We start from the raw sequence: 57671 nt of genomic DNA, 5'->3' as shown, positions 1-57671 counted from the left end.
CTCGAAAATGTTATAGACATCATCGGAGGCATTAATCACGCTGAGTTTCACGCCGAAAAGTTTGCGGAACTTCAGAAGAGTACGGAGGCCCGCGCTTGATATGTAGCTGAGATTCTGAGCGTCAAAAATGGGAGTCTCACCCGGAAATTTCGCGAGCTGTGAAGAAATTTCTTTCTCAGCGATTCCGGCGTTTTCCGCGTCAATCCTTCCCGATAAATTTATCGTAAGCATTTATATCACCTTCCCGAATAAATCATTATCCGCGCAGTCGTGAATTTCCGCACGGATAATATCTCCTGCCTTAACGCCCCTCACGCCCTCAGCGCAAACGAGTCCGTCAACTTCCGGCGCATCGCGGTATGACCTTCCCCAGATTTCGCCCGACTCAGTGTCGATTTCCTCAATCATCACATCAAGTTTTTGCCCTATGAATAATTCCCCGCGCTCCTGTGAGATTTCCGCCTGAAGATTCATTAGCCTGTTATAACGGGACTCAGCGGTCTTCTTTGGGACTCTTCCGGGAAAACTCGCGGCCTTTGTGCCTTCTTCAGGGGAATATATGAACGCTCCGAGTCGGTCAAACTCAATCTCGCTCACAAAGTCCATCAGTCCGCCAAAACTTTCAGCCGTCTCACCGGGGAAGCCCGTCATTATTGTTGTGCGGAGGGAAAATAACGGATCAAGCTCGCGTATATACGTGAAAATCCTGTGCATGTGTCCTTCAGGGCATGGCCGATTCATGAGGGATAATATTCGCGGGTCTGAGTGCTGAATGGGTATGTCGAGATAGTGTAATACTTTGTCCTGTGTCATGAGGAAATCAATTAATGCCTCGCTGACTCTGTTAGGGTGAAGGTACAGTAACCGTATCCATGTCCCCGCCGGAACAGCGTCATTCAGGGCGCGTATTAGTGTCTGCAAGTTAGTCCCGTAAGCAAAATCCTGCCCGTAAACCGTCAAATCCTGCCCGACAAGGCAAAGTTCCCTAGCACCTGCCGCGCACATAATTACAGCCTCATCAACAACGCGCTCCAACGGTACACTGCGTAACCTTCCGCGTATCATCGGTATAGCGCAGTATGAACACAAAGTATTGCAGCCCTCGGAGATTTTCAGGTAACGGGAGTAATAATTCTTGCTGACAGGCACGGGGGGACAGTTCGATTCTGCCCGGCCTCCGAGAAATTCAGCAATCTTGCTCCACTCTTCAGAGCGGGCGAAAAAGTCAACAGTTCCGGAAAATTCCTGCCGTAATTCTTTCTCGTAGCGGTTGACGAGACACCCAGCCACAATGAGAGTCTTAATCTTTCCGTCATTCTTGAGGGCTTCAAGGTCTAATATCGCGTCAATGTTTTCCTTCACAGCGTCTTGAATGAATCCGCATGTGTTGATGACCGCGCACTCTGAGGAATCAATGTCATCTGTTACGGAATGGCCGCAAGATTCTAGGACGGCCTTCAGGTGTTCGGAGTCGGCGGTGTTTTTCGCACAGCCCATAGTGAGCAGATATATTCTCATTCGTATTCGCTGAATGACTCCGCGTCAATGGCTTTAATCTCGTAGACTTTCTCGATATTCACGCAGAAATTGTTAGCTATCATGAGATTCGCGAGGCGGTTACCGTCAATGAGCATGAGTCTTTCGTCATTGGCCAGGATTTTGGCGTTCTCGGAGAAATTAGCGGTTGTGGCAAAAATTCCCTTCCCGCCCTTGTCTGAAAGCTCGTCAATAAATTCCTGAATGTCGGCTTTCCCTACAGTCCTTCCAGGTGAGAGCTTGCGGGCCTGTATGTAGATGTTCGCGCCGGTCTTGTTGTCGAGGATTACGCCGTGAATGAGGTCGCTTCCGGCTGACTCTGTGGTGTAGCGTGCTGTCTGGAAGGCGAAATATCCCATTTTCGACAGCAGGTCAATCACAAGCATCTCGAAACGGTCTGACGGGAGTCCGGCTACTTTCATGAGGAGGCTTTCTGCAAGCTCGGAATTGTGGCGGGCTATAACGTCGTCAATGCTGTCTGATGACATGGCCGCGGCAATTAGTCCGGGGTCATACGGGGATTCTTCCGGCTCAGGCTCCGGGGCTGGTGCTGTCTCTGTTTCAGTGAGGGCAATATCATCGTGTGCTTCTTCTGGTACTGGTGATAATAAATCTTCTGGCATTGTGTCAGTCTGCACTTCTTCCGTGTCTAAAATTTCTTCCGGCTCATCAGGCATAATGTCCGGGGTATGTTCTTCTGTTTCTTGGGACTGTTCCGGCCATGTCTCAATATTCGCTTCAGGTTCGGGCGTATCGATAACGGGCGAATCTTCCGGGACTGTATCAGGTTCAACGGGGGGCAATTCCTCCGGGACTGTATCAGGTTCAACAGCAGGTAAATCTTCCGGGACTGTATCAGGTTCAACAGCAGGCGAATCTTCCGGGAGTGTGTCAGGGTCAACGGCAGGCAATTCCTCCGGGAGTGTATCAGCGTCAACAGCGGGCAATTCCTCCCTGAGTGTATCAGCGTCAACAGCGGGCAATTCTTCCGGGAGTGTGTCAGGGTCAACGGCAGGCAATTCTTCCGGGAGTGTCTCAGGCTCAACAGCAGGCGAATCCTCCGGGAGTGTGTCAGGGTCAACAGGGGGCAATTCCTCCGGGACTGTCTCAGCGTCAACAGCAGGTAAATCCTCCGGGAGTGTGTCAGGGTCAACAGGGGGCAATTCCTCCGGGAGTGTGTCAGGGTCAACAGCAGGCAATTCTTCCGGGAGTGTATCAGGGTCAACGGCGGGCGAATCCTCCGGGAGTGTATCAGGGTCAACGGCGGGTAATTCTTCCGGGAGTGTATCAGCGTCAACAGCAGGCAATTCTTCCGGGGCTGTGTCAGCGTCAACAGCGGGCATAATCTCCGTATCGGTGTCAAGAACAGGCAGCGGCAAATCTCCGGGCATATCAGGCGCATTAACAGAAGACGGCATAATTTCAGGGGCTTCAACAGCCTTTGTTATTGGCTTTTTCCTGTGCGCTTTCAGATATTCATCGGTGATAATTCCGGGGTTGTCTTCAAGAATTTCTCTTCCGGCATTCGTTATCATGTAGGTGCTTCCTGAAGGGTTATAGATATATTTATGTCTCTTTAGGTCTGATATTGCCTCGTTGATTCCGCTCCTGAGTATACTTTTGTCGCTCGATGAAAGGTCGTTAAGATTTATGCTGAAATACTCCGCAATAAGCTCAAGGATTTCACCGATTACGAAAGACCGGGGAGCCTCCCCCCTGAACGCCTCAAGCAATGGCTTCCTTATTTCCTGAGCACCGGGCATTGGCATAATGTCTTCACCTCGTGTAAATTATTATGGATTGTGATTGAGAATGATTATACTTCAAAGGAGGCATTCCCGAAATGAAGAGAGCGTTAATATTATTGTCCCTGTGCCTGATGACTGTAACAGCTTCAGCAAATGATGACTGGAGAATCACAAGTGCCGATTTCCGCCGGGCAGTTCCGAACAACAGCAACCCCCCCGAAAGATTATCGCCCATGCACGAATTATCACAGCTGAGTCATGACGAGGGAGTCATACGCCGCGTGAGACTCCCTGAAGGCGTGAAGGCTGTTGCGATTACGTTCGACATGTGCGAGCTTGACACGTCAACAGCAGGGTGCGACATGGCCGCATTGGGCTTCCTGCGCGAGAAAGGAATCCCCGCGACTCTCTTCATGGGCGGAAAATGGATGAGGACTCATTCCCGGCGTGTGAAAGAAATCATGAAGGAGGGAAAATTATTCGAGATAGGCAATCACAACTGGAGTCACGGAAACTGCGCGTTATTGTCGGAGGAAGGCTTGAAGGCTCAAATTCTTTGGACTCAGGCTCAGTACGAATTACTGCGCGAGGAGTCCGGCGTTGATGATATTCCCGTTGTGCCGACACTCTTCAGGCTTCCCTACGGCAGGAATAATCAACGGGCATTGAAGGTAATCGCGGGGCTTGGCCTCCGTGTGATTCAATGGGATGTAGCCGCCGAGTCAGGCGACAATTCCGACATGAGGCGGGCAAAACGTAACGCGAAAAAAGTCGCGGCCATGACAAAGCCGGGGAGCATTCTCCTTTTTCACGCGAACTTAGTCCCTAAAGGAACGGTGAATTTATTGCGCGAGACCGTGAATATTCTTGAGGCTGACGGCTATACGTTCGTGAAAGCGGGCGAACTGCTAACGATGGGAGAGCCTGAGACGGTGAGAGACGGATATTTTTCCCGGCCGGGGGACGATTACGCGCTTGACAAGAAATTTGGCACTGACGGCACCGGGAGAAAGAGCCGCTTTACCGGGAAGCCGTGAGATATTATTCTTGCGTTTCTGATAAAATCCATGGCGTAAATCACAAACAGGAGGACAATTTCATGAAGCGATTAACCTTTCTCATTCTGATATTCTCGCTCACTCTTTCACCGGCAAACGCGCTTGACCTCAAAGACAACTACGACATAATCATAGCCGGAGCAGGCACGGGAGGAATCTCCGCGGCAATTCAGGCGGCCTCAATGGGAACCGATGTTCTTGTAGTTGAGCCGTCCGGGATGTTAGGCGGGCAGGCGATAGCGGCGGGAGTCTCGAACATGGATGACCTTTCAGCACAGCAGAGCGGAATTTACGCCGACTTCATTTCACGCGTTGAGGAATATTATTCGGCTCGCGGAAAATCCATCGGAACAAGCTACTGGGATCCGAGAAATTTAGCCTTTGAGCCTCACATAGGGCGCAGAATACTTCAGGAAATGGCACGCGGCGAGGACGCTCCCGACATCATATATAACTCCGAAATTGTCGCAGTCGGAAAAGAGCAGGTTATCTCCGTCAGCGGAAACGACCTCAGCGGGCTTCCCCGTGTCAACAGCGCAATCATCAGAACGCCGCAGGGCATGAAGAATATCACCTGCAAGATTATCATTGACGCGACAGAATACGGCGACATTCTTCCCCTCGCAGGCGCAGACTACAGAGCGGGAAATTCCATCACACCCGCCATAAATCCCCGCGCTATGATTCAGGACATCACATGGACAGCCGTAATCCGAAAATACCCCGGCGGAGTCCCGGATCATCTCAGGCCGAAATCACCCCTTCCCGGCTACGACGCGGCCAGAGTCAACTACGAGAATTACGTAACAAAAGACGGCTTCACGTTCAAAGGGCAATATCCCGTAAAGCTCCCTGTGGATTTCATAACTCACAATGTTTACAGGGGGCTTCCTGACTCATTCGCGCCCGGAAATTTTGACGCTAACCCGGTGAACTGGCCGAACATCACAAAATGCTCGGTCAACTGGGGCAATGATTTCCCCGGTCAGCAGAAACTCGGCGAATTTTACGGCCTCCCGGTCTCATATCTTGAGGACAGAAATTTGCGCTCACGACTCGAACGCGACGCATTAATCAAGACATTACACTTCATTTACTACATTCAGAACGAACTGGGCGAGTCATGGTCAGTTGACGAGAACGAATACGGCGAACTTCAAGAGGCCGCAAAGTCTCTCCCGGAGGAGTGGCAGGTTATAGCGCGTCATCTTCCTCCTGTGCCTTACGTCAGGGAGTCCCGCAGGGGAGTCGCTGAGAATACGCTGACTTCACGCGAGCTTTTCGAGAACTCATTAAGCTACAAGGACGGCGGGAATAATCACGAGTTTCAAGACGCAATAGCAATCGGCTGCTATCATCTCGATCTTCATCACACAGACATTGACGCGGACATGGAGTCAGACTTGGGCGAAAAGCAGATACACATCGAACAGCACAGGCCGCACGGAAATTTTCAGGTGCCTATGAATATTTTGATTTCGCGGAATGTTGACGGGCTTATTTTCGCGGAGAAAAATTTATCGATGTCCCGGCTTGTTTCGGGTGCTTTGAGGCTTCAGCCTATTACCATGATGACGGGACAGGCGGCGGGAGCATTGGCGGCAGTTGCTGTGAAGAAGAACATACAGCCCCGCAGCGTGAAGGCCATTCATGTACAGTCCGCGCTTCTGAAGTCGGGCGTGAATCTCTCGCTGTGCATGTATTCTGACGTTCAGCCGGGAAGCAGGCACTACGCTGATATTCAGCTCGCTAACCTTTACAGGCTGCTTTCCCCGAAAGGTTATCCCGATATGGTGTCGTATGATGTCGGCTATGACATAACATTTTCACTCGATAATCCCGAAGTCGCAAAAAGAATCTCAGAGGGAAAAGACAAAGGGCGGTTCGGTGCCGATGACATTATGACGGCTGACGACAGAGCGAATATCACGGCGCGTGTGAAGGAATTGACCGGGGAAGATTTCGCGCTCCCTGAAGGCGATATTACGAGGGGGGACGCTGTTGGCCTTGCGGTGAAGGCTCTCGAAAAGATGTAGCAGTCAGAAAAAATTGCGGTCAGAGGGTAAAATTCTCCGGCCGCAAAAATTTTCCCGTCATGTTATTTCTTGCGTATGTGCAAATATTTCGTCCAGTCAAAATAGGAATCTGACACTATGATTCCTTCAGGCAAGTCTGGCTGACTCCCGTCCCATTTGTAGACCCTGAAGCAGAAAACGACATCAGCCCGCTTTGACGACAGATCTTGTCGTATTGAGCTGGGTTAGTATTCCTACATTGAGGACTCCGGCAAATGAAACGCCCGCTGAAAATATAACGGTCAGCAAAGCCGGCAAAAACTTTCTCATGAAATCACGCTACTGAAATGTTATTGATGATACAGACTCGCCCGCATGGAATATGCACTAGGGACAGGCAAATTATATATCAGCCCCGTGAAAAACCGTTTTCATTTTTTCGGTTGCCAATTATAATTAGCGCATAATCAAAAACTTTTCACAGGAGGAAGATTTTTTCATGGCATCAATTATCGGTATTCATGGCCGCGAGATTCTTGACTCAAGAGGAAATCCCACAGTAGAAGTTGACGTTTACCTTGAAGACGGCTCAATGGGACGCGCCGCGGTTCCTTCGGGAGCATCAACGGGAGTCCACGAGGCATTAGAGCTTCGCGACAAGGAAGCCCGCTACAACGGCAAAGGCGTACAGCACGCAGTAGAGAACGTGAACGAGAAAATCGCCCCCGAAATTCTCGGAATGGACGCAGACGATCAGGGAGCATTAGACCGCGCAATGATCGCTCTTGACGGCACAGAGGGGAAATCAAAGCTCGGCGCAAATGCAATTCTCGGCGTGTCAATGGCAAACGCCCGGGCCGCGGCTGAGTCTCACGGCCTGCCGCTGTATTCATGGCTCGGCGGAATCGGCGGAGGTCTTCTCCCGACTCCTATGATGAACGTCATCAACGGAGGCGCACACGCTGACTCAACTGTCGACTTCCAGGAGTTTATGATTGTCCCTCACAACGCGGAGTCATTCGCTGAGGCTCTCAGGATGGGCGCGGAAGTCTATCACGCTCTCAAAGGCTGCACAAAGGCGCGGGGATATTCGACAGGTGTCGGCGATGAGGGCGGATTCGCTCCCAACCTCAAAGACAACCGGGAAGCACTTGACCTTCTCATGGAGGCCGTGAACAAAGCCGGATACAGGCCGGGCGATGATGTGAGCTTTGCGCTTGACGTAGCATCGTCAGAATTTTTCGTGCCGGAGAAAAACAAGTACGTTTTCAGCAAGAGCGGCGGAGCTGAGTACACTTCCGGCGAGCTTGTGAAAATGTATGAGGATCTCACGAGCAATTACCCGGTAATCTCGATTGAGGACGGCTGCGCTGAAGATGACTGGGAGGGCTGGGCGGCTCTGACAGCTTCACTCGGCAAGAAAATTCAGCTTGTCGGCGATGATTTGTTCGTAACAAACCCGAAAATCCTCGCAAAGGGAATCGCTGAGGGCGTAGCAAATGCAGTACTCGTGAAGCTGAATCAGATAGGCACAGTGAGCGAGACTCTTCAGGTTATCCGCATGGCAGGCGAGGCAGGTTACGCGGCTGTTGTGTCTCATCGTTCGGGTGAGACGGCTGACACGTTCATTGCTGATTTGGCGGTTGCGACTCGCGCAGGACAGATTAAGACGGGAAGCGTTGCACGCACCGACAGAATCGCGAAATACAATCAGCTTCTCAGGATTGAGGAAGACCTCGGAGACACCGCGAAATATGCCCGCCTCGACAGATATTCGCCCATGTGGAAGTAGGGTATCATCATGGCATTTGTAGACCCCGACTCAATTCTCGAACAGGTAGTATTACGGCGCAAAATTTCAACCGACAAAGCCCCCGCGGCAATCGGCCCATACTCGCAGGCAATTCAGGCCGGAGAATTTCTCTACGTCTCAGGGCAGATCCCCGTTGACCCGTCAACAGGCGAAATCCCCGGGACAGTCTCACTTCAGGCGAGACGCTCGCTCGAAAACCTGAAGGCAATTGTTGAGGCGGCCGGGTACAGGCTCACGGACGTTGTGAAGACTACTGTATTTGCGGCGGACATCGCAGACTTTGCGGAAGTCAATGCTGTCTACGCTGAGTATTTCCCGAACAATGCCCCGGCGCGGTCATTCGTTGCGGTGAAGGATTTGCCCAAGGGCGTGAAAATTGAGATTGAAGCAGTAGCGTGGCACAGGAAATAATTTTTTGGAGGTAATTTTATCGACATGGCAGAATCAACAACAGCAGTAAACCCCTGCGGAGGCAGTGCGCCTTCAACAGGCGGGGGGGCTGGCGGTGCAGAAGGAGGAGCAGCGCAGCAGGGCGGATTGATGGGTATGTTATTCCCGCTCGCAATATTCGTGCTGATATTCTACTTCTTCATTATCCGGCCTCAGAAGAAACGCGACAAGCAGCAGAAAAACATGATAGACAGCATAGCCCGCGGAGATCAGATAATCACAATCGGCGGCTTCTACGGGACTGTTCGTGAAGTTCGTGATGACTCGTTCCAGATTGAGATAGCCGAGGGAGTCCGCGTAACAATCCTGAAATCAGCCGTACAGGGCAAACGCGCAGTCAGCACAGCGAAAACGGAGGCAGCCTCTTAATGAACCGCACCGACAGATTACGCCTCTGGCTTGTGCTGATTGTAGTTGCGGGGGCGGCATGTTTCGCGTACTTCAGCCGGGACGGGCTTAACTTGGGACTCGACCTGCGGGGGGGCGCGCACATTGTCCTACAGGCAAAAGGAACACCCGAAAATCCCCTCGGCGATGACAGCATAGACAGATTACTTGCCGTATTGAGGAATCGTATTGACCAGTACGGAGTCGCAGAGCCTATCATACAGAAATCAGGAAGCGACCGCATAATAGTTGACCTTCCCGGAATACAGGATCCCGCCGCGGCACTTGAGCTTATCGGACGCACGGCACAAATGGATTTCCGCGAGGTCATAGACTCAACGGGGACTCCTCCTCCCGCACCGATTAGGAGCAATTACGACAGTGATATTCAGTTCGTTCAGGCTCAGGAGAGATGGCAGAAGGCAATAGACCAGTTAAGCACAGCAAGTGCAGATTTTCAGGCAAGAGTGAATGACGTACCCGGCTCAATCGTAGCACCTGCTGAGGAAGCCGGAAGATATTACCTTCTCGGCCCTGTGCTTTTGTCGGGAAAAGATTTAGTGAATGCCCAAGTCAACCCGGACAGCCTCGGCCGTCTCGGAGTGTCGATTGAGTTCAACAGCGAGGGCGCAAAACTCTTTGAGGACGCAACCGCCAAACTTGTCGGCAAACAGCTCGCCATTGTGCTTGATGACGTTGTAATCTCCGCTCCCGTTGTGCAGGACAGAATCGCCGGGGGAAATGCTCAGATTACCGGGCGTTTCAGCTCTGAGGAGGCCGGAAGACTCGCGATAATGCTGAAGGCAGGTGCGCTCCCTGTGGCTGTCGAGATTGCCGAGAACAGGTCAGTAGGGCCGAGCCTGGGAGCTGACAGCGTGAGGCAGGGACTTGAAGCGGGCTTGTTCGGTGCGGGAATGGTGCTTGTGTTCATGCTGATATACTACCAGTTCCGGGGACTCGCCGCAGATTTCGCGCTTGCTGTTACGGTGCTGTTAATTTTCGCGGGATTGATTGCGTTCAATGCGACTCTGACATTGCCGGGCATCGCGGGAATCATTCTGACATTGGGAATGGCTGTTGACGGAAATGTGCTGATATATGAGCGCGTGAAGGAAGAGCAGAAGACGGGCAAAACTCCTATGGCGGCTCTTGACGCAGGATTCCGCAAAGCACTTGTTACGATTCTTGACTCCAACATCACGACACTGATTGCGGCGCTGGTGCTGTTTTATTTCGGGTCAGGCTCTGTGCGCGGATTTGGCGTAACGCTGTCGGTTGGACTTGTGGCGAGCGTTTTCGCTAACATTGTCGTAACGCGGGCTATATTGCAGTTGTTCGTAAAGCGCGGAAAGGAGATCGTGAGGAAATGAGAAATATTGACTTCATGAAGCACCGCAAATTTGCCCTCACTGTCAGCCTTGTGCTTGTTATCGCCAGTCTCGTATTACTCTTCACAAAGGGACTCAATCTCGGAATCGATTTCACGGGGGGCAACGTAATTCAGACAGAGTTCGACACGCGCCCGGATATTGCCGAGGTTCGCAATGTCATTTCGTCAATCGTGGCAAAAGGTGCGATGATTCAGAATTTCGGCGAGAAGGGAATCATCATCCGCACGAACGAGGACACAGAAGAGAGCCGCGAGTCTGTCGTTAAGGCTTTGACCGCAAAATATCCCGACATGAAGGTTACAGGCTTTGAGAAAGTCGGCCCCGTTGTCGGAGGAGAATTGCGCCGTCAGGCTGTCATAGGCGTAACAATTGCGCTTGCCGCCATACTGATATACATTACGCTGCGTTTCCAGTTCCGTTTTGCTGTGGTCAGCGTTGTGCCTCTCGTGCATGATGTGATTATCGCGCTGGGATTCTTCAGCGTTACCCAAATGGAAATAGGCTCGTCATTCATTGCGGCGATACTTACGATTGTGGGATACTCGCTGAACAACACGATCATAATTCTTGACCGAGTGCGCGAAAACTGGGGGACATTATCCCGCGAGGGCATCGTGAACCTCGTCAACAAGTCGCTGAATCAGACATTGGCGCGTACAATCAACACGACACTTACGACACTATTCCCGGTCATCGCTCTTTGCGTCTGGGGCGGGCCGGTGTTAATGGCGTTCAGCTACGCTATGTTAGTCGGAATGATTGCAGGCACGTGGAGTTCTATGATGGTTGCAACGGGGCTTCTCTGTGAATGGCAGGGAAGGAAGAAATAACTTAACGGACAAAATTTTTCCCCCTTGTCAGAAACGGCAGGGGGGATTTTTTGTTGTTTGTTACTCTTTGGGATGTAATTCACCGTTCAGCATGTCGATATTGACCTTCATCATCTTCATCATGGCCGACATATTCCGCATGATGTTGACGGAGTTAGCCGCGTTCATCTGTATGAAGCCCTCGAAATCATCGCGGCTTATCTTCAGCAGGAGCATATCACTGTAGGCCGTAACGGTGTAAATTCCGGGGCTGTCAGTCAGCAGGGAATATTCGCCGAAAGTTTTTCCCTCATTGAGACTCCCAAGCAGATATTCTTCATCCGTATCGTGATTGATGTCGCACACCGCCCGCCCTGAAATTATCTTGTACATCTCGCTGTTAGTCTCACCCTCGCGGAGTATAACGCTGTCGGCTGAAACTTGGACGAATTTCGCCCCGCCTATGACAGTCCGCTTCATTTCCTCGCGCTTTAGGCTCTCTATATTTTTCTCTGTCAGGAATTTTCCGAGATGTATTATTGTCGCACGGTCATACATTCCGGCAGCTCTAAGCCCGGTGAGATTCACTAATGAAAATATCAGCAGTATGTTCCTGTCCCTGAATACTGAGTCAACAGCCCTCGCAAAAACTTTCATGACTACGGGGAATTTCGCCGCGAAAAGGTCAGCACTGTCAACAACAATCACAATACGCTGATTTTTCCCGGCAATGTATTTAAGCACGTCTTCCCAGTACTGGAACGCAGGATGACTCATGTCCCCGAAATGACGCAGGACAATCCCCGAAAAGTGCGTGAGGTTGGCTTTTCCGTCCCCGAAAACAGGAGAGTATATTATGGCGTTCTTGTCCCGGCAAAATTCCTCAATGAGAGTCGTTTTACCGACTCCCCTCGCCCCGTAAACAGCGAAAATTTTGCAGCCGTCCGCCGAATATGCTTCCTCTAGCTGTGATAATTCAATGTCGCGCCCGATAAACATCAAGCCTCAATCCTTTTCCGCATGGTGAAAATATTGCACCCGTCCCGGCAGTCGTAGCTAACGCTGTCCATTGTCTTTTTGACGATAAATATACCCAATCCGCCTATGTCGCGTTCCTCTGCGGGCAATGTTATATCGGGGTCAGGCTTTTCGAGCGGGTTATATGGCCGCCCGTTGTCGGTGAATGTGATCTCGGCCATGCCATCGGATTTGCTGACGGTGATTGTAGCCTTCTCCGAGCCGGAATAGTGCGCGATGTTCACGAAAATTTCCTCTGCGGCAACGTTGATTTGAGTCATTGTCTTCATCGGGCATTCATGCTCTTCAAGAAATGCGTCAATGAAATCAATCACTTCATCAAGTTTCGCAACGCTGGCCTCTGTGGTAAGTTCCTTCAAATGTTTTCTCCCCTTCCGTAATATTTCAGCGCGAGCATTGTTATATCATCAAACTGCGGTGCGTCTCCGGTGAAATCGTCAACAGACTTCTTCAGAGTCCGCAAAATATCTTCAGCCGTCATTCCCTCAGTATGATTCAGCGCGTCAATCATTCTTTCAGTGCCGTAAAGCTCCCCGCTAATGTTCGTGGCCTCGGCGACTCCGTCCGTGTAAATGTAAAGAATATCGCCGGGATTGAGCGTAAATTCCGAGCCTCTGAACCTGAGTCCCTCCATCGTAGCGACTGCCGGACTCTGTTTCGTCCTGAAGAGTGTATAGCCTTCATTCGGGCGGTAGATTGCGGGGTATTCATGGCCGGCATTGGAGGCAGTAACATGACCCGTTGAGATGTCGAGAATCCCAAGCCACACCGTAACGAATAATTCGGCCTCGTTCCTTTCGCAAAGCTGGCTGTTCACGTCCGCGAGAATTTCAGAGGGAGTCCCGCCCATTTGCGCCCGTGTCCTGATTAACGCTTTCGATATTGCCATGAACAAAGCCGCCGGGATTCCCTTCCCTGACACGTCAGCCATAACAAGCGCGATGTGATTCCCGTCAATCATGAAGAAGTCGTAGAAATCTCCGCCGACCTCCTTTGCGGGAGTCATTGTCGCGAAAATCTCAAACTCTTTTTTCTGCGGAAACTCACGCGGGAGCATACTCAATTGAATCTGCGCGGCTATATTGAGTTCGGCTTTGATTTGTTCCTTCTCCTTTGTGATTTGGGTTATGCTGTCTATGTAGGTGAGAACCTGCGACTCCATAGCGTCAACAGTCCGCGCTAACTTCCCGATTTCGTTCTGTGATGTTATGTCATGTCCGAGAGGGGACTCCGGCTCTGTATGCTCGCCCGCGAATCTCACAGCCTCCGCCGCAATTTTCCTCAGCGGGACAATCAGCGCACGCCCAAGGTACACCCCGTAAACCACGAGAATGAATCCGAGAATGACAGCCGCCCCGAATGCTACATGCCTGACGTAGGATTTTCGGTAAAAGTTCAGCCGCTCCATCTGACGCTGTACGCATAGAATCCAGTCGACAGTCCCGGATTTCCCTGTCTTCACGGGAATCATTACGGTGATGTGATGCCCTGTCTCACTGTCGCCCTTGTCGCGGAAAATTGTTGCCTTCTGCTTTCCGTTCTCGCAGATTTCTCTGTAGGCTTGGCGGTATTCGTCATTCGTTGTCTTGCGAACGTAGCCGCTTGGGTAACGCTCGTAATTCGCGGAGCTGTTCATTATGCTGAGGAAAAACTCTATGTGATTGTAGTCTGTCTTGTCCGGGCGTATAAGGTAAATGAATGTAGCGTCCTGAGTGTTTGCGAGGCGTTCCCATTCGTCATTGAGCATTCTGAAGCGCATACTGTAATCAGCCCCGGCGGACTCTCCCGTAAAAAGCTCAGGGGGAATCATTGTCGCGGCTGTCCGGGCGGTGTTGTAGGCGCAATCCTCGTACTGTGTCGACACTGACAGCGTGAACTGAGTGTAGCCCGTTACGCACACGAAAACCGCAAGAAGCGCGATTACGCAGACGAATACGGCTACAATCTGTACGGCAATATTATTCCTCATCATTTTATTTTCCGTAATACTTCAGGGACAGCATTGTGATGTCGTCAAACTGCGGAGCGTCCCCGGTGAAATCATCGACGGATTTCTTCATTGTCCGCAAAATTTCTTCAACCGTCATCCCGTCAGTGTGATTCAGCGCGTCAATCATTCTGTCTGTCCCGTAAAGCTCATCATGTGAATTTGTCGCCTCCGCTACTCCGTCCGTGTAAAGGTACAAATCATCGCCCGGATTCAATGTGAACTCGCTGGGCTTGAAGCGTATACCTTCCATTGTGGCAACGGCGGGACTCTGTTTTGTCCTGAAGAGCGTATAGCCCTCGCCCGGACGATATATAGCGGGGTATTCGTGGCCTGCGTTTGACGCTGAAACATGGCCGGTTGATATTTCGAGAATGCCAAGCCACACAGTAACGAACAATTCAGCCTCGTTCCCCTCGCATAATTGATTGTTCACGTCAGCAAGAATTTCTGAAGGAGTGCCGCCCATCTGTGCGCGGTTCTTGATGAGCGTCTTTGCTATCACCATGAATAACGCCGCGGGGACTCCCTTCCCGGAAACGTCAGCCATGACCATAGCTAAATGATCGTCATCAACAAGGAAGAAATCATAGAAATCACCGCCGACTTCTTTGGCCGGGTTCATTGTGGCGTAAATGTCGAACTCTTTGCGCTCCGGGAACGGCGGGAATATACGGGGAAGCATGTCGGCCTGAATCTGTGTCGCTATGTTCAGCTCTGCCCCGATTCGTTCTTTCTCGGCTGTTACGGCGGCGAGGTTCTTCACGTAGTCTTTGAGGGACGCGGCCATGTCGTTGAAGGATTTTGCGAGGTCTCCGATTTCGTCATTCGTTCTGATTTCGGCGCGGTAATCGAGATTTCCGCCTGAGATTTTATGCACGTCATCTTCAAGGGCGATTATCGGCTCTGTCAGCTTATGCGAGAATTTACGCGAGGCAATGACCGCAAGCACAACGACTATCACGAACGCACCGAGAAATGACAGGATAGTGAAAATGACGCGCTCGTTCACATCGCGGACAGGCGCAAGTATGACGCTCTGAGGGATTCTGACGCAGAATTTCCAGCCCGTTATTTCTATCGGCGTGTATGCGTAATAGACTCCGCTGTCGGACAATGAGACTCCAGTTTTACCCGACACAATTTCGTATGCTGTAAGTGATGATATGTCTTCAGGGTGATACGTGTACTGTTTCTTGCCGTCTGAAGGAGGCGTAATCAGATCCCCTTTCCTGTCAAAGAGAAAAGCATATGCGTCCTCATGGCCGAAATCAAGCTCAATGATTGCCCGGTACAAATCCGAAATCAGCATGTCCATTGCGACAACTCCGGCGAAATTCCCGGAAGCATCATAAAACGGAGCGGCGCAGGTTATCATCATTCCCATGTTGTAAGCGTCTGAATATACATCAGTGAAGAATACTTTTCCTTTTTCCTGGCCATTTTTGTACCATTCAGAATCGTGAAAATCATAATAGGCTTCTGCTGTGTTTTTGGGGACTGCGTTAAACGAATTTTTGTCGTATGCAATCATCGCGCCCGTTTTTGTTCCGGCGTAAATTGACGTGATAACATCACTGTTTGCGGTTATGATGGGATCCCAGATCTGCCGGAGATTTCCCAGAAGGCTGATCTCAGATTTGAGGGCGTTAATGTCTGCGCTTGGGTCTAAGACTCTCTGCATGGCAAGTATTCCGCTGTTCTCGATTTTCGGCGGCATAACTTCATGAGGCAGATAATAATCAGGACTGACATAAAGCCCGTGAATGAAGTCCGCGAAATTCTGAACATATCCGGCATATTTACCCAGCTCCGACTCCGCTAAATCTGACTGGCTGTCTGTTATGTTTCTCAGATTCTGCTCCATCTGGCGAATCAATGCTAGTTCGCTGTCATCCTTTATATGACTCATTCCGAGAATGCCGACAGCACCCATTATGATTAACGCTGTTACGGAGATATACAGAACAACAGCGCGCACTTTCTTTTTGATTGTTGACTTACGCATGATAAATCCTCCTACACTACTGCATGTACAGTGTTTTCCCCTCCGCTGTAGCTGAATGAGGCGCGGATTGCACGGTGCTTTATGATTTTGAGGCTCATTATGTCTATTTCGTCCTCGTTTTTGCTAATGTGGAAGGGGTTATATTTTTCCCCGATGTAATGGAGTCTCGCTGATATTGCGTCCCCGAATATTACAGAGACAGAAATTCTTGCGTCAGGCTGTGCGTTTTGGATTCGTATTGCAAGCTCTTCTATGCAGCTCTGAATCTCAAGCACTCGTTTTATGTTTACGCCGCGTTTCATTGCTGACATTTCAAGAATCTCGTTCGCTCCCTCAAGTGATTCGGCACTCGGCAAAAGGCAAAATTCAGCGTCATATGACAAGATTTTTCCGCGAGGCATTACCGGCTCAATATAGAGAAGTGATGAGAACAGAATATTTACAGGCACTCCGATAAAAAGCCCCGTGAGAAAATATGCGAGTCCTGCCTGAACACTGACGGCGAGTCCTGAAGGTGAGTATATGACCCCTGAAAAGAGGCTCAGAATCACAAGCAGCAGAATATAGCGCGAATAATCCGGCCATGTCTTGAAGGAGATTCGCCCGGACTTTTTGAGGAAATGCCAGCCGTAAAACATTCCGAGTCCCGTTACGATTACGCAGGAACATTCACGAATCACATCAGAGATTGACGGGTTCACGAAAAACGCCGAGACAATGCACCCGATTACGCAGCCCGCCACACCGTAAGCACCAAAGAACAGCCCTAACGTGAACGGCAGAAAGTTTTTGATTCCCGCGAATGAAGGAAGTATATTCGTCATCTGAATGGGAGCGCCAATCACGAAATATGCGAGCGTACAAAGAAATATCAGCTTCAATTTTTCCCGCAACGCAATAACCTCCTTAACGCACCGAAAAATTTCGGCTCAGTCATCAATATGCCGAGAACAATAGCAACGCCACCGATGATTTTCGGCACTGTTATGACTTCCGGCGGAGTTCCGAGAAATTCCGATAATATCGGAGAAACTGCCATTGTCATAATGATCTCCGTTGAGAATATCAATGACGTGTTCAGCGGTGAAATGTATCTTTGCGCGTATACCTGAATGATTCCGTAAATACCGCGTATGAAGAAGCTGATGTAAAACACGCTGCCCCAAAATTCCGGGTTCAAAGGAAGCGTGAAAGGTACTCCCCTCAAAATCACTTCAGCAATCCACAATATGAGGCTGAAGACAAAGCAGAAAAACATCTGGCCCATTGCGATAATTGACGGGTTAGAGGATGAAGAGTACCTGCCAACGCTCACAATGTAGAAAGCAAACGCGACATTTGAGGCTGTGAGGTAAATCACGCTTTTGTTCATGAAGTCCGATATTCCCGCCTCGCTCATGAGCATAAGCCCGATGAACACCGCTGATACTCCGAAAAATGTCCCCTTGTCGGGAATCTGTTTGTACTCAAAGAACATTATCACCGCAATGAAAATGAAATTCGTTGACAGTACTGCGTTCGTCAGTGAAGCACCGAGTCCCGATACGCCCATAAGCAGGAAAAGATTGAAGGCTATTAACTGTGCTGAAAGTATCATGCTGTTCTTAACCTGCTGAGTGTCAAGACGGAACAATTCACCGACAAAGAAAGCCAGCGACATTATGAATCCGATAAGATTCGTTATGCACAAAAACGCAAAATGAGGAACGGAATCAGGAATCCATATCAGAAATACATACTGCACTGACGCAAAAAACGTTATGAAAAATAATGAAATATTTGCTTCTAATCTGTTCATTTTTCGCAGAGAATATATTTGTCAATAAGGAATGCGGGCTTGTAGTGATTCTTTGCTGACCTCAGAGTCTCAGAGCCTGTATCCTCCTCAAAGTTGATATACTTTATCCCATTGCAGCAGAGACGCGAAAATTCATGCTTTGCGAACGGGTAAATATTCGGTATTCTGTGGTCGCAGTTCTCGTTTATCTCGTCAATGTAATCATCAGAGAGCTTTGCGCCGTAAGCATATCCCTTCACATCACCGTCAATGAGAATCACGATTCCCGTCAAACCCAGCATAGACCAGTCATCAAACGCAACTTGAATCCCAACGTCCTCGCCTGAAACCTGAGCTTTTTCCGCAGGGTCATTGCTGCCGTCAATTTTAGCCTTCAGCCATTGAGCCTGGAAATCACGAACCGCCGGGATATTCGCGGGAGTCATCATGACAGTTTCGACTCTTCCTGCGTAATCACGCCCGAATCTCTGGAAGTCCCTGCGCTTGTAGGCCATCTTTGCGCCCGAATATGTAGCGATGCTCTGAGAGTCGTAGATATATTCCGACCAGTCGCGGCTGTATTCCTGCGTGAATCTTCCGGGAAAAAGCCTCGTGATTATGTCCCTTGCGCTTTGCGTTAGAGTCTGGAATTTCGCCCGTGCGTTATGGCTGTGAGCGTCATCAATAACATTCTGTATAACGTGCCTCATTGCCTCATCGCTTTCACGCGGGCCGTAAGGGAAAAGATATATCCTCTCATTTTCCGTGCAGAGTTTAGCGCGCAGAGTGTAGAGATAGCCTTCATGCTCGCAGAATGAGTCCCCGTATTTGTGTCTGAGCGTCCATGATGACACAAAAGAATGCTGGCAGGATCCCCCGCCGTATTTGAACGTATAGGAATCCGCCAGCAACTTTAAGCCGGGTGCTATCGGCTGGAAGTCAAGCATTCTTACTCGATGTTGAGGAGTTCGTCAAAGCCGGTTACCTCGAAGATTTCTTTTATCTCCTGGCTGGCGTTCTTGACGGTCATTTTTCCCTGCTTGTTCATGATCTTCTGAGCTTTGAGCAGAACGCGGAGTCCTGCTGATGACACGTAGACGAGCTTGGCCATGTCGATTGTCAGGTCTGTGATTCCTTCGAGGCCGCCGGAGATTTCCGCTTCAAGCTGCGGGGCTGTGGTCGTGTCGAGTCTCCCGTCAAGCGCGATGTTAAGGGCTGAACCCTTTGCTTCTTTCGTGAGTTCCATATGAATTTTTCCTCCTGTTAAAATCGGGATTATTATTCGCTGGAGAAATTATCATTTTTTTGTCATCATGTCAAAATCTTGTGCGGGGTACAAAAATTTTCCGCCCAATCATCATTAATCATACGGAGATTTTTATTCCGGCCTCCGTGTTATAATTTGTGTACAAAAATTCACTAACTCACAAAATAATTTCGCAGGCGTAACATCAAGTACATCTTGTATATTGATACATTTATGCTTGCCCTGAAAATCTCAAGAGGGGGTAATCTCACAAGATGATCAAACTTTACGATGAAGGCGTTTACCTCATCAACGGCGAAAAGATTTTGCCTGAGAGCCAGGCCGCGAACAAATACAACAAGGCCGAGGCCAAGAAAGGCACAATCGCTTACGGAATAATGAAGTCGCACAACACATCCGGCGACATGGAACACCTGCGGATTAAGTTCGACTCGATGGCCAGCCATGATATTACGTTTGTCGGAATCATTCAGACGGCTCGCGCTTCAGGGATGACGAAATTCCCGCTTCCCTATGTCATGACTAACTGCCACAACTCGCTGTGCGCTGTCGGCGGAACAATCAACGATGACGATCACTATTTCGGCCTCAGCGCGGCGAAGAAGTACGGCGGAATCTATGTCCCTCCGCATATCGCAGTCATTCATCAGTTCATGCGCGAGATGTTCGCGGGGTGCGGGAAAATGATTCTCGGCTCAGACTCTCACACACGCTACGGCGCGTTAGGCACAATGGCAATCGGCGAGGGCGGCGGCGAACTCGTCAAACAGCTTTTGCAGGATACATATGATGTCGCCTACCCCGGAGTCGTCGCAATCTACATGAAGGGCAAGCCCGCTCCCTATGTCGGCCCGCATGATATAGCGCTGGCAATCGTCAAAGCAGTGTTTGAGAAGGGCTACGTAAAGAACAAGGTCATGGAATTTGTCGGCCCCGGCGTTGCCACAATGACGACAGATTACCGCAACGGCGTTGACGTAATGACGACTGAGACAACGTGCCTTTCGTCCGTGTGGAAGACTGACGACGACACGAAAGCGTTTCTCGCCGAACATGGCCGCGAGGGAGACTACAAGGAGCTTAACCCTGCCGATGTCGCGTACTATGACGGCTGCGTGGAAATTGACCTCTCATCAATAAAGCCGATGATCGCACTTCCTTTCCACCCGTCAAACGCCTACACAATCGCAGAATTTTACGCGAACATGAAGGACATCCTCGCCGACACAGAGAAGAGAGCCGAGAAAGTCGCCGGAGGCAGGGCGCATTTCACGCTTATGGACAAGATTACGCCGGACGGAAAATTATACGTTCAGCAGGGTGTAATCGGAGGCTGTGCGGGAGGAAACTACACCAACGTTGTCGAGGCCGCCCACGCTCTGAAGGGCAAGACATGCGGATTTGATGAGTTCTATTTGAGCGTTTACCCGTCATCACAGCCCGTATTTGTTGACCTTGACCGCAAAGGCTTCCTTGCTGACCTCATGGACGCAGGCGCAATCATCCGTACAGCTTTCTGCGGGCCTTGCTTCGGAGCAGGAGACACTCCCGCAAACAATGCACTCTCAATCCGCCACACAACGAGAAACTTCCCGAACCGCGAAGGCTCAAAGCCCGGAAACGGTCAAATGTCAGCAGTTGCACTCATGGACGCACGTTCAATCGCGGCAACAGCGGCCAACGGCGGAAAACTCACCTCAGCCGAGGATCTCGACTGCTGGGGCGACATTCCCGCGTACCACTATGACGACAAGGCGTACAAGTCCCGCGTCTACTGGGGATTCGGGAAAGCCAATCTTGAGTCGCCGATTCGTTTCGGGCCGAACATCAAAGACTGGCCGGAGCAGGAAGAATTAGCCGACAATATCCTTCTGCGCGTTGTGTCAAAGATTCTTGACGAGGTTACGACAACGGACGAGCTTATACCGTCAGGCGAGACATCATCATTCAGGTCGAACCCGCTCGGCCTTGCTGAGTTCACGCTCTCACGCAGAGACCCTGAATATGTCAGAAAAGCAAAGGCAGTACAGAAAATCGAGTATGAGCGACTGAAGGGAGTCAGCCCGGCTCACGGCGACATGGCAGAAGTTTACGCGGCAATCAAGACGATACCCGGCCAAGAGAACGCAGACCCGATGACAATCGAGTTCGGCTCAACGATTTACGCCAACAAGCCCGGCGACGGTTCAGCGCGTGAGCAGGCAGCCTCATGCCAGAGGGTATTGGGTGCGCTCGCCAACATCACGCAGGAATACGCCACAAAGCGTTACCGCTCCAACTGCATGAACTGGGGAATGATTCCGTTCCACCTGAAGGGGCAGCCTGATTTCGAGGTCGGCGATTATGTCTACGTTCCCGGAATCCGCAAGGCTCTCGATGACAACAAGCTCGAAAGCATCAAAGCATACATCATCAAAGGCGGCAAGGTAACAGAAGCGGAGCTTTACATTCAGCCGATGACCGACAACGAAAGAACGATCGTAAAGGCCGGATGTCTCATCAACTTCAACCGCAACAGAAAGAAATAAGACACACCCCCCTGTTTCCCCCCTTGGCAGGGCTACCCCCTTTGCAGGGGGGACGAGAGACTCGCCCGTGTTCTTGCCTCCCCTGCGTAAGGGGAGGGCAGGGAGGGGTCGCCACCCTGCGCAAGGGGAGGGCAGGGAGGGGTCGCAACCCTGCGAAAGGCGAGGGCAGTGGGCGCAACCCTGCATAAGGCGAGAACATAATAACGCAACACAGCAATAATTTCTGAAGGGAGATTCGATTTCAACAATGGCAAAAATCAAAATGGCAAATCCCATCGTAGAGATGGACGGCGACGAAATGACCCGCGTACTGTGGCAGATAATCAAAGATGACCTCCTTCTGCCGTTCGTTGACTTGAACATGGAATATTACGATCTGGGACTGCCTGAGAGAGACAAGACCGGCGACAAAGTAACATGGGCAGCCGCTGAGGCAATCAAGAAGCACCATGTCGGAGTCAAGTGTGCGACAATTACCCCGAACAAACAGCGCGTTGAAGAATACAACCTCCACGAGATGTGGAAGTCGCCCAACGGCACAATACGTGCGGTGCTTGACGGCACAGTGTTCCGCGCTCCCATCCTCACGAGCTGCATTAAGCCCGTCGTCAAAAACTGGAAGAAGCCCATCACGATAGCCCGTCATGCGTATGGCGATGTCTACAGGGGAACAGAGTACAGAGTCCCGGAACCGGGCAAAGCTGAATTGCTTTTCACTGGCAAAAACGGCGCACAGTTCCGCGAGACAGTGTACGATTACGAGTGCCCCGGCGTTTTGCAGGCAATGTACAACAAAGACACGTCAATAATGTCATTCGCACGTTCGTGCTTTGAGTATGCGCTCTCGACAAAGCAGGATCTCTGGTTCTCCTCAAAGGACACAATCTCAAAGCAGTACGATCAGACATTCAAGCTGATTTTCCAGGACATTTTCGAGAAGGAATACGCCGAGAAATTCCGCAAGGCAGGAATCACATACTTCTACACGCTGATTGATGACGCAGTAGCAAGAGTCATGAGGAGCGAGGGCGGCTTCATATGGGCGTGCAAGAACTATGACGGCGATGTAATGTCCGACATGGTTTCAACGGCTTTCGGGTCATTGGCGATGATGACGAGCGTACTTGTTTCGCCTGATGGGAATTTCGAGTACGAGGCGGCGCACGGCACTGTAACGAAACACTACTACAGATACCGCGACGAGGGCAAAATGACATCAACGAACCCCGTTGCGACAATTTTCGCGTGGAGCGGCGCACTCAGGAAACGCGGAGAGCTTGACAACAACGGAGAGCTTGTACTCTTTGCCGACAAACTCGAAAAGGCTACAATCTCGACAATCGAGGGCGGAGTCATGACAAAAGACTTGTCCGGCCTCTGCGAGGGAGTCGTTCCGCAGGTAGTTGACAGCAAGCAGTTCATTCAGGCAATCGCGGCGAAACTGTAAGGCTTGATTCACGCTGTATAATTGACATTAATCCCGCAGGACTCAATCACGGGTCTTGCGGGCTTTATTTTACGGAGGCGGAATAATGGAGGAAATTATTTCAGAGCGTGTAGACTGGAGCCGCGCTCCTGCTGACACCCCTGTGTGCCTGGCAAAAAGCGTATATCTCCGGGACATAGTGCAGGCGATTCTTGACGGGTACGACACGAAAGAGACGGTCATGGAAAATTTGTTGCTGGAGGAAACTGACGGGGTTTCTGACGATGTTCAGGCGATACTTGATATATTTGTGCCTGTGATTAATTCGTGGCGATTCGGCGGCGGCTGTTCGGGAAGCTGTGCGAGCTGCGGAGGCGGGTGCGGGGTCTAAAATTGTTACGGAAGAAAGAAAATCCCGGAGTCGAAATCGATTCCGGGATTTTTTGTTGCGTTTTTTGTGGCTTAACGTTTTTTCGCGAAAAGTGAAATTGCTGACAGCAGGATTAACGCTCCGAGTCCCGTATTGCATCCTCCGCTTGTGCCTGAGCCTGCAATGACATTTCCGCTTCCGCCTCCGCCCGTAACTGTGAGATCCTTTGTCGTGTCTTCTTCTGACGCTGAGGACTTCACGATGAAATTCACGCTCGCTGTCTGCCCGTAAGCAGTTGCCGTGATTTTCGTTGTGCCTTCTTTTAGTGCCTTAATTTGTCCGTAGCTTGTGATTTCCGCTATGCTGGGGTCTGATACTATGTACGCCGCAACACCGAGAGCAGTCGCGGAGATGTCGTAATTCTTTCCTTCAGCATTAACCATAAGTCCCGCAAAAACTTCCTCGCCTTCATGGGCGTAAATGTTCTCTGCTGATGACCAGTACACTACGGGCGTTGCGCTGCTGCTGAATTTCGGAACGTATGCGACTGTCTGAACCGGAGAAATTTTGAGCTTGCCATTCTGAACGGTGAAGTAATATATCTGATAGAGTCCCTTTGTTTCTTTGTCTGCCCAAATATCTACGTCAAATGAGCCTCTGTTTGTCGGATTCATGACGAAAAATTTTGTCGCACCGTAACCGTCATCAAGAACAACATAAATATCTTCGCTGAATGCTGAGGCCGATTTGCCCGAAAGTTTCACGCTCTGAGTCGTCGGTTCTGTTCCGTCGTCCTCGCCCATGTATTCATCTTTCGGGGCTGAAGTCTCAAGAGTCATAGTTGAGTCAATATATTCGCTCAAGTCATTTTCTGCGCTTGCCCTGAGATATTCGCCGAATGAGTCCGCAACAGTATCAAATGCCGCGTCATATTCAGCCGCCGAAGCCGTGTTAATCATGAAGTTGTCCGTGCCGCCTCTGAGGAGTGCCAATACTCTGTCGCCTACGTCATCCTGCCGGGCAATCATTACGTGATTGTGAGTTCCGATTCCAGTGAATGATGTTACGGCGTTCGCGGGGAATTTGTCCTTTGCGCTTGTCTCTGAAACAACGAGATCATAATCATCATCGCCGAAGAACGCGCCGAGTAATTCCTTGAAGCGTATATCATCTGACAGGCTTTTGAGCACGCCGCTTATGAGAGCAAGTTTTGATGATGTGAGCTGACTGACGAGCTGTTCAGGAAGCCAGTCAATTTCACTGAGACCCTTTATGTTGCCTGTTACAACGTCGTCAAAAAGTTTGCTGATTTTCGCGTCGTCCGATTTTATTTTGCCGTAAATCGAATGGAACGGAATCCCGGGATACCCAAGCCCCGCAAGATATGAGCTTCCTAACGAGAAATCCTTCATTGCCTCGTCAACATCATAATTACGCAGCGCGAGTCCCTTTATGAGATTGTAGCCGGTGCCTTCCCACCATGATTTAGCCTGCCAGTTCTGCCACGATGACGGGAGACTCGAAAAATTCCCCGCAAGGTATGACCCTATAGGCGTTCCGAGATTGGGAGAAGCTATTGTTACGACTCTGCGTACTGTTCCGAGTCCGTATGAGTTAGCTGTCTTGTTGCCCGTGTCTGTGTCATTGCGGAGATACTGACGCGCCATCAATCCGCCTGTGCTGTGCGTAACGAGGTCTACTCTTGTCGCTTCGTATCCGTCTGCGTTAAGTTTGTTGAGAGTGTCTGAGATGATCTGCGCGAGTCCGTTCGTGTTGCTTGAGATTAAAGCCTTCGGGGACTTTGTGCCGTCATAATTCCAGCTTGCCACAGTGAGTCCGGCGTTTTCGAGCTTGCGCCACACACCTGTGTTTGAGCCTGTCGCATAGCCGAACATCCTCTCATTGTCCCCGAACGCGCCGTGAATCAGCACGACTGACGGAGCTTTGAGAGTGAGAGTCATTGACTCAGTTGCTGCGCTTCCGTTTGAAGGCGTAAATGTTGCTGTTACTGTGAAATTTCCGCTGGGATAAGTGATTGATGACGGCCATGTCTCCGGGGCGATTAACACCGCTGAAGCCTGATACCCGTCTGACGTGCTTGCGAGTGATAACGCTGATGTAATTTCCTGCCTTGACGCGAGAGTCTCAAGCCTTGCGCCTGAAAGAGCCGGTGATACGCTGAACTCCACAGCGCCGGGAGTGTCTGACTTGTAGCGCAGGATCAGCCGCGAATTTCCGTCAGCAATGAGTCCCGTTTTGCCGTAATCCGCAGAGCTTAGGCCGGATATAGCTTCCTCCGTTATCACGCTTCCGTCCTTAGTGAGATAAGCACTATCCGAAACGCTGTAGATGATTCGTCCTGCCGTGCTTCCGCGCTCCAATGCTGACAGCTCCGCATGTGCAGGGATTGCCGCCAATGACAGGACACACGCGAGCCACAAAATTTTACGCAATGGTAATTCCTTCTTTCTACTAGGAGTTTGCATATTATAGCACCGTGAATTACGTCATAATGCACACACACAAAAAAAAGACCCGCCATTTTCTGACGGATCTTTGCGAAAGCCGGTGAACAGATTCGAACTGTTGACCTGCGCATTACGAGTGCGCTGCTCTACCTCTGAGCCACACCGGCCCGTATCACAGCGCAGTATTGTATCAGTTTATTCTCTTCCGCGCAAGCATGAACACAAGCGCAAGCCCCGCGATTCCCGCAGAGAGTCCCGAACAGCCCCCGGATGAGCTTGTTCTCTCTGAAGGAGTGCTGTAATCCGTCTCATCATATGCCCTGTAATCGTCATAGGAGCGTCCCTCCGTACCTTGTGAGGCGAGATTCTCGAAATTGGCATCAGCGTAATTCAATGAGGCATAAACATTCAGCTCGTCCCCTATCAGAAGTGCCTGCTTAATCTGATAGGCCGTCGCCCGGACCGGGATATATGACGCAATCAGAGCCGCCGCCCCCGCAACATGAGGAGCCGCCATTGATGTCCCCTGCGCTGACCTGAGACTCACACCTTCCGCTGTCATGTTTGCCGATGAGCTTTGAAGCCATGTGCTTAGGATGTCGACTCCCGGTGCTGATATGTCCGCTCCGTCGTTGCTGAATGATGCCATAAATGTCGCGCCTGTCTCGGTATTGCGGTTAAGTGCTGAGACTGAAATCATGTTGTCCAAGCCCGTGAATGACGCGGGATATACATAGTACCCTGCTCCCGGCACAAGGCCGTGCGCGTGGCTGCTAGGCTCTCCGACTGTCTCGCTGTAATTGCCTGCGGCTACAACTATTACTGCCTTGTTCGTGTCGTCCATGATCTTGAACGCACGCCACAGCGGAAACCCGACAAAATTATCATGATTCGGCTCAAGTTTCAGGTAAGTCTCAAGCGAAAGATTCACCGCCCTGATATTCATTCCCTGATTGATGAGATTCGTAACATAATTCATTGCGTTTATCACGGTGCTGAATGTCCCGCTCCCGGTGTTGTCGAGGGCTTTCACGGGTATCATTCTGACGCTCCAATTCAGGCCGGCGACTCCGAGATTATTATTCCCGACAGCCCCTATTGTCCCTGCGACATGAGTCCCGTGTCCGTAGTCGTCCATTCCGTTTGTCTCAGAGCCTCCGACAGTGTTATAGCCCATATCTGAAGCGACATTGGCGGACAAGTCCGGGTTAGTGTAGTCGATGCCTGAGTCGATTATGGCAACATAGACATCATCCCCGCCCTGCGTAATGTCCCAGGCGTAATTAGCCCTGATAGTTTCCATCCCCCAGCATTCGCCGTATGATGTGTCATTCGGGGCAACTGCGGCATGTATTTTGTAGTTCGGGGACACGGCCGCAACACCGGGATTTTCGCGGAGAATGGCCGACAATGCTTCAGCGTCCATGCTGTCGGAGTGAATCATCATGAACGAGCCGCCGCCGTTTTCGGACAATGCCGGGTAAAATTCCTTCACTGACGCGCTGAATGTCCCGGCAAATTCTGAGGCTTCAAGACGGAGCGATGACGCAGAAATTTCTGCCTTTGCTGACGGCTTGAGCATGACAATAACATCACCGGGGGTATATTCCTCTGCTGACGATGAGAGCGCGAATGCTAACACGAACAGGAGGGATAATATTTTTCTGTACACTGTATTCACGTCCTTTATTGTGATAGAGTGATTATACACGCAAACACAGTATATAATTTGACAGAATAAAGGAGGCGTATAATTTTGCTGGCAGACAACGAGAATATTATCATCATCAACTGCGGCTCACAGTTCACACAGCTTATAGCAAGAAGGCTACGTGAAATGAAAGTACACAGCGTAATCTTCAACTGGGACGCGGACATCGGGAAAATAAAATCCTGTTCACCCAAAGGCATAATCATCTCAGGAGGCCCCGACAGCGTAAATGACCCTGACGCAATCACGATAGCCCCGGAAATTATTTCGCTGGGCTGTCCCGTCATGGGTATCTGCTACGGTATGCAACTGCTCGCGAAAATGACGGGCGGGACAGTCATCTCCGGCCATGTGCGTGAATACGGCGTTACGGAAATCCATAAAGCCGGGGGCGACTCCGTAATCCTCAGCGAGAATATACCCGATACAGGGCGCGTACTCATGAGCCACGGCGATAATGTCGCGGAGCTTCCGCCGGGGTTCCGTGCAACATCGCTCACTGACACCGGCATAATCGCGTCAATTGAGGACACCTCACGGAATTTTTACGGACTCCAGTTTCACCCGGAAGTCGTCAGCACAGAGAGCGGGAATTATATCCTGCGTAATTTCGCTTTCACCGTCTGCAAATGCCACGGGGATTGGAATTTGTCGAACTGGGTAGACAGCACAATAGCGGCGATACGTGAGACTGTCGGAGACTCTAAGGTAGTGTGCGGGCTTTCGGGGGGAGTCGATTCCAGCGTTGCGGCTACACTCGTCCACAAGGCAATAGGCGACAATCTTCAGTGCGTTTTCGTCAATCACGGATTAATGCGCCTGAATGAGCCTGAATCCGTCATGAAGGAGTATGAGAATATCGGCCTCAATGTGAAGTATGTCGATGCGTCAGAAATATTTTTGCGTGAGCTTGACGGAGTTACAGACCCGGAGAAGAAGCGAAAGATTATCGGGCGGCTTTTCATTGAAGTTTTTGACGGTGAAGCAAAGAAGATTGACGGAGCAGAATGGCTTTTGCAGGGAACAATATACCCTGATGTAATCGAGAGCGGGACAAAGAAAGGATCAGCCCTCATAAAATCACATCACAATGTCGGCGGGCTTCCCGAAAAAATGAACCTGAAACTTCTTGAGCCTCTGCGGGATTTGTTCAAAGACGAGGTTAGGAGGCTGGGAAAAATTATCGGAATGCCTGACGAAATAATCAGCCGTCAGCCTTTCCCCGGGCCGGGACTCGCAGTGAGGTGTCTCGGTGCTGTAACAAAAGAGAGACTCGACACTCTCAGGAAAGCGGATGCTATTTTCCGGGAGGAGCTGAAAAAGGCCGGACTCTATTCGGGAATCTGGCAGGCGTTCTGCGTGCTGTTGCCGGTGAAGTCTGTCGGGGTAATGGGCGACAGCAGAACATACAATGAAGCGGTAGTGCTTAGGGCGATACACTCACAGGACGCTATGACGGCTGAATGGAGCAGGATAGATTATGACGTTGTAGACCGCGTGTCAAAGCGAATCTGCAATGAAGTGCCCGGTATCAACCGCGTTGTGATGGACGTAACATCAAAGCCCCCGGCAACTATCGAATGGGAATAGCATTCCTTAACGCACAGGCTGATTCTTTTGTCGGCCTGTGCATAATTCATTCAGTACGAATTAACGCAAAGGAATTGACACAAATAAAATAGACGCTATAAGTCCTCAGTCCTCACCGAATTTTTACCTTTTGGGAGCATAAAGAGAAAATCCCGTACTATCTTCAGCTTGGCATAGAAACATGGAAAAAATTTCTCCCTTCAGTACAAAAAACTGTCGGGGGACTCCCGCACGAATCCCCCGACAATATTTTTCCGTAATTTATTTCAGTACTCGGTTAAGGAAGTCCGTTATTATTTTCATGACTTCAGGCTGATAGAAATATTTTCCGTCATGCTCTCCGCCTTTGATGATGTAGAGCGTTGAGTCGATTCCGTTTGCGGTTAATGCCTCGTGTAAAATTTTTGACTGGCTTGTTGATACTGTCTTGTCTGAGTCACCGTGAAAGATTAAGAACGGAGGGGTCTTTTTGCTGATGTAGTTCAGCGGATTCGAGGCGTGCGCTGTTCCGGGAGTGTCGAGAATGCTTCCGCCCTTCCTGTTCTTGTAGCCTGCGACACCGTTCGCGAATATCGACACGAAACTTGACGGCGAATAGTAGATGGCTTTTTTCTCATCGGAATAATCATTGGCAATTTTCGTTAAGTCAGTCGGCCCGAAAAAGTCAACGACAGCTTGAACTTCACTGCTTTGCTTGAGATTGTCCCCCGAATTAAATTTATCATCACCCGTAACGCCCAGCATGATCGCGAGATAGCCCCCTGCGGATTGTCCCATTGCCGCAATTTTTCCGCTGTCTATGTTGAACTTGTCAGCGTTCGCCCGGAGGAAACGCACAGCGGCTTTTGCGTCTGCGATAATTTCGGTGTAGTCGGCTGCACCTATAACGCGATACTCAACCGAGGCCGCAACAAAGCCATTCTCCGCCAGCTTCATGCACAGATAATAGCCTGACTCTTTCGGAGCTGCGATCCACGCGCCGCCGGGAATGAACACAACAGCGGGGTGCTTTTTCCCGTCAGCAGGGGCAAAGACATTCATCTTCAGGCTAGCTTCCGGCCATGTGTCATATCTCGCAAACTCAACGTTTTCAGAAATTCCGACTCCAGACACGGAGATTTTGACATCAATATTTTCTGCTGAGGCTGTCAAAGTCGTAATGAAAAACACACAAAGAATCGCGAAAATCTTTCTCATGAAAATTAATTCCTTCCCTGAAAAAAATACCGGGCGACCCTCATCACAGGAATCACCCGGCAATAATTTTCCATGAAATATTTTACCGTGAAAGAAGTGTGAGCATTACGCCCGCCGCCACAGCCGTACCGATAACGCCCGCGACATTCGGCCCCATCGCGTGCATGAGCAGGAAATGTCCGGGGTATTCTTTCTGCACACAACGCTGAACGACACGCGCCGCCATAGGTACAGCACTGACTCCCGCCGCGCCGATCATCGGGTTGATTTTCCCGCCGGAAAGAACTTTCATTATCTGCCCGAATAGCAGTCCGCCGAACGTGCTGAACGCGAACGCAACGAGTCCAAGCGCAATAATCGCAAGAGTCCCGACCGTCAGGAACTTGTCAGCCGCCATTGTCGAACCTACCGACAGCGCGAGGAATATTGTTACTATGTTCATCAATTCATTCTGCGCCGTGTTGCTGAGACGATCTGTTACTCCGCATTCCTTCAGCAGGTTTCCGAACATGAGAACGCCCACAAGAGGCACTGACGCGGGGAGGATGAGTCCCGTAACAACCGTGCAGATTATCGGGAACAAAATTTTCTCGCGCTTTGAGACCGGGCGGAGCTGTCCCATGATGATTCCCCTGTCTTTCTTGCTGGTCATCGCGTAAATCACAGGAGGCTGAATCATCGGCACTAATGACATGTAGCTATACGCCGCAACCGCAACCGCTCCGAGAATCTGAGTCTGCCCTAACATGACAGTGAGATAAATGCTTGTAGGGCCGTCCGCGCCTCCGATAATCGCAATGCTCGCAGCCTCTTTGATGTTGAACGACACAAGTCCGCCCGTGAGATCTCCGAGCCAGTTAGCACCGATGAACGCCACGAAAACGCCGAACTGCGCCGCCGCTCCGAGCAGGAATGTTATCGGGTTCGCGATGAGGGGGGCGAAATCCGTCATTGCACCTATGCCCAAGAATATCAATATCGGGTAAATCTCGAACTCTGCACCGTAATACAGCGAGCGCAGGAAGCCTATTGTGTGGGTCGTCTCGTTGAACTCGTCCCAGATTCCCGACAGCGGGAGATTCACAAGAAGACAGCCGAAAGCGATCGGCACAAGCAATAACGGCTCAAAGCCTTTCCCGATAGCCAGATAGAGAAGGACGAATGACACTACAATCATGATGATGTTCCCGGTAGTGAGGCCAAAGAAGCCCGACTTGAGAATCATATCCTGCAATGCAGCCCAGTATACCGCTATACTCATATTATGAATCAAATCCTTTCATGAAAAAATTAATGTGAGTGAAGTATTTATATCACAGCAATAAACAATTTGGCAAATAAAAACATACCCCCCGCAATATCACGAGGGGCATTTATTTTTTCTGTGTCATGGCCGGATTTAGTGATAGTTATTGTTGTGTGTGTGAATGTGCCTTAGTGTATGCTGCTGAACGCTTGAGGGCGATACTTCCGCCGGGACTGCCTGAGCGTGTTCAGGAAGCTCGCTCTGTATCTGCCTGATTCTTTCTATGAGGCTGTTTATGATTATCCTGTCCTCGTCCTGCGGTGAAATTTTCGGGGCATCCTCTGCCGTGTCATCATACGAATGCGAGAGGGACAGCGACAATTTAGCGCAGGCCGGGCCGATAAGCTCATACAGTACGCTTGACGCAAGTATGACCGTCCGCAGTGCGCTTCCTGTATCCCCTCCGAGAGTCCGCGCTCCAAGCTCGGCGAGTCCTATGGCGACTCCTGCCTGAGGGATTAACGCCAGTCCGAGATAGTTGCGGACAAGGGCATTTTTCCCGGTGATGAGACAGCCGCAGAAAGCCCCGGCATATTTTCCCGCAATCCTCACGAGGAAATACACTACTCCGATTGTGAGCAATGACACTCCGCCCGTGCCAGTCCCCCCCGCCAAAGCTCCAAGCTCAAAGCAAACTCCCGAACGAACAAAGAACAGCAGCAATATAGGCGGGCTGAAATAATTTAGCTGCTTGAATAATTTATCGTCATCAGTAATGTTTATGTACACCGTTGACATAAGCATACACCCTAACAGAGGCGATACCCCTAACATTTCGCATATCCCGCAGAAACCGAACAATATCGCCACCGAGATAATTAGCCGATTGTCCTTTGACCTGTGAGACAGAAGAATCTTCATTACGACTCCCAGAAACGCCCCTATAATTACGCTCGCAATGTTCATGAGTATGGGAAGAGTTACGCTCCTGAAGTCTACCCCGCCCCCTGTCCCTGAAGCAGTCAGTGCCAGCGCGACAGATATAGCAACGCTGTACGCAATCAGCCCGACAACATCATCAAGCGCGACAACCTGCAATAACGTATTCACGAAATCACCGTGCGCCCCCGTCTGTCGTATCGTCATCATCGTGGAGGCCGGAGCAGTCGCAGAGGCAAGAGCCGCAATCACCGCCGAGAACGCCAGATCCATGCCGAGAACACAATACGCCGCAATGAACACGAACACAGACGCAACGCACGACTCAAGCACCGTAATCACCAAGACTTTCGCACCGTTCCCCCGCAGGGCATTCAGCCGGAAAAACTGCCCGGTGCTGAACGCGATAAACGCAAGTGCCACATTAGGCAAAAACGCTGTAGCGTCCGCAATGGATTCCGGGACTAAATTCAGGCAGTAAGGGCCGATTAATATTCCCGTGATGATGTAGGCCGTAACATTCGGGAGCTTCAGCAGCTTTGTGACTCTCGTCAGCGCAAATCCGAACATTAACATTAATGCTACTGTAATAACTGCGATGCTTGCAGGGGAGCTGTCATGCAGATATTCCACAAACTGAGCAAACAATTTTATTCTCTCCTTTCTTGTCCGCTCATCCCGCGAAAAAATTTCAACCCCTAAGCACTTTCAGCACAAAGGGGTTAATCATTGCGAATATTTTAGCATTTTTTCCGACTCTCACACCGCTAATATTACGCTAATGCCGCCTCAAATACCCGCCTCACATTCTCCCGGCACTCCTCGTACTTTTCGCCCGGCCTCGCTTCTGACACTTTCACGCCGTCAACAAAAAATGTCGGCACACGGTAGTAATCATACTGCGCTGAAATTTCCGGGTGCTGATTCTCTTCTACCCAGTCGATTTTTACGGACGAATACGCCGCATTGCCCCCGCATAATTCCTTCACCGCCTCGCGAGCCTGCCTGCAATACGGGCAGCCCTCAAGATAGAATGCCGTAACTTTTTTCACGCTCATAAGCCGTAATCCCCTTTCATTTTTTCACATAGTATATAATAATTTTCACACAAAATTTTCACAGATTGAGAGGCTGTTTCACTTGCGGAAGTCTATAGAGGCTATGTCATCTTTCCTGCTTATGATTGACATTCAGGAACGACTCCTCCCGGCCATGTTCAATAAAGATAACGTACTCGCAAATTCTAACAAGCTCCTGACCTCAGCCCGTGAGCTTTCTGTCCCTGTCATGCTGTCGGAGCAATACCCGAAAGGAATCGGCGCGACTGTCCCGGAGCTGTCAGCCCTAATCCCGGAAGGCTCGCCGAAAATCGACAAGGTAGAATTTTCCTGCTGTGATAATCCCGGGTTCGGGGACGCTTTCCTCAATCTTCGATTCACGTCAGGCACAAAGGACACCGCTATATTGTTCGGGATTGAGACTCATATCTGCGTTCTTGGGACTGCGCTGGGACTTCAGGAGAAATATAACCTTAATGTCGTAATTGCCGCTGACTCATGCGGGAGTCGTTCGCCTGAAAATCATTCGCTCGCTCTTGAGGCACTGCGGGATATTGGGTGCTTAGTCGTCCCAACTGAAACGGTGATATACCAGCTTTTAGGGAAGGCAGGCACTCCTCAGTTCAAAGCGTTGCTGCCCCTCTTCAAGTAGCAGATGAGAAAGCCCGCTATACTGTTCGGGATTCTTCTGTTCTACATATTCTTCAGGGGGATAGGCTCGCGAGGGCTGATTGATCCTGTTGAGGGTGTGAATGCTTCCGTAGCCGTCCACATGGCCGCCGGGGGAAATTATTTCGTCCCTAAAATCGGGGAGGCTCTAGCGTCGGGCGCGACAATGGGCTACTGGTGGCTGTCAGTAATCGCGCTGAAGCTCATAGGATGGAGCGAGTTTGCCGTGAGATTCTTTTCTGCGCTGTCAGGTCTCGGAATGGTATGGGCATCAGCAAAAGCCGCACGCCCCTACATTGATGACCCCGTGCGAAAATCATGGCTTGCCGCGTGTGTCTGCGCCGGAATGACTCTGTGCTTCACCGTCTCGCAGTTCATATCATCTCATGCGCTTTACTCGTGCTTAATGGGAATCGCCCTCGCCGGAATCGTAATGTCAGGGGAAAACAAACGCAGGCTGATTATGTCCCACTCGGCTATAGCACTTGCGTTCATTTCGCGTGGGTTCGAGGGATTATATCTGCCGTTACTGGCGGTGCTGATATACTGCGTAATCTCTGAGGACTGGGACTTAATGCGGGACTTCTTCACATGGCCGGGCGGAATCTTCATTACATTAATCGTGTCGGGACTCTATTTCGCCGCAATCGTAATCGCTAATCCCGAAATCATACACTTCATGCGCTGTCAGAATTACACGTACACTTTCGGCGGGCTTGCGGGGATTGCAATGTTCCTGTTTGTGTCGTTCGTGCCTTTTCACGGGTTTATAGCGCGGGCTGTGTACGAGGTCTTTCCGCGTGAGTACCCTGCCCCGAAATCGCATGACCTTCTTATGCTTGTATGGGTGTTCGTTTTTGGGACTGCTCCGTTATTGTCGGGCGATATTCTGTCAATGGGCGCGTGTGTCCCGGCATTGTCGGCGTTATTGGGACGGAAGATTGACACGTGGCTGACTCAGCGGAGCTTTCATTCTCTGCGCTACTGTATCATGTTCAATACGCTTTTTTCTGTCCCGGTGCTGTATTTCTTCCTGCCTTTTGTGACTCACAATTTCCCGGTGATTGACGCTTCTATGATGTCATTAATCCCTTGGGGGCTGGCTGAGGCGTTATTCTTCTTTGCGTCATGGTACTACACGAAGACCCGCCAGCCCGTGAAATGGGCGCGGAATGTCTCAGCCTCTGCGCTGATATGTCTTATGCCTCTTGCGGGAGTGTTCAGCCTTTCATCCGGGGCATGTTCGGCGCGGGATACAGGGATAAGACTCCGGGACATGGTAAGGGGCAATGATGTCATATTGCAGTACGGAGTCAATCACCCGTCAATGTATTTCTACACCCTGCGGAACTCACGCATAATCAGCGCGGATCTTACGCCTGGAGTCGCAGAACGGAAATATATCGCCCCTAAGTCAGCCGTCAAAACATTGTGGGACGGAAAACGCCGGGTATATCTCATTATGCCGTCAGACCTGAAGCCGGATACGCCCCTTCCCGGAAATATATATCACATAAGCGAGTCGCAGGGGCTTCTGTTACTCAGCAACCAATAAAGAGAGAGGGTATGTTGTTATGCGTAAAATTTTCACAGCGTCAATCATTATCATGTTACTGTCAAGCGCGAACGTATTTGCAGGTGTTGACCCTGACCCGGAAATTCACAGGGTAATCGGCGGGCTTTATTCGCTAGTCTCTGCAATAACTCTCAACGGAGACACAGCCCCCGACATTCGCGCACTGAGGAAATATTTTGCCGATGTCCCAAATGACTGGCCCGGCTCCGTGCGTATTGAGAGAGTCGGCAATGATATATGGGCGGGAGTCTCTGTCGGGAAAATGTCCACAGCCCGGAAATATCTGCGGTCAAATTCTCCCAAGCTCGGAATAACTGACTCACCTGCGGGCGATTCATGGATGGGCGGAAGTTTCGCGTGGCTCAAAGCAGGGAGCATTAACGGCGGGAAGCTCATACCGTCATCACTGAGAGCGGCTCAGGCGGACGGGACAATATTCTTCAGCGTGAATGACTCTGACTGGTGGATGTCTTACCCGGAGTTTTCGCGGACATCAGCAGGGGAAATCATGAAGCTCTGCGGGGTAATGCAGGAAGGACTCAGCAGGCCGAAAGGCGCGGAAAGACGCAGCATATATGACGAGGTGAGGCCGTCAGCAGTCAGGAAGCCTGCCGACATTCGCACAAGCAGAAAGCACGCATTCGGAGAAAGCTACGATGTAAACATGGGAGATGTAATATTCCAGCCCATAAGGACACCGACATACACAGACTCAAACAGGGACTAAAGGAGGAAATTTTCATGTCTGTACTAATCTGCGGGGGTGCGGGCTATATCGGCTCGCATAACGTGAGGGCGTTCACTAATCACGGGGAGGATGTCATTGTTGTTGACAATCTCGAAACAGGCCACAGGGAGTCAATCCCGGAAGGCATAAAGTTTTACGAGGGCGATATACGTAACGCGGGAGTCCTCGATAAAATTTTCACGGAGAACAAAATAGAGGCCGTTATACATTTCTGCGCGTATTCGCTTGTCGGGGAGAGCGTAGACAAGCCGCTAAAGTACTTCAACAACAACGTAGGCGGAATGATAAGCCTTCTTGAAGCTATGCAGAGGCATGACGCAAAGCGGATAATATTTTCATCGACAGCCGCGACTTACGGAGAGCCGAAAAAGATTCCGATTCTTGAGACTGACCCGACAATACCCACGAATCCCTACGGTGAAAGCAAGCGCATTATGGAAAAAATGATGGCTTGGATATCACGGCGGTATGACATACGCTATGTATCACTGCGATATTTCAACGTTGCCGGGGCGTGGCATGACGGCTCAATAGGGGAAGACCATCACCCGGAGTCGCACCTTGTCCCGATAATACTTCAGGTGCCGTTAGGGAAAAGGGATCATGTTACTGTCTACGGAGACGACTACCCGACAAAGGACGGCACATGTATACGCGACTATATTCACGTGGAAGATTTAGCCCATGCTCATATTCTCGCGCTCGAATATCTCAGGTCAGGCGGAGAAAGCGACATCTTCAACCTCGGAAGCGGGGACGGCTATTCGGTTATGGAGATGATTACGGCGGCGCGGAAAGTTACCGGCCATGCGATTCCCGCCCAAATCGGCGCAAGGAGGGCAGGAGACCCGGCCAAACTCGTGGCCGACAGCACAAAGGCTCATGAGATTCTCAAATGGAAGCCGGAAATTACGCGGATGGAGGACATAATAGCATCGGCGTGGAAATGGCATAAATCCCACCCTAATGGCTACTCAGAATAATATGACCGTCTGGGGCGGAGTCCTGGATTCATGTCCGGGACTCCTCTGCTGTGTCATAAACATAAAGGGCAAACTGTTACACGCGACACACGGCTACAAGGCTGTAGCGTCGCGCTTATTCGGCCACAAGTGCGAGGAAGGCAGGAATTACCCCCCGTTAATCACAGATATAGACATGGGAATACACGATGCAATGACGGCGGCCTGTCTCGGCGACACGAACGCAATCGAGATTTCCGACAACGGAAAAATCTGGGAGCTTTCCGCGTCCCCGCTGAGGATTGACGGACAGGGGATCGCCGGAGTTGTCCTGCGGATAACGTCCGGGGATTCCGGCAAAACTTCCGTTAGTGCCGCGCCCGTAATCTACAGCAACCCCGAAATCCTGAACTCAGTCCCATTCCGGGCAGGTGTCGTGAACTCTGAAGGGGTATTCATGGCCGTGAATAGGTTTCTTGCCTCATGCGTAAGGGCGGATCTTGTCGGGCGGAATATCATTGAGCTTATCTCGCCCGAAAACAATTCCGACATTCTGCACATTCTGTTGAAGCGCACAGGGTCAGCAGAATGCACAATGCCGGACATTTCAGCGGCGGAAAACTTTTACCCTTTCGACATTTCGCCGTATCTTGACGAGGATTTGAGCGAGCTTCCCGGAGATGCTGAGATTGACACCTCGCGGCGCGTAATCCTCCACGCGACTCCGATTGAGTGGAGCGGCCTTCAGTGCGTACTGCTTACGTTTGAGGATGTTACAGACTTCCGGCGGACTCATGAGCAGCTGCGGCGGCTTCTCACGGCTGATACGGCAAGCGGAGTCCTTAACCGCAGGGGAATGGAGCATATCATAGCCCGGAATTTACATGACGCTATGCACAGCGGGGAACATTTGAGTCTCATAATAATGCGTGTCGACAATTACAGGATAATACACGATGCCCGCGGATATTCTGCGACAGAGAGAATTATACGTGGCTTTGTGCGGACGACTCAGAGATACCTGAAGGAGCGCGGGAAAACGGATTTTGCGCGGTGGAACAATGACGATTTCATGATACTGTCTCATTGTTCCGGGGCGGCGGCTGTGATTATGTCGAATGAGATTCGCGCAAGGGGGAAGGATGTCGTTCTGTCGGCGGGAGTTGCTGATGTTGCTGACGGGGGATATATGAGCGCGGAAGAAATGATTGACGCGGCATATTCTGCACTGTCTGAGGCGACAGAGTCGGGCGGAAATGTAACCGTCCTTGCGAGGAACTCATGAGGGCGTTAAAGCGTTACGGGCAGAATTTTCTTGTTGACCGCAATATTTTGGCCTGCATAATTCGCCGTGCTTGCCTGTCGCCTGATGATGTGATTCTCGAAATCGGGCCGGGGCACGGAGTCCTGACTCGCGCTCTTCTTGCTGAGAATGTGAAATGCGTCCACGCCGTAGAGATTGACGAAAGATTACGGCCTGAGCTTGAAGAAATTTCCCGGAATGACTCCCGCCTTGTGTTACATTGGGCTGACGCTGTGAGATATGATTACGCGAGTCTGACTCCCTTCCCGAACAAAGTCGCGGCGAATATCCCCTACAACATAACGACCCCGCTAATATGGGAGCTTCTGAATTTTGCGGAGTCCGGCCTGCGCTATCACTTGTACATGCTGCAGAAAGAACCGGCCATGAGGCTGACTGCCCCACCTGACACGAAAGAACGCTACCCCCTCGGAGTTACGGTTCAGGCGATGGGACATGCTGAGATTGTGCGGAATGTTTCGCGTGAATGCTTCCGGCCTGTTCCGAATGTCGACTCGGTCTTGTGCGAGATTGTCATCACGGAAAATTTCGGGCTTGCGCGGGACTCATTGTGGAGTGAAATTTTGCACCGGGGATTCTCTCATCGGCGCAAGACTCTGGCCAACAACCTGAAGGGGTTTGCTGACTGTCTCAATTACGGCTCAATGAGGGCTGAAGATTTAACCTGCGGTGAATGGCTTGAAATTTACGGGGAGGCAAAAAAAGATTCCCCCGCCTGAAATTGACGGAGGAATCGCGGCTGTCGTTTACTGTTTCACGGGGTCAGGCAATAATTCTATTTCGCCGTCATCATCGCCCTCAAGTATTATCGTGTCATCCTCATCATCAGCGGTGTGAATCTCGGTCAAAGACTCGTCAAATTCCCCGCCGTCAAGAATTTCATCATCTTCAAGCTCCGCGGGTAGTGTGATTTCTTCCTGCTCCGGCTCATCATTGCCGATAGTCTCGATATTCTCGAACGTCATCGGCTCTCCGTCTTGGAGGACATCATTCACATCATCATATTCTGTTTCAGGCTCTTGGGATTCTGTCTCGGTTTCAGGCTCAGGGGGGGCAATTTCCGCTTCCGGCTCTGACTCTTCCGGGAAAATTCCGGGGGCTTGCGTATCGGTCTCACTCTCTGAGATTTCCGGCAGTGTTTCCGGCTCAGGGATTGCGGGTTCTGACTCATCGGCGGGATTTTCCGTTTCCCCGTCAAGTTTCTCTTCAATTTCCTGCAACGCCTCAATGACAACGGGGTCAGGCTCTTTCATTTCGGGGATTAGGTCAAATTCCGCTGACACTTCCGGGACTGGCTCTGACTCTGTTTCGGGTGCGGGCTGGGCAAAAATTTCCGGCTCAGGCTCGGTGATGTCTTCTGGGATTTCCGGCTCCGGCTCTGTCTCAATTGCGGCAGGTATCAGCGCGGGGATTTCTGCGTCTTCAGGGGCTGTTACTGCGGGCAGGTCTTCCAGCACTGACTCCGGCTCATTCTCCGGGGCAGTCTCAATCTTCACGGCATCCCCGCTCACCGCCGAAAGCGTTACGGTCTCATCCGCCGGGAGATCCTCAAACTCTTTCCCGTCCTGCAATAACGGCACGAACACCGCGACAATTTTCCGCCCGTCCTCCGCCGAGTCATTAACGGCCCTCATAACCTCGTCATAAAGCCGTGAGTGTTTCCCGTCCTTGTGCCTGATGATTTCAACGGCCTGAACGTTTCCGCCGTCCCCGGAAAATTCTGCGTCATCATTGGGAATTTCGCGGGCCTCTGCTCCTTCTTGGGCAACGGGGATGAAAACTGCGATGATTTTCGCGTCATTCTTTCCCGCTGAGGCATGATTCACGGCCTTCATGACCTCATTGTACAGCCATGAATGACGGACGGAGGACTCTGGCTTTTCCGGCTCAATGCTGACGGCTTCAGGCTCCGGGATTCTCTCTGCTTCCGGCTCATGCTTCACGGGCTTTGTGTTTCCGCCCAAAAACCTGTCTGCGGAGAATTTCCCGCTTCCCTCTGTTACTGGCTGTTCTGCGATCCTGCGCCTTACGGCTTCCTCAAGGCTTATGCGGGGATGTCTTTCGGTGAGTTCCTCGCCCTGTTCCTTTCGCCATTCGGACTCGTGGCGGTCTATTGCGGCTTGTATGTTCTCCAGTCCCCTAAATATCCGCATCGTCTGTATCTTCCTCTTTTCTGTCTGTCCATACCTCATTGATGTCGGTGATTCCGTTCCTGAGTTTGTCGACGGCCTTCTCTATCTTGTCATAGAGACGCTCATAGGGCTGTCGGGAACGTGCAATCAGTCCTGTTGACCAGACGCGCCCGGAAGCTATGTTGTAGGGGATGTGCTTGTGAAGCGGCAGATCTTCTGCGACAGGGTAATCACGCTCGGAAATTATCTGATTGGTTACTTTTGTCATCACTGAGCTGTCATAGCCGACTTTCACGAGGGGGAGCTGTGCTTTCTCCTTGTTGCTTTTCTCCGCAGCTGAGTACAGGATTCCCAGCGGTGTCAGCGAGAAGAAATCCGGCTTTACGGGAACTATCACGATGTCGGCGAAATCGATTGCGTGCTTCTCCTCGTCATTGATTGTAGGGGGGCAGTCGATTACTATCCAATCTTCCGGGGCTTCTGCGTCTGAGTCATCGAGGGTATTTTTCACGCGCAGGGAGGAGCGGAAATAATTTCTCATGAAGCCGAGTGCGTCTGTGAAATTTCTTGAGGGGTCAAGGTCTATTGCAAGGACTCTGTTATGCCTCATAAGGGCTATTTCAGCGAGTATCACCGCTATTGTTGTTTTGCCGACTCCGCCTTTGCGGTTCAGTACTGCCACTGCAATTTTCGACATGTTATCTATCACCTGTATGTGTAAAGTTTATTTTGCCTTTGACATTATAATAATTGAAATCATCACAACTGCAACCCCCGCAAGGTTGGCCGCTCCGATTTCCTCATTATATATTATCGTCCCAATAAGCACCGCTGTTACAGGTTCAACGGACGCTATCACGGGTACTTTTGATGTATCATGTATCACCTTCAGGGCGTTATAATACACCAAGTACGCTAGCGCGGTGGGAACAAGCCCGTAAAGAAATCCCAGTCCCAAAATTTTCACGTCATTCAATGCGGGCAATATATCCGGCCTCATGAATATCACGAGAAATATTAACGCCGAAAAATAGCTGTATACGCTCACGGTTAATGCGTCTGTCCTTTCACCCGCAAGCCGTCCTATCACCGCCGCCATTCCGTAGCAAAATCCGGAGCCAATGCCCGCCAGAATCCCGGACATTCTGACATTCTCCGCCGAGAGATTCCCGCCCGTTACAGTCAGGACACACCCGGCAATGTTCACGGCCAGCGCAAATATCTTCAGTGCCGAAAACTTTTCCCGGAAGATTATCCCGGACGCAATCGCGGTGAATACAGGAGCGGTATACAGGAGAACGCTTGCGACTCCCATTCCGTTAATGCTGATTGATGATGTGTACAGGACGTTGAACAGCCCGTTGCTGACAAGTCCCAGCAAAATGCACCATGCCAGCGCGGTTTTGTCGCGTAAAATTATGCTCCGGCCATGTTTGGCGAGAGAGACCGCAAGAATTATCACGAACGCAAAGAACATCCGCAGGAAGGCAATCAATTCCCCGCCCGCGCCGAGAGACGAAAGCCCCTTCACGAATACGCCGATAGTACCCCAGAGAATCCCGGCTAAGAATATGAGAGTCATTTTACCTGCTGCCCGATTTATTGAAGCTCTTTACCGTCTGAATGAACTTCATGACTTTGCGGAAGTCCTTTGTCCTGTGAGCCTCGACTCCTGAATTTGTGTTAAGCGCGTAGGGCTGAGGGTCAAGAAGCAGTGCCTGCTGAATGTTGTCGGGATTGAGACCGCCTGAGAGAAAGAATTTCCGCCTCATTCGGCCTAACATTGACCAGTCGAAAGTTTTTCCGTCGCCCGCGTTGCCCCCGTCAAGCATGACATAATCAGCGGTGGAATATAACGCCTTCTCCGCGTCAATTGGCTTTGCGACTTTGTAGACTTTCATTATCGGGCAGCGTATGTACTCGCGCAGTGCCGCAATGTATTCCCCTGTCTCGTCCCCGTGAAGCTGTACCATACTTAGCCCGGCTGTTTCCACGCACATGGCCACGCCCTGAAGCGACTCATTCGTGAAGACTCCAACGGACTTTATTCCGGGCTTGAGTTTCGAGCGGAGGTAGCTTGCGTGTTCAGGGGAGACAAAATGCCGACTCTTTCGTGCGAAAACAAAACCGACAAAATCCGGGACTAGCTCATTCATTATTGCTATTTCTGACTCGTGGCATATGCCGCAGATTTTCACTTTCACCATTTCTTTAACACCCTCACCAAATAACTTGACACTTCCCGCAACCCCTCCGGCGACCCTTCCGCCTTTCAGGCACCTCCCCTTGTGCAAGGGAGGCAAGAATCCCGCAAAGTCCCTTGTCCCTCCTGTGAAGGGAGATAGGCTCCCCGGCGACCCCTCCGCCTTTCAGGCACCTCCCCTTACGCAGGGGAGGCAAGAACCCCGCAAAGTCCCTTGTCCCTCCTGTGAAGGGGGGATTTAGGGGGGTAGATTTTACTGTGTCGGGAAAAACAAAAAGCAGAGCCGAAATTTTTCAGCCCTGCCCGAAATTATATCAGCATATTTCCTGCCTGTGATTATTCGCGTATCAGCTCGACTTCAGGCTCAGAGGGAATACGGAACAGCGGAATGAACCTGTCAAGCCCCGTAAGCGTCAATATCAGCATTGACACTACAGCAATCCACGCAAGATAGTTATGCGTGATTACATTCATGATTGTTACTGTACCTTCTGCGGCAGGGTAGACGGCATACACTATACCCATGAAGTACGCCATGAATACATGCCACGGGATTAACTGCGAGCCGTAAACCGCCATAGCGTCGGCAAAAGTCGCATTCCTCAGCGCAAGTTTGTACATTGCTTCGGGACTGCCCTTTACGTTTTTCTCCGTCAAATCTTTGATGATAGGCGAGATAGTAGCAATCTCCGCAAAATCGTTAGCGAGCGCGAAATTCCCTATCAGGCACAAAACGCCGTTCGCGAACATGAGCTGTCTTACGTTGCGCGCAAACTTTACGACTAATCCGGCAGCCGGCCTGAATGCGTCCATGCTGCTCATCACACCGCCGAACGCTACAATCCACAGCACCATCACGATTACCCAGTTTCCTGCGTCAGAGAAGCTCGCCTGAACCATAGAGATAAACTTCATGACATCCGTAACAGTCCCGGCGAAAAGCCCGCAGAAAAGCGATCCGAATATCCCCGCGCAAAGGCATATCAGAGTGTGTACGCCAGATCCCGCAAGTATCAGCACAGCCGCGAGAGGAAGCACCATGTACCACGATAATCCCCCGGCCTGAACCTGTCTTAGGAGCGTAACTGCCGCAGGTCTCTTCTCCGACAAAGCCGCCCACACTGAGTCAGGTATCGCAGAGATTACTTCACTAGGATTCCCGGCCGTGTCAGGAAGTCCCATCATCACAGCCGCCGCGTAGAAAGCCGCCGCGCCCAGTCCCAGACAAAGAAGAGACCACACGCCCTGATGACGGACTCTGTCGGTGATTGACACGCCCTGAAGAGTCGAGCTGACTACCGTTGTGTCTGAAATGAGGCCGATGTTGTCGCCGAAACATGACCCGCCCGCAATCGCCGAAATTGTGAGGACGACTGAGCCGCCTACAATGTGATTCAGCCATAAGAATATCGGAGCGCAGGCCGCGAATGTTCCCCATGATGTTCCCGTTGCTACGGAGAGTACTGCGGTTACGATGAGGCCGATTACGGCTATGAGCTTTGCTGTTACACCGAGTGAAAGAGCTATTGTGATGATTTCTGCGGCTACTCCCGTTTCCATGAAGCATGTTGCGACCGCATAAGCCATCTGCAATATCAGGAAAACTAGCACGACTCCCTTCATATTCTGTACAGCAGAGTCAATGACGGCTGAGAGTTTGACGCGGGCAAAGATGAGGGCGATTGCTGTCGCGTAGAGCATGGCCAGAGGCGTGGCGATGAGTATATCGAGTCCGGGGCCTATCGCCGAGTTCATCAGCACACCCAAAACTATAACGGGACTCAGTTTCAACAATGAAAGCATAAACGTACTTCCCTGGCAGTTAGTCCTTTACGAGTTGTACTTCAGGTTCGGAAGGAAGACGGAAAAGAGGAATGAATCTGTCAAGCCCTGTCAGCGTAAGAATCAGCATCGACAGCACAGCAATCCACGCTAAATAGTTGTGCATGATAATATCAGCGATTGTTACGGTGCCTTCTGCAACAGGATAAACGGCGTAAACGATTCCGACAAAGAAAGCTAAGTATACGTGCCACGGGATTAACTGAGAGCCGAATACGCCCATCGCGTCAGCAAATGTAGCGTTCCTCAGCGCAAGTTTGTACATGGCCTTTTCGCTGCCCTTCACGTGTCTGTCGGTAAGGTCTTTGATGATAGGGGACATTGTTACTATCTGCGCCATTTCGTCAGCAAGAGCAGCATTTCCCACGAGGCATAATAACCCGTTCGCGAACATTAACTGCCTCACGCTGTGTACGCACTTCATGACGAGAGCCGCAATTGCCCCGAAAGCGTCCATTCTCCGCATTACTCCGCCGAACGCACCAATCCATAACATCATGACGATAACCCAGCTTCCTGCGTCAGCAAAACTCGACTGTACCATCTCAAGAAATTTCATGATGTCCGTAACAGTCCCGGCAATGTAGCCGCAAATCAGAGAGCCGAGAATCCCCGCGCCCAGACAAATTAGAGTGTTTACGCCCATTCCCGCAAGAATGAGAACAGCGACTAACGGAAGCACCATGTACCACGACAATCCGCCCGCCTGAACCTGTTTCAGCAGGGTAACCGCCGCCGCTCTTTTCTCCGATAATGCGTCCCATACTGACTGCGGAATCTGCGCGATTGCCTCGTTCGGATTCCCTACAGTATCAGTAAGTCCCATGTTTACCGCCGCAAAGTAGAACGCCGCCACGCCGCACACAAGGCACAAGAACGACCATACGCCCTGATGCCGTACCCTGTCAGTTATGGCGACACCCTGAAGGCTTGAGCTTACGACCGTAGTGTCTGAGATGAGGCCGATATTGTCCCCGAAGCATGACCCGCCCGCAATGGCCGATATTGTGAGGATGACACTTCCGCCGACAATGTGATTCAGCCATAAGAATATCGGAGCGCAGGCCGCGAATGTCCCCCATGATGTTCCTGTCGCGATTGAGAGTATCGCCGTAACAATGAGGGCTACAGCGGGGATTAATTTCGCCGTTATTCCGAGATTCAGCGCGAGGGTGATTATTTCAGCCGCGACTCCCGTCTCCATGAAGCACGTTGCGACAGCGTAGGCCATCTGCAAAATCAGGAAGACAATCAGAATACGCTTCAGGTTCTCTATTGCCGCGTCCATTAGGTCGGAAAATTTGACGTGAGCGAAAATCATTCCGACTGCGATCGCGTAGACCATCGAGAGAGGAGCCGCCAGAAGAATATCAAGCCCAAGCCGCATAAGAATGCCGAGAACAAGCACCGGGCTTAACTTAATCAGAGCCAACATAAATATCACTCCTGAAAAGTTAGATTGAAATTTGCTGAACATTGTAGCAGATTTTGACGGCAACAAAAAACGCCCCCCGAATTTTTCAGGGAGCGCAGGAATTTTACTGCCCGGCCTATGAGCTTGTCTGACCGTATCCGCCGCCCTGGGCTGATCCGTTAAGCTGGTTGAGAATGGCCGCGATTGAGTTAGCCTGCTGTGAGAGTTTCGCGAACTGTGTCTCGGTGTTCCCGTAGCGTGTGCGTAAATTCTCCTCCATTCGGTCGAGTCTCTCCTGGTATTTCTCTAAGTACTCGTTAATGCTGTCGATACGGCTCTGAATGTTCTCGATTTCGCGGGTCAGCGTGCCGGAAGTCTCACCGCTTGACGAGCTGTTGAGCATTGATTTTGTCCACGTGTCGAACTGAGTCACAAACGTCATCATGAGGGACTGCACTTCGTCCGGGTTGTCCTCTAACGCCTCCATGAACTCGCTTGCGTCAAATTCAAGCTCTCCGCTCTTGCCGTAATCTGTTGCTGTTGACTCGATTCCGATCTGGTAGAGTCCCTTGTAGGTGTAATTCATTTTCAGGGCATTCATTGCCGCGGAGCCTGACATTGTGATTTCGTCGTTGCTTGTTGACTGTATCACGAGCTTGTCATTCTCAGCGTATGCCTTCAGGAGGGGAGTCGCGAGCTTGTTGCCGTTGTCGTCATAATATATGTCGTTCATTGGCCCGCCCTTTGTGTCATCGCTGATTTTTTTTGCGATTGTCTCTATCGTGTCTGACGGGTCAATAGTAACATCAACATACTTTGTGCCGATTCTGAGTCTCAGTGTTGACGATGTTCGGAGACCGTTGAATGACATTGTGCCGTAAACTTCCTCGGAGCTTTTGCGCTCAGTGAACGAGAACGCGAAATTCTGCGACGTAAGACTCCTCATCTGGCTTTTTGTGTTTCGGAGAAGGGAATTGCCGTGAAGGAGTCCCCATCTCATTCGGAAGTCGTCTGAGTCAACGGTGGCTTTTGTGTCCTCGTCAAGCTGGCTTTCTGTCATGCGGGTGTTCATCCACGACATGAGATCGTTGTAGCTGTCTACGAACGTCTGAATCGACTCTACGGCTTTTTCCGCGTCCTGTGAAATGTCTAGTGAGACCTCGCCGAGTCCTTTGAGGTGCATTGTTACGCCTTTGATTAGCTCGTTCTCGTAATCCGCGCCGATGTCGTTGGAGTCGCGCTCTACTTCCTGTTCTCCGTCAATCACGAGTATTGCGTTCTTTGCGGCTGTGTAGTCGTCATATGTGCCGTCCGATTTCGTGAAGCCCAGTGCCTGCAACAAATCCCCGTCCCCGTCATCGCTCAAGTCAAACGTGTTAGCGTCATATTCGTATGAGACCGTCAATTCCTCGCCGTATGAGGGGAGATTAGAGCGTGAAGTCAGAGTCGGCGCAACCCAGTTGAATGTGTATGTTCCGCCTGTTGTCGGGGTAATGTCGATTCCGTAAGTGCCTTTGATTACGTCATAGCCCGTGTAGCCTGTTTCGGAGTCCGCAGCCGCGTCAAGCCTGTACGAAAGTCCTTCCCCGTACTGAACGCTGATTGAGCCTCCCGCCGTTTTCATTCCGTATTTTGACATGTCGAGAGTCGCGCTTGATGTCCTGTAGGCGTTATAGCTTGTTGTGTTGCCGCTGTCGTCTGTGTGCGTGATTGTGTAGTATGAATTTGACGTGGGATAGTACCATTCATATCCGCCGTCATCGTCAGAAATCCATGTTACTGTCGCGTTGCCGTCATCATCTTTCGTTATGTCAAAGTCTACGCCCTCGTAGTAAGTTTTCCCGGCGTAAGTGATTGTGTTCGTGCCGCCGTCAAAAGCTGTGGCAAGAGGTGAGCCGGTTATAGTGTCGGTTGCCGAGCGTTTAACGCCGTCAGTTGTGAGGACTTCCCCGCTGTTGCCACCGTATGAGAGCGTGAAACTTGTACCGTTTGCGGGAACGTTCAGCCAGTTAATCATGACATTATGCTCGCCCGTGCTGCTGTCGGTATCACTGCCCTGTATTATCGTGTAATCAGTGCCGTATGTATATGTTGTTGCGCCGTCTGTCGTTTCGAGAGTGAAATATTTTGCCCAGTCATCAGAGCTTGAAGAGCTTGTGAGTCCTGTGTCGCTGAGTATCTGCTCATAGCTCCGTTTGTCGCCGCCGTAATTCCCGTAGCCTGAGTCAACCGTGATTGAGACTTCCTGCGATGATGAGCCGTCTGTTGTGCCTGTAGCTGTTATTGCGTCAAATGCCTCGTATGTGAGAGTGTAGCCGACTCCGTCATTGGGGTGAGTCGGGGCTGTTGTTGTAGTTGCCCATGTTATTGCGCCCGTTGACGTGTCTATAGTGTAGTCTGTGCTCTCGGTGTAAGCATTTCCGCTCGTGTCTGATATTGTAAGTTTGCTGTAATTTGACGGGAGGAAGCCTAATGCGTCTTCTACGGTCTCGGAAGATGTTACTGTTGCTGAAACCGAATTGTTGTAAGTCAGCGTTAGATTCGCTGTTGTCGGGATTGTCCTTGTCTTGTCCTGATTGCTGAAGTCTGAAGGCCAGCTGCTGTAGTGTGAAAAGGCAAGCTGCAATGTACCGCCTGTAAGCGATGTGCTTCTCAGCGCGAAATCCTTGCCGTATTCGTATGTGTTTCCGTCCGAGTCAGTGAGAGTGAAAGCCGCTTTGCCCTCTGCTTCGTCAACATAATATTGTCCGCCGCTCGTGAACGTTTTTACGCCCATACTGTTTAGCGTAGGAAGCCCGGTTACGTTTGTCAGAGTCGTTGAAGCTCCCAATCCTGAAACTGTCTTTGATGCATTTCCGCTGAATGTGTATGTCGCTGTATATGCCGCGGGAGTCGTGCTGGCCTGGTCAAGCCACGTTATCACGCCCGATGAGTTTATCACGTAATCCGTGCCGTATGAGTATGTCTTTGTGCCGTCCGTAATCGTCAATGCGCTTGTGCCGTATGCCGAACTGGGAACGCTTGCCCCGCTCAAAGCTCCTGAGAGCGATTTGTCCGTGTCGGTCTTGTTGACTGTGCCTGTTAATGGGGTTGAGGCGTAGTTATAGCTGAAGCCGAAATTATACGCTGTGCCTTCCGCCGGAGCTGCCTTCCATGATGATGTACTGATGTTCTTTGAGGCAGCATATGTTGCAACGGTTGTATTTGCGTCAGCTATCGTGTCGCTTCCATCTATGAGCCAGTCAAAACGGTAGCCTGTTCCAGCGTCATTAACCCTGAGAACGTAATCCCTTCCGTATTCGTAATTGACTCCGCCCGCGCTCATCGTGAACAAGCTGTTATCTTCCGGGGCAACATATGTCCGCAGAACCCCGTTCCCGTCAATCAATGTAACCGTAGAAAGCTCAGACCCGGCAGCCTCGGCGTATTTCGTCTGAAGCTCGGCAAACTGAGACATTGTTATGTCGGTAGTGTCATTCGGCAATGTCCATACTATTTCGCCGTTTGATATGTGGTAGTCGGTGCCTTCTGTGTATTGCGTCCCGTCTGACTTCAGGATTACTATATTGCTTGTGTCGGTGCTGCTGTCGTTGAGGAGCGTTGATATTGACGCTGTGTCGGTGCTGTCGATCGTTGTCGTGTGTGTGTATGAGAATGTGCCGGGATTTTCCGCCTGAATATCGGTGCGGGGGCTTATCGGAACTCCGTCCGGCGCGTTTTTTCCGGCGGCTGTCAGGTAATTATTTATTTCTGATGATGAGTTGAAATACGGCACAAAGAACATTTCATCACTTGAAGCACCCTTCCTTATGACGTAATCCCTGCCGTAAACGTAATCAGTACCGTTAATGTTTATTTTCAGCTCACTGTCATCATCAAACGTGAGGTAAGTTTTTCCGCTTGATGTTACGGAGCTTACACCGTCAAGGGCTGTCATTCCGCTGAATGTCGTAATGCTTCCCGCTGTTATCTTGATGTATGAATATGTGTCGTCATTCCGACCGTAAGTGATTGCTGTTGACGGGAGAATATCATCCGTGTACTGAACTGTGTAGGAGGCTGGTGTTGATGTTGCGCTGGCCTTTGTCCCCGAAGCCGTGTAACTCTTCTGCGCCGTGTTCGTGTAGCTCACTGTGTAGGAGCTAGGCTCATTCGTGTAGGATTCTTCCTCTTCAAGCCACACTACTTTGCTGTTCACTATCTTGAAGTCCTTGCCGTATGTGTATGTCTTGCCATTATCATCAACAATCTTCACACGGCTGGCTATCGTCCCGTTGTCGATTACGTTGAAGCTTGATGTGTTCGCTTCCTTTGTGCCGTATGTGCCTTTGTTCGTGTAGACATCATCAGCGGCCATTGTGTATTTCACCGTTACGGTGTCATCAAGCGCGACTTCTTTGCTCTGGTCAAACTTCTTCCATCGTATCTCGTTGCCGTTGGCTATCACGTAATCGGTGCCGTATGTATATGTCGTTGAGCCGCTTGTGATTTTGACGTTCTCGCGGGTATCATCGCTCACTGTGAAGCCCGTCAGCGTGTTGTAGCCGTTGGAGCTGTAATTTATCGTCTCGCTGGCCGTGAATGCTCCCAGGCCGGTATAGTCGCTCTTGAGTATCAATTTGCTGTCGACAACTGAGGCCGTAACATGAATCGGATTGTCGAGCGTCTTCAACGTCGTGTTAATCCGGGACTTGAGAGACTCTAACGTGTCGGATGATTTCACCTCAACGCCGATTTTCTGCCCGCCCGCCTCAATGTAGAGCGTTGAGCCTGTTACCCCGCTTAATGTGCTGTTAAGGTTCGAGGCTGTAATCTGCTTTGAGCGGTTCGTCTGAGCTGAGGCAAGCTGCTTCACTTCAACGTCCCACACATTTACTTCCGCGTCTGCGTTTACTGTGGCGGTTAATACTCCCTTGTAGGATTTCGTGCTGTCGAGGCGTTCAATTTCGATTTCTTTGGCCTTGTAGGTTGACGGCAGTTTGAGCGGCGACAATGAGGACTGAAGGCTGTTCATCATCGTCTTCATTTCCTCAAAGAGTGATTTCTTGTTGGTCAGGTCAGTTTTCTTTGCTACTTGCGGCTGTGCTGGCTTGCTGGCGTTTGTGATTATCTCGTCAATCATGCTCTCCCAGTCCATGCCGGAAACTATTCCTGACACGCTCATTGATGCCATGTGATTTAACCTCCTGTCGTGTGAAGATTATCCTGTAAAATATATCGGCTTTGCGGTGAGGCAATATTACACCGCCTGCCCCCGGAAAGTTTCAGTATCTCATCAGCAGGAAGATAAATAATTGTGCCTGCTGTCATCAAAAAATCCCTGCGCGGTTATGCTGAAAGTTTGATAAATTCACTGGTGAATGCTAGACCAATTTTATTCCGCAACAATATAAAAATTCAGGAGATGATGCCTCGTGAGTACGAGATATTTGGATTTTGACGAGGGCAGGAAATTTGACATCATATTTCTTGGCCGAATAGCTGTAGATTTCAACCCGGCATACTCTGAGCATGTCAGGGAAGAATTTAAGCCCCTGAAGAAAGTACACTACTTCGAGAAATTTGTCGGAGGCTCCCCCGCTAACACAGCCTGCGGAGTCACACGGCACGGAATGAAGGCAGGATTTTTCGCGACAGTCTCAGATGATCAGCTTGGTGATTTCGTTGTGGATTATTTCAATGAGCGCGGAATTGACACCTCACACATCACAAGGGCGAAACACGGCGAGAAAATCGGGCTGACATTCACGGAGCTGTTATCGTCAAGCGAGAGCCGCATATTGATGTACAGGAACATGGCCGCAGATCTTCAGCTGAGTGTTGACGACATTGACGAGGAATATATCAGGCAGGGGAAAGCCCTCCTCATTTCCGGCACTGCTCTTGCGGAGAGTCCCTCGCGTGAAGCGGCGTTGAAGGCCATGATGCTGGCGAAAAAGAACAACACGCGGATAATTTTTGACATCGATTACAGGGCGTACAACTGGAAGAGCGATGACGAAATTTCTATCTACTATTCGGCGGTGGCGCGTGAGGCTGATATAATTCTCGGCTCGCGTGAAGAATTTGACCTCACAGAAAAATTAATCCTTCCCGGAATGACAGACATTCAGAGCGCAAATTACTGGTTCGGCTGCGGCGCAAAAATCGTAGTCATAAAGCACGGCATGAAGGGGTCAACAGCGTACACCTCAGACGGTCAGCACTTCTCGATAAAGCCTTTCCCCGTAAAAGCCCGCAAAGGATTCGGCGGCGGGGACGGCTACAGCTCGGCGTTCCTGTTCGGAGTCTTTCAGGGCTGGGATATGATTGACTGCTTGGAGTTCGGATCTGCTGAAGCGTCAATGATGGTACACAGCAACAACTGTTCAGACGATCTCCCGACAACGGAGGAAGTACGCGCTTTCATTGAGAAGGAGAAAAAAGAGTTCGGCGAAATGGTAGCGAAAGTATAGGGCAAAAAAATACAGGCTCTCAATGTTCCGGGAGCCTGCAAAATATTTTCTGTTACTTCATGACCTTTACGGGGATTCCGCCCTTCTCGCAGGATTCCTTCGCGGCAATCGCAATAAGAACCGGCTGCAATCCGTCAAACGCTCCCACAGGAGTCTCACTATCATTCAGGCAAGCCTCTACAAATTCGCACTCCTCATTGATATACGCATCGTTGTAGCGTTCAAGGAAGAACCATAGCGGCTTCTCGCTCGTAACTCCGTCAGCAGTGTAAAGTGTCGTGTTGTTCGGAGTCTCATTGTCTGCCGTGATACAGCCCTTTGACCCGAAAACCTCCACGCGCTGATCGTAGCCGTAAACCGCCTGCCTGCTGTTGTCGATTACGCCTAAAGCACCGTTAGCGAACTTCAGCATGATCACGCAGGTGTCAACGTCGCCCGCTTTGCCGATCTCAGGATTCACGAGACATGCACCGAACGCGCTGACCTCTTCGACTTCTGAGCCTGAAAGATAGCGAACCATGTCGAAATCGTGAATCGTCATGTCGACAAAAATCCCGCCCGAAACTTTCACATAGCTGATAGGGGGTGCCTCCGGGTCTCTGCTTGTTACTTTGACGATCTGGACATCACCGAGCGCGCCGGATTTCACCGCCTCATGTACGCGCTTGAAATTCCTGTCAAACCTTCTGTTGAATCCGACCTGATATTTCACGCCTGCTTTCTTGACCTCGTTCAGGACTTCCCGGATTTTGTCGAGATCGTGATCTATGGGCTTCTCGCAGAAAATGTGCTTTCCCGCTCTTGCTGCCTCTATTGAGATTGGCGAGTGGGTGTCGGTTGATGAGCAGATAAATACCGCGTCAATGTTCGGATCTGCGATGATTTTGCGGTAATCGCTCGTGCAGAATGGTATTCCGAGATTCTCGGCGAGTTCCTTTGCTGCCGGCTCGTAGACATCTGACACCGCTACAAACTCTGCACCGGGGACTCTCGTTTTCAGGTTGTTCGCGTGGAGTTTGCCTATACGCCCCGCGCCTATTACCGCTACTCTAAGTTTTTTGCTCAAAATTTTTCCTCCTCTAATATTTTCTTGCTTTGCGCTCATGCTCAACGTGATTAGCCCACGCCGCACGGTTTGCTTCTGTTCCGCCGACTTCAGCAGATCCGACACGCCACCATGAGCCGTAGCCCTCTGTCATCGATTTTGGCATCACCTTTATGTCGAACACAACGGGGACTCCCTCAATCTTTTTCGCCTCGTCAAATGCTTTCTCAAGCTCGGCCATTGTCCTTATCGTGTAGGCTTTGGCACCGTATGCGCGTCCTATTCCGGCAAAGTCAACGGAGATAAATTTTCCGTCATGCTTTCCCGTCTCAGGATTGCGGAATCTAAGCTCGGTGCAGAGAGTCTCGTTCCCCTGCCCTACCTGAAGATTGTTGATACAGCCGAATGACGAATTGTCGAACACAACAATGTTAATCTTCATGTGTTCCTGCACAGCCGTAAGCAGTTCCGAGTGAAGCATGATAAACGCTCCGTCCCCGACCATCGAATAGACTTCATGATTTTCACCGACCGCAAACTTCACGCCGAGTGCGCCGGAAATCTCGTAGCCCATGCAGGAATATCCGTACTCCATGTTGTATGTGTCGAGTCCTCTCGCCCGCCACATTCTCTGCATGTCCCCCGGCAATGACCCTGACGCGCCTATAACGCTGTCGCCCGAAGCAATCATCCTGTTGAACGCCGCAAGCACTGTTGTCTGAGTCAGGTGTGAAATTACGTCCTCCGCAAATTTGAACGCTGAAGAGGCGTTAGCGTCATTCACTTCCGGCACGTAGCCTTCTTTGAACTCAATCGAGGCGAGGCGGTCATATTCCTTGTTCCATTTTGATATGGCTGACTCAAATTCGCCCGCGTATGATGTCTTGTAGCCTTCAAGAGCCGCTGAAAGTTTCACGAGTGCTTCTCTTACGTCCGCGATTACGGGGATTGCGTCGAGCTTGAACGCCTGAAACTCTGACACGTTGATGTTCACGAATTTTGCATCATCACGGAAAAGCCATTTTGATGACGTTGTGAAGTCCGTGTACCTTGTGCCGACTCCTATAATGAGGTCAGCTTCTTTCGCGATTTCGTTAATACTGCGCCTTTTCCTGACTGAGTTTCGCCGAACGGGATTCCGTATTTCTCCGCAAATGCCCTGAAAGCCTCGTGAGCCTCTGAATATCTGACTCCCCCTCCGCATACAAGCATGGGCTTCTTTGAGGTGCGAATCGCTTCAGCGGCCTGCGAAATTGCGATGTCAGTTGCGGGACGGCGTTCGATTCTCCATATTCTTTTGGCGAAAAATGAGACGGGATAATCATACGCTTCACCCTCGACATCTTGAGGGAGCGCAATACATACCGCGCCTGTGTCGGCAGGGTCAGTCAGCACACGGAACGCGCTAATCATCGCGCTCATGAGCTGTTCGGGCCTCGCGATTCTGTCCCAGTAACGGCAAACCGCCCTGTATGAGTCGTTTGTTGACAGGGACAAATCGGTGGGCTGTTCCATCTGCTGAAGTACGGGGTCAGGCTGTCGGCAGGCGTAAACATCACCGGGGAGAATCAGCACGGGTATGTTGTTCGCTGTTGCTGTTGCGGCGGCTGTGATCATGTTTGCGGCTCCCAGCCCAACAGATGACGTTACCGCAAAAATCTGCTTGCGCTTCATGTGCTTGGCGAATGCTACTGCTACATGTGCCTGCCCCTGTTCGTTTTTGCCCTGATAGACTTTGAGGCGTTTGGCTTCCTGCAATAATGCCTGGCCGAGTCCTACAACATTTCCGTGTCCGGGGAGCATGAATACCCCGCGCACAAAAGGCTGTTCGACATCATCATACGTTACGTACTGATTTTCGAGGAATCTCACGAGAGCCTGAGCCATCGTTAATCTTACAGTTTCCATTATTCGACCTCCTCCGGTCTGAATATATGCTCGTTCGCGTCTGACTTCCACAGCCACGAATGCTCCGGGTCATCAATGCGAGTCTTTCTCCACGGGTTTCCGGGAATGTGCCTTATCCCCCACGTGTAGCACATCGCGTAGCCCGGTGCCGCCGCCTGTGAATGAAACGAATGATTTATCACGAGGCAGCCATTATGCCCGGTCTGATAAATTTGGCCGTTCGCAAAGCCCGCCCCGAATCCCTGCGGATAATCGAAACGGTAGAAATATACCTCCGGCTGTGGGTGATGATGAGGGGGATAGCTTGACCATTTGCCCGGGTAACTCAGGACTTCTCCCAGTACCATGTTGCTGTAGGGTGCTGACTCGTAGTCAAAGAACGTCTGAATCTCTCTCTGCATACAGCCGAGTAATTCACCGTTCGCGCCTGCGTGCTGAATCATTATGTCTGACGGAGCATAGAGACGGGCGGGAAATTCCCGGTCATTGTCCGTTTTCTGCACGTAAATTTCTGAGGGTTCGAGGGCTTTTACTGTTACGCTTGTCCTCTTGCAGACGTAGAGATAATACGCGGCGTTCCTGAATGTGTCTTGGCGGACTGCCTCGCTTATTTCACCGCCGTATGAGAATGTTACTTTTCCCACAAGCAAATCTAACGCAATCTCCTTTTCCGATTCCGTGAACGTGTAATCATCTCCGGGGGACATGACGAGGAGTCCGACATCCATATTTGTGGCGCAGTCATTCTCGCCCATTGTGAGATAGGCATTGTAACCACGCTTCACTTCCTTTTGCATGTACATTGAGTCCGCCTCCTGTTAAAGCCCGGTATGCTCACGGATAAATTTCCGCGCCTTTATCGCATACTCAAGAGGATTCGCCTTTGCGGGGTCTTGTTCGGCCTCAACGAGTAGCCATCCCTCATATTTTGCTTCACTCAGCAGCTTGAAGACCGAGTCGAAATCTACACAGCCATCTCCGGGAACTGTGAACGCTCCCTCGCGAACGGACTTTAGGAAGCTCCACCCTTCCGGCTTAACCCGCGCAACAACATCGGCCCGCATGTCCTTCAAATGAACATGGCCGACACGAGCCACATACTTTTTGAGGACGGCTAACGGGTCTTCCCCTGCAAATGTGAAATGCCCGGTATCATAGCAGAGATAAACATATTCCGGGTCAGTGTGAGCTAGCATTCTGTCGGTCTCTTCTGCTAACTGTACAACCGTTCCCATGTGATGATGATAGCAGAGCTTGAAGCCGTGTTCCGTTGCGACATGGCCGAACCCACCTTGAACTTTCCACTCCCAGAGACAGGCACAGTACTTTTGAGCCTCAGATTATTCCTAAACGCTCCACTAAATCTGCTATGCTCGAAGAAGCTATCCTCTCACTCTACGCAAAGGGCATGACTACAAGAGATATTCAGGCTACTTTACAGGACTTGTACCACGTTGATGTATCGCCTTCGCTCATCTCAAAAGTTACTGATGTCGTCAATGAGGAAGTTGAGCAGTGGCGTGACAGACCTCTGGAGGCTGTTTATCCTGTCATCTGGCTTGATGGCTTGGTCGTT

48 protein-coding genes, 1 tRNA gene and 1 pseudogene (1 of these 50 running past the window's edge) are annotated in these 57671 nt (G+C 50.8%); 19 read left to right on the top strand and 31 right to left on the bottom strand.

Annotation, left to right across the window (positions count from 1 at the left end):
* The 3 genes in view from IKQ95_00250 to IKQ95_00240 are tightly spaced (each overlapping or abutting the next) and all read right to left on the bottom strand, a layout consistent with a single transcriptional unit that may run on beyond the window.
* A protein-coding gene (locus IKQ95_00250) for a phosphotransferase (GenBank protein ID MBR4195130.1) crosses the window boundary here: on the bottom strand, positions 1-231 show its start. It extends 945 nt beyond the left edge of the window; 231 of the gene's 1176 nt are visible here — the first part of the coding sequence; it begins with the start codon at positions 229-231; the stop codon falls past the left edge of the window.
* On the bottom strand, positions 232-1518 hold the full coding sequence (gene rimO / locus IKQ95_00245) for a 30S ribosomal protein S12 methylthiotransferase RimO (GenBank protein ID MBR4195129.1): 1287 nt from the start codon (positions 1516-1518) through the stop codon (positions 232-234).
* Positions 1515-3305 (bottom strand): restriction endonuclease, encoded by a 1791-nt coding sequence (locus IKQ95_00240; protein MBR4195128.1) that lies wholly within the window; start codon positions 3303-3305, stop codon positions 1515-1517. Before IKQ95_00240 ends, rimO begins: the two co-directional genes overlap by 4 nt.
* Before the next feature lie 74 nt (positions 3306-3379).
* Between IKQ95_00240 and IKQ95_00235 the strand changes: the two genes are divergently transcribed.
* The 7 genes from IKQ95_00235 (at position 3380) to secF (ending at position 11228) form a co-directional block, all read left to right on the top strand.
* Positions 3380-4321 (top strand): polysaccharide deacetylase family protein, encoded by a 942-nt coding sequence (locus tag IKQ95_00235; protein MBR4195127.1) that lies wholly within the window; start codon positions 3380-3382, stop codon positions 4319-4321.
* Between the two features lie 62 nt (positions 4322-4383).
* Positions 4384-6378: an FAD-dependent oxidoreductase gene (locus tag IKQ95_00230; protein ID MBR4195126.1), complete on the top strand. Its 1995-nt coding sequence runs from the start codon at positions 4384-4386 to the stop codon at positions 6376-6378.
* Between the two features lie 478 nt (positions 6379-6856).
* Positions 6857-8149 carry a phosphopyruvate hydratase gene (gene eno, locus IKQ95_00225; GenBank protein ID MBR4195125.1) on the top strand — a complete coding sequence of 431 codons (1293 nt, stop codon included), beginning with the start codon at positions 6857-6859 and terminating at the stop codon, positions 8147-8149.
* Positions 8150-8158: 9 nt separating this feature from the next.
* Entirely contained in the window at positions 8159-8581 is a 423-nt protein-coding gene (locus IKQ95_00220) for a RidA family protein (protein ID MBR4195124.1), read from the top strand.
* 135 nt (positions 8582-8716) lie between these two features.
* Complete coding sequence (yajC, locus tag IKQ95_00215) at positions 8717-8989, top strand: preprotein translocase subunit YajC (protein MBR4195123.1); 273 nt, start codon at positions 8717-8719, stop codon at positions 8987-8989.
* Complete coding sequence (secD, locus tag IKQ95_00210) at positions 8989-10377, top strand: protein translocase subunit SecD (protein MBR4195122.1); 1389 nt, start codon at positions 8989-8991, stop codon at positions 10375-10377. Before yajC ends, secD begins: the two co-directional genes overlap by 1 nt.
* Positions 10374-11228: a protein translocase subunit SecF gene (gene secF, locus IKQ95_00205; protein ID MBR4195121.1), complete on the top strand. Its 855-nt coding sequence runs from the start codon at positions 10374-10376 to the stop codon at positions 11226-11228. The genes secD and secF overlap by 4 nt, the downstream gene beginning before the upstream one ends.
* A 60-nt stretch (positions 11229-11288) precedes the next feature.
* Here secF and IKQ95_00200 read toward each other — a convergent pair whose 3' ends face one another.
* The 8 genes from IKQ95_00200 to IKQ95_00165 are packed head-to-tail and all read right to left on the bottom strand — an operon-like array spanning position 11289 to position 19263.
* Positions 11289-12206, bottom strand: a complete 918-nt coding sequence (locus IKQ95_00200; protein MBR4195120.1) for a cyclic nucleotide-binding domain-containing protein — start codon at positions 12204-12206, stop codon at positions 11289-11291.
* Positions 12206-12604, bottom strand: a complete 399-nt coding sequence (locus tag IKQ95_00195) for an ATP-binding protein (GenBank protein MBR4195119.1) — start codon at positions 12602-12604, stop codon at positions 12206-12208. The genes IKQ95_00200 and IKQ95_00195 overlap by 1 nt, the downstream gene beginning before the upstream one ends.
* Positions 12601-14214 carry a SpoIIE family protein phosphatase gene (locus IKQ95_00190; protein MBR4195118.1) on the bottom strand — a complete coding sequence of 538 codons (1614 nt, stop codon included), beginning with the start codon at positions 14212-14214 and terminating at the stop codon, positions 12601-12603. Before IKQ95_00190 ends, IKQ95_00195 begins: the two co-directional genes overlap by 4 nt.
* 4 nt (positions 14215-14218) lie before the next feature.
* Entirely contained in the window at positions 14219-16240 is a 2022-nt protein-coding gene (locus IKQ95_00185; protein ID MBR4195117.1) for a SpoIIE family protein phosphatase, read from the bottom strand.
* 11 nt (positions 16241-16251) lie between these two features.
* Complete coding sequence (locus IKQ95_00180) at positions 16252-17133, bottom strand: hypothetical protein (GenBank protein ID MBR4195116.1); 882 nt, start codon at positions 17131-17133, stop codon at positions 16252-16254.
* Complete coding sequence (locus IKQ95_00175) at positions 17118-18038, bottom strand: DMT family transporter (GenBank protein MBR4195115.1); 921 nt, start codon at positions 18036-18038, stop codon at positions 17118-17120. The genes IKQ95_00180 and IKQ95_00175 overlap by 16 nt, the downstream gene beginning before the upstream one ends.
* Entirely contained in the window at positions 18035-18964 is a 930-nt protein-coding gene (locus tag IKQ95_00170) for a DUF2156 domain-containing protein (protein ID MBR4195114.1), read from the bottom strand. Before IKQ95_00170 ends, IKQ95_00175 begins: the two co-directional genes overlap by 4 nt.
* A 2-nt stretch (positions 18965-18966) precedes the next feature.
* Positions 18967-19263, bottom strand: a complete 297-nt coding sequence (locus IKQ95_00165; protein MBR4195113.1) for an STAS domain-containing protein — start codon at positions 19261-19263, stop codon at positions 18967-18969.
* A 275-nt stretch (positions 19264-19538) separates the two neighbouring features.
* Here IKQ95_00165 and IKQ95_00160 point away from each other — a divergent pair, with 275 nt between their 5' ends.
* The 3 genes from IKQ95_00160 (at position 19539) to IKQ95_00150 (ending at position 23629) form a co-directional block, all read left to right on the top strand.
* Complete coding sequence (locus IKQ95_00160) at positions 19539-21812, top strand: hydratase (protein MBR4195112.1); 2274 nt, start codon at positions 19539-19541, stop codon at positions 21810-21812.
* A 247-nt stretch (positions 21813-22059) separates the two neighbouring features.
* The gene (locus tag IKQ95_00155) at positions 22060-23259 is read left to right on the top strand and encodes an NADP-dependent isocitrate dehydrogenase (GenBank protein ID MBR4195111.1); all 1200 of its coding nucleotides are present in this window, start codon (positions 22060-22062) and stop codon (positions 23257-23259) included.
* A gap of 85 nt (positions 23260-23344) precedes the next feature.
* Positions 23345-23629, top strand: a complete 285-nt coding sequence (locus IKQ95_00150; GenBank protein ID MBR4195110.1) for a hypothetical protein — start codon at positions 23345-23347, stop codon at positions 23627-23629.
* A 71-nt stretch (positions 23630-23700) separates the two neighbouring features.
* Here the strand turns inward: IKQ95_00150 and IKQ95_00145 are convergent, their stop codons facing one another.
* The 3 genes from IKQ95_00145 to IKQ95_00135 all read right to left on the bottom strand — a co-directional run bounded on the left by IKQ95_00145 (position 23701) and on the right by IKQ95_00135 (position 27748).
* Positions 23701-26061, bottom strand: coding sequence for a hypothetical protein (locus IKQ95_00145; GenBank protein MBR4195109.1), 2361 nt, complete (start codon positions 26059-26061; stop codon positions 23701-23703).
* A 110-nt stretch (positions 26062-26171) separates the two neighbouring features.
* Positions 26172-26243: transfer RNA gene (locus IKQ95_00140), tRNA-Thr, on the bottom strand.
* 23 nt (positions 26244-26266) lie between these two features.
* Positions 26267-27748, bottom strand: a complete 1482-nt coding sequence (locus IKQ95_00135; GenBank protein MBR4195108.1) for a S8 family serine peptidase — start codon at positions 27746-27748, stop codon at positions 26267-26269.
* An 84-nt stretch (positions 27749-27832) separates the two neighbouring features.
* Here IKQ95_00135 and guaA point away from each other — a divergent pair, with 84 nt between their 5' ends.
* A complete protein-coding gene (gene guaA / locus IKQ95_00130) occupies positions 27833-29377 on the top strand; it encodes a glutamine-hydrolyzing GMP synthase (protein MBR4195107.1) in 1545 nt (514 codons plus the stop codon).
* A gap of 261 nt (positions 29378-29638) precedes the next feature.
* Here guaA and IKQ95_00125 read toward each other — a convergent pair whose 3' ends face one another.
* The 4 genes from IKQ95_00125 to IKQ95_00110 form a co-directional block, all read right to left on the bottom strand.
* Complete coding sequence (locus IKQ95_00125; protein MBR4195106.1) at positions 29639-30574, bottom strand: alpha/beta hydrolase; 936 nt, start codon at positions 30572-30574, stop codon at positions 29639-29641.
* An 82-nt stretch (positions 30575-30656) separates the two neighbouring features.
* Positions 30657-31829: a sodium ion-translocating decarboxylase subunit beta gene (locus IKQ95_00120; GenBank protein MBR4195105.1), complete on the bottom strand. Its 1173-nt coding sequence runs from the start codon at positions 31827-31829 to the stop codon at positions 30657-30659.
* A 144-nt stretch (positions 31830-31973) separates the two neighbouring features.
* Positions 31974-33407, bottom strand: coding sequence for a cation:proton antiporter (locus tag IKQ95_00115; protein MBR4195104.1), 1434 nt, complete (start codon positions 33405-33407; stop codon positions 31974-31976).
* A gap of 125 nt (positions 33408-33532) precedes the next feature.
* Positions 33533-33811, bottom strand: a complete 279-nt coding sequence (locus IKQ95_00110) for a thioredoxin family protein (protein ID MBR4195103.1) — start codon at positions 33809-33811, stop codon at positions 33533-33535.
* A gap of 88 nt (positions 33812-33899) precedes the next feature.
* On the opposite strand from IKQ95_00110, the gene IKQ95_00105 reads away from it, so the two are divergent.
* Genes IKQ95_00105 through rsmA form a run of 6 tightly spaced genes read left to right on the top strand, consistent with a single transcriptional unit; the run spans position 33900 to position 39815 of the window.
* Positions 33900-34469, top strand: coding sequence for an isochorismatase family protein (locus tag IKQ95_00105; GenBank protein MBR4195102.1), 570 nt, complete (start codon positions 33900-33902; stop codon positions 34467-34469).
* A 3-nt stretch (positions 34470-34472) separates the two neighbouring features.
* On the top strand, positions 34473-36041 hold the full coding sequence (locus tag IKQ95_00100) for a glycosyltransferase family 39 protein (protein MBR4195101.1): 1569 nt from the start codon (positions 34473-34475) through the stop codon (positions 36039-36041).
* 19 nt (positions 36042-36060) lie between these two features.
* Positions 36061-36789, top strand: a complete 729-nt coding sequence (locus IKQ95_00095; GenBank protein ID MBR4195100.1) for a hypothetical protein — start codon at positions 36061-36063, stop codon at positions 36787-36789.
* A gap of 14 nt (positions 36790-36803) precedes the next feature.
* Entirely contained in the window at positions 36804-37793 is a 990-nt protein-coding gene (galE, locus tag IKQ95_00090) for a UDP-glucose 4-epimerase GalE (GenBank protein ID MBR4195099.1), read from the top strand.
* On the top strand, positions 37777-39057 hold the full coding sequence (locus IKQ95_00085; protein MBR4195098.1) for a GGDEF domain-containing protein: 1281 nt from the start codon (positions 37777-37779) through the stop codon (positions 39055-39057). Before galE ends, IKQ95_00085 begins: the two co-directional genes overlap by 17 nt.
* Positions 39054-39815 carry a ribosomal RNA small subunit methyltransferase A gene (rsmA, locus tag IKQ95_00080; protein ID MBR4195097.1) on the top strand — a complete coding sequence of 254 codons (762 nt, stop codon included), beginning with the start codon at positions 39054-39056 and terminating at the stop codon, positions 39813-39815. The genes IKQ95_00085 and rsmA overlap by 4 nt, the downstream gene beginning before the upstream one ends.
* Before the next feature lie 27 nt (positions 39816-39842).
* Here rsmA and IKQ95_00075 read toward each other — a convergent pair whose 3' ends face one another.
* From IKQ95_00075 to fliD, 7 genes are all read right to left on the bottom strand, one after another.
* Positions 39843-41249 (bottom strand): hypothetical protein, encoded by a 1407-nt coding sequence (locus IKQ95_00075; protein ID MBR4195096.1) that lies wholly within the window; start codon positions 41247-41249, stop codon positions 39843-39845.
* Positions 41236-41925: a ParA family protein gene (locus IKQ95_00070; protein MBR4195095.1), complete on the bottom strand. Its 690-nt coding sequence runs from the start codon at positions 41923-41925 to the stop codon at positions 41236-41238. The genes IKQ95_00075 and IKQ95_00070 overlap by 14 nt, the downstream gene beginning before the upstream one ends.
* A 27-nt stretch (positions 41926-41952) precedes the next feature.
* Positions 41953-42810: an EamA family transporter gene (locus IKQ95_00065; protein MBR4195094.1), complete on the bottom strand. Its 858-nt coding sequence runs from the start codon at positions 42808-42810 to the stop codon at positions 41953-41955.
* A gap of 1 nt (position 42811) precedes the next feature.
* A complete protein-coding gene (locus tag IKQ95_00060; GenBank protein MBR4195093.1) occupies positions 42812-43435 on the bottom strand; it encodes a phosphoribosylanthranilate isomerase in 624 nt (207 codons plus the stop codon).
* A gap of 332 nt (positions 43436-43767) precedes the next feature.
* Positions 43768-45234 (bottom strand): Na+/H+ antiporter NhaC family protein, encoded by a 1467-nt coding sequence (locus IKQ95_00055; protein MBR4195092.1) that lies wholly within the window; start codon positions 45232-45234, stop codon positions 43768-43770.
* Between the two features lie 19 nt (positions 45235-45253).
* Entirely contained in the window at positions 45254-46708 is a 1455-nt protein-coding gene (locus tag IKQ95_00050; protein ID MBR4195091.1) for a Na+/H+ antiporter NhaC family protein, read from the bottom strand.
* 115 nt (positions 46709-46823) lie between these two features.
* Complete coding sequence (fliD, locus tag IKQ95_00045) at positions 46824-51860, bottom strand: flagellar filament capping protein FliD (protein ID MBR4195090.1); 5037 nt, start codon at positions 51858-51860, stop codon at positions 46824-46826.
* A 241-nt stretch (positions 51861-52101) separates the two neighbouring features.
* On the opposite strand from fliD, the gene iolC reads away from it, so the two are divergent.
* Positions 52102-53142 carry a 5-dehydro-2-deoxygluconokinase gene (gene iolC / locus IKQ95_00040; GenBank protein MBR4195089.1) on the top strand — a complete coding sequence of 347 codons (1041 nt, stop codon included), beginning with the start codon at positions 52102-52104 and terminating at the stop codon, positions 53140-53142.
* Between the two features lie 52 nt (positions 53143-53194).
* On the opposite strand, the gene iolG is transcribed toward iolC, so the two are convergent.
* The 6 genes and pseudogenes from iolG to IKQ95_00010 form a co-directional block, all read right to left on the bottom strand.
* On the bottom strand, positions 53195-54208 hold the full coding sequence (gene iolG / locus IKQ95_00035) for an inositol 2-dehydrogenase (GenBank protein MBR4195088.1): 1014 nt from the start codon (positions 54206-54208) through the stop codon (positions 53195-53197).
* A gap of 13 nt (positions 54209-54221) precedes the next feature.
* Positions 54222-54878, bottom strand: coding sequence for a hypothetical protein (locus IKQ95_00030; protein ID MBR4195087.1), 657 nt, complete (start codon positions 54876-54878; stop codon positions 54222-54224).
* 216 nt (positions 54879-55094) lie between these two features.
* Positions 55095-55343, bottom strand: a pseudogene (locus IKQ95_00025) (hypothetical protein).
* Positions 55250-56095 carry a hypothetical protein gene (locus tag IKQ95_00020; GenBank protein MBR4195086.1) on the bottom strand — a complete coding sequence of 282 codons (846 nt, stop codon included), beginning with the start codon at positions 56093-56095 and terminating at the stop codon, positions 55250-55252. The pseudogene IKQ95_00025 and the gene IKQ95_00020 overlap by 94 nt, the downstream one beginning before the upstream one ends.
* A complete protein-coding gene (locus tag IKQ95_00015; GenBank protein ID MBR4195085.1) occupies positions 56095-56898 on the bottom strand; it encodes a 5-deoxy-glucuronate isomerase in 804 nt (267 codons plus the stop codon). Before IKQ95_00015 ends, IKQ95_00020 begins: the two co-directional genes overlap by 1 nt.
* 15 nt (positions 56899-56913) lie before the next feature.
* On the bottom strand, positions 56914-57330 hold the full coding sequence (locus tag IKQ95_00010; GenBank protein ID MBR4195084.1) for a TIM barrel protein: 417 nt from the start codon (positions 57328-57330) through the stop codon (positions 56914-56916).
* A 35-nt stretch (positions 57331-57365) separates the two neighbouring features.
* Here IKQ95_00010 and IKQ95_00005 point away from each other — a divergent pair.
* On the top strand, positions 57366-57671 hold a 306-nt coding region (locus tag IKQ95_00005; GenBank protein ID MBR4195083.1), incomplete at its 3' end, for a transposase.

The organism is Synergistaceae bacterium, assembly GCA_017540085.1.
Classification (GTDB): domain Bacteria; phylum Synergistota; class Synergistia; order Synergistales; family Aminobacteriaceae; genus JAFUXM01.
The sequence above is the reverse complement of the archived record's forward strand: the minus strand, read 5'-3'. Positions and strand labels throughout refer to the sequence as shown.

Bases quoted from the DNA above. Each gene is read 5' to 3' on its own strand.
- IKQ95_00125 (MBR4195106.1), bottom strand. From the start codon at position 30,574: ATGAGAAAGATTTTCGCGATTCTTTGTGTGTTTTTCATTACGACTTTG.
- IKQ95_00175 (MBR4195115.1), bottom strand. From the start codon at position 18,038: ATGAACAGATTAGAAGCAAATATTTCATTATTTTTCATAACGTTTTTT.
- IKQ95_00100 (MBR4195101.1), top strand. From the start codon at position 34,473: ATGAGAAAGCCCGCTATACTGTTCGGGATTCTTCTGTTCTACATATTC.
- IKQ95_00095 (MBR4195100.1), top strand. From the start codon at position 36,061: ATGCGTAAAATTTTCACAGCGTCAATCATTATCATGTTACTGTCAAGC.
- IKQ95_00235 (MBR4195127.1), top strand. From the start codon at position 3,380: ATGAAGAGAGCGTTAATATTATTGTCCCTGTGCCTGATGACTGTAACA.
- IKQ95_00060 (MBR4195093.1), bottom strand. From the start codon at position 43,435: ATGGTGAAAGTGAAAATCTGCGGCATATGCCACGAGTCAGAAATAGCA.
- IKQ95_00055 (MBR4195092.1), bottom strand. From the start codon at position 45,234: ATGCTTTCATTGTTGAAACTGAGTCCCGTTATAGTTTTGGGTGTGCTG.
- IKQ95_00020 (MBR4195086.1), bottom strand. From the start codon at position 56,095: ATGGAAACTGTAAGATTAACGATGGCTCAGGCTCTCGTGAGATTCCTC.
- eno (MBR4195125.1), top strand. From the start codon at position 6,857: ATGGCATCAATTATCGGTATTCATGGCCGCGAGATTCTTGACTCAAGA.
- IKQ95_00150 (MBR4195110.1), top strand. From the start codon at position 23,345: ATGGAGGAAATTATTTCAGAGCGTGTAGACTGGAGCCGCGCTCCTGCT.
- IKQ95_00085 (MBR4195098.1), top strand. From the start codon at position 37,777: ATGGCTACTCAGAATAATATGACCGTCTGGGGCGGAGTCCTGGATTCA.
- IKQ95_00170 (MBR4195114.1), bottom strand. From the start codon at position 18,964: ATGCTTGACTTCCAGCCGATAGCACCCGGCTTAAAGTTGCTGGCGGAT.
- yajC (MBR4195123.1), top strand. From the start codon at position 8,717: ATGTTATTCCCGCTCGCAATATTCGTGCTGATATTCTACTTCTTCATT.
- IKQ95_00030 (MBR4195087.1), bottom strand. From the start codon at position 54,878: ATGATTGCTTCGGGCGACAGCGTTATAGGCGCGTCAGGGTCATTGCCG.
- IKQ95_00155 (MBR4195111.1), top strand. From the start codon at position 22,060: ATGGCAAAAATCAAAATGGCAAATCCCATCGTAGAGATGGACGGCGAC.
- IKQ95_00190 (MBR4195118.1), bottom strand. From the start codon at position 14,214: ATGAGGAATAATATTGCCGTACAGATTGTAGCCGTATTCGTCTGCGTA.
- rimO (MBR4195129.1), bottom strand. From the start codon at position 1,518: ATGAGAATATATCTGCTCACTATGGGCTGTGCGAAAAACACCGCCGAC.
- IKQ95_00015 (MBR4195085.1), bottom strand. From the start codon at position 56,898: ATGTACATGCAAAAGGAAGTGAAGCGTGGTTACAATGCCTATCTCACA.
- IKQ95_00075 (MBR4195096.1), bottom strand. From the start codon at position 41,249: ATGCGGATATTTAGGGGACTGGAGAACATACAAGCCGCAATAGACCGC.
- fliD (MBR4195090.1), bottom strand. From the start codon at position 51,860: ATGGCATCAATGAGCGTGTCAGGAATAGTTTCCGGCATGGACTGGGAG.
- IKQ95_00185 (MBR4195117.1), bottom strand. From the start codon at position 16,240: ATGCGTAAGTCAACAATCAAAAAGAAAGTGCGCGCTGTTGTTCTGTAT.
- IKQ95_00165 (MBR4195113.1), bottom strand. From the start codon at position 19,263: ATGGAACTCACGAAAGAAGCAAAGGGTTCAGCCCTTAACATCGCGCTT.
- IKQ95_00240 (MBR4195128.1), bottom strand. From the start codon at position 3,305: ATGCCAATGCCCGGTGCTCAGGAAATAAGGAAGCCATTGCTTGAGGCG.
- secF (MBR4195121.1), top strand. From the start codon at position 10,374: ATGAGAAATATTGACTTCATGAAGCACCGCAAATTTGCCCTCACTGTC.
- rsmA (MBR4195097.1), top strand. From the start codon at position 39,054: ATGAGGGCGTTAAAGCGTTACGGGCAGAATTTTCTTGTTGACCGCAAT.
- IKQ95_00200 (MBR4195120.1), bottom strand. From the start codon at position 12,206: ATGTTTATCGGGCGCGACATTGAATTATCACAGCTAGAGGAAGCATAT.
- IKQ95_00230 (MBR4195126.1), top strand. From the start codon at position 4,384: ATGAAGCGATTAACCTTTCTCATTCTGATATTCTCGCTCACTCTTTCA.
- IKQ95_00220 (MBR4195124.1), top strand. From the start codon at position 8,159: ATGGCATTTGTAGACCCCGACTCAATTCTCGAACAGGTAGTATTACGG.
- IKQ95_00070 (MBR4195095.1), bottom strand. From the start codon at position 41,925: ATGTCGAAAATTGCAGTGGCAGTACTGAACCGCAAAGGCGGAGTCGGC.
- IKQ95_00050 (MBR4195091.1), bottom strand. From the start codon at position 46,708: ATGTTGGCTCTGATTAAGTTAAGCCCGGTGCTTGTTCTCGGCATTCTT.
- secD (MBR4195122.1), top strand. From the start codon at position 8,989: ATGAACCGCACCGACAGATTACGCCTCTGGCTTGTGCTGATTGTAGTT.
- IKQ95_00010 (MBR4195084.1), bottom strand. From the start codon at position 57,330: ATGGGAACGGTTGTACAGTTAGCAGAAGAGACCGACAGAATGCTAGCT.
- galE (MBR4195099.1), top strand. From the start codon at position 36,804: ATGTCTGTACTAATCTGCGGGGGTGCGGGCTATATCGGCTCGCATAAC.
- IKQ95_00065 (MBR4195094.1), bottom strand. From the start codon at position 42,810: ATGACTCTCATATTCTTAGCCGGGATTCTCTGGGGTACTATCGGCGTA.
- IKQ95_00160 (MBR4195112.1), top strand. From the start codon at position 19,539: ATGATCAAACTTTACGATGAAGGCGTTTACCTCATCAACGGCGAAAAG.